Source organism: Enterobacter cloacae complex sp. P14RS (genome assembly GCF_014895895.1).
GTDB classification, from domain to species: Bacteria; Pseudomonadota; Gammaproteobacteria; order Enterobacterales; family Enterobacteriaceae; genus Enterobacter; species Enterobacter bugandensis.
In genome coordinates this window covers 268,830-326,500 of the sequence record NZ_JADBQM010000011.1, presented here as the reverse complement: position 1 = coordinate 326,500, position 57,671 = coordinate 268,830, and the positions used below count along the sequence as shown (strand labels likewise).

General features: G+C 54.8%; 52 protein-coding genes (2 of these 52 cut by a window edge). 22 read left to right on the top strand and 30 right to left on the bottom strand.

The window, feature by feature from the left end:
- From lpxB to rpsB, 14 genes are all read right to left on the bottom strand, one after another.
- On the bottom strand, positions 1-427 hold the beginning of the coding sequence (gene lpxB / locus IM295_RS10775; protein ID WP_028015587.1) for a lipid-A-disaccharide synthase. The gene continues 722 nt to the left of window position 1, outside the view; 427 of the gene's 1,149 nt are visible here — the first part of the coding sequence; the start codon lies at positions 425-427; the stop codon falls past the left edge of the window.
- The gene (gene lpxA, locus IM295_RS10770) at positions 427-1,215 is read right to left on the bottom strand and encodes an acyl-ACP--UDP-N-acetylglucosamine O-acyltransferase (protein ID WP_041911189.1); all 789 of its coding nucleotides are present in this window, start codon (positions 1,213-1,215) and stop codon (positions 427-429) included. Before lpxA ends, lpxB begins: the two co-directional genes overlap by 1 nt.
- A 3-nt stretch (positions 1,216-1,218) precedes the next feature.
- Entirely contained in the window at positions 1,219-1,674 is a 456-nt protein-coding gene (gene fabZ / locus IM295_RS10765) for a 3-hydroxyacyl-ACP dehydratase FabZ (RefSeq protein ID WP_010426706.1), read from the bottom strand.
- A 102-nt stretch (positions 1,675-1,776) separates the two neighbouring features.
- The gene (gene lpxD, locus IM295_RS10760) at positions 1,777-2,802 is read right to left on the bottom strand and encodes a UDP-3-O-(3-hydroxymyristoyl)glucosamine N-acyltransferase (protein ID WP_041911190.1); all 1,026 of its coding nucleotides are present in this window, start codon (positions 2,800-2,802) and stop codon (positions 1,777-1,779) included.
- Positions 2,803-2,805: 3 nt separating this feature from the next.
- Positions 2,806-3,300, bottom strand: a complete 495-nt coding sequence (gene skp, locus IM295_RS10755; protein WP_014882635.1) for a molecular chaperone Skp — start codon at positions 3,298-3,300, stop codon at positions 2,806-2,808.
- Positions 3,301-3,422: 122 nt separating this feature from the next.
- Positions 3,423-5,840 carry an outer membrane protein assembly factor BamA gene (bamA, locus tag IM295_RS10750; protein ID WP_028015584.1) on the bottom strand — a complete coding sequence of 806 codons (2,418 nt, stop codon included), beginning with the start codon at positions 5,838-5,840 and terminating at the stop codon, positions 3,423-3,425.
- A gap of 31 nt (positions 5,841-5,871) precedes the next feature.
- Complete coding sequence (rseP, locus tag IM295_RS10745; protein ID WP_041911192.1) at positions 5,872-7,224, bottom strand: sigma E protease regulator RseP; 1,353 nt, start codon at positions 7,222-7,224, stop codon at positions 5,872-5,874.
- Between the two features lie 11 nt (positions 7,225-7,235).
- A complete protein-coding gene (gene cdsA / locus IM295_RS10740; protein ID WP_041911193.1) occupies positions 7,236-8,093 on the bottom strand; it encodes a phosphatidate cytidylyltransferase in 858 nt (285 codons plus the stop codon).
- A gap of 12 nt (positions 8,094-8,105) precedes the next feature.
- Positions 8,106-8,864, bottom strand: a complete 759-nt coding sequence (ispU, locus tag IM295_RS10735; protein WP_028015581.1) for a (2E,6E)-farnesyl-diphosphate-specific ditrans,polycis-undecaprenyl-diphosphate synthase — start codon at positions 8,862-8,864, stop codon at positions 8,106-8,108.
- A gap of 185 nt (positions 8,865-9,049) precedes the next feature.
- A complete protein-coding gene (gene ispC, locus IM295_RS10730; protein ID WP_049137785.1) occupies positions 9,050-10,249 on the bottom strand; it encodes a 1-deoxy-D-xylulose-5-phosphate reductoisomerase in 1,200 nt (399 codons plus the stop codon).
- Between the two features lie 95 nt (positions 10,250-10,344).
- On the bottom strand, positions 10,345-10,902 hold the full coding sequence (frr, locus tag IM295_RS10725) for a ribosome recycling factor (protein ID WP_003856180.1): 558 nt from the start codon (positions 10,900-10,902) through the stop codon (positions 10,345-10,347).
- A 167-nt stretch (positions 10,903-11,069) separates the two neighbouring features.
- Positions 11,070-11,795, bottom strand: a complete 726-nt coding sequence (pyrH, locus tag IM295_RS10720; protein ID WP_008501910.1) for a UMP kinase — start codon at positions 11,793-11,795, stop codon at positions 11,070-11,072.
- Between the two features lie 150 nt (positions 11,796-11,945).
- Positions 11,946-12,797 (bottom strand): translation elongation factor Ts, encoded by an 852-nt coding sequence (gene tsf / locus IM295_RS10715; protein ID WP_028015579.1) that lies wholly within the window; start codon positions 12,795-12,797, stop codon positions 11,946-11,948.
- A gap of 117 nt (positions 12,798-12,914) precedes the next feature.
- Complete coding sequence (gene rpsB / locus IM295_RS10710) at positions 12,915-13,640, bottom strand: 30S ribosomal protein S2 (protein ID WP_003856207.1); 726 nt, start codon at positions 13,638-13,640, stop codon at positions 12,915-12,917.
- A 322-nt stretch (positions 13,641-13,962) separates the two neighbouring features.
- Here rpsB and map point away from each other — a divergent pair, with 322 nt between their 5' ends.
- The 3 genes from map to dapD all read left to right on the top strand — a co-directional run bounded on the left by map (position 13,963) and on the right by dapD (position 18,352).
- Entirely contained in the window at positions 13,963-14,757 is a 795-nt protein-coding gene (map, locus tag IM295_RS10705; RefSeq protein ID WP_028015578.1) for a type I methionyl aminopeptidase, read from the top strand.
- A 62-nt stretch (positions 14,758-14,819) separates the two neighbouring features.
- Positions 14,820-17,495, top strand: coding sequence for a bifunctional uridylyltransferase/uridylyl-removing protein GlnD (gene glnD / locus IM295_RS10700; RefSeq protein ID WP_008501914.1), 2,676 nt, complete (start codon positions 14,820-14,822; stop codon positions 17,493-17,495).
- Between the two features lie 32 nt (positions 17,496-17,527).
- Entirely contained in the window at positions 17,528-18,352 is an 825-nt protein-coding gene (gene dapD / locus IM295_RS10695; protein WP_008501915.1) for a 2,3,4,5-tetrahydropyridine-2,6-dicarboxylate N-succinyltransferase, read from the top strand.
- Here dapD and IM295_RS10690 read toward each other — a convergent pair.
- Positions 18,349-18,981 carry a DNA-binding protein gene (locus IM295_RS10690; RefSeq protein ID WP_041911197.1) on the bottom strand — a complete coding sequence of 211 codons (633 nt, stop codon included), beginning with the start codon at positions 18,979-18,981 and terminating at the stop codon, positions 18,349-18,351. The genes dapD and IM295_RS10690 overlap by 4 nt on opposite strands.
- Before the next feature lie 251 nt (positions 18,982-19,232).
- On the opposite strand from IM295_RS10690, the gene IM295_RS10685 reads away from it, so the two are divergent.
- From IM295_RS10685 to IM295_RS10675, 3 genes are all read left to right on the top strand, one after another.
- Entirely contained in the window at positions 19,233-19,769 is a 537-nt protein-coding gene (locus tag IM295_RS10685) for a hypothetical protein (protein WP_193066666.1), read from the top strand.
- Positions 19,770-19,778: 9 nt separating this feature from the next.
- The gene (locus IM295_RS10680) at positions 19,779-21,461 is read left to right on the top strand and encodes a hypothetical protein (RefSeq protein ID WP_193066665.1); all 1,683 of its coding nucleotides are present in this window, start codon (positions 19,779-19,781) and stop codon (positions 21,459-21,461) included.
- A 213-nt stretch (positions 21,462-21,674) separates the two neighbouring features.
- Entirely contained in the window at positions 21,675-22,061 is a 387-nt protein-coding gene (locus tag IM295_RS10675; RefSeq protein WP_014168696.1) for a DUF3461 family protein, read from the top strand.
- A gap of 92 nt (positions 22,062-22,153) precedes the next feature.
- On the opposite strand, the gene cdaR is transcribed toward IM295_RS10675, so the two are convergent.
- From cdaR to dgt, 3 genes are all read right to left on the bottom strand, one after another.
- Positions 22,154-23,311, bottom strand: a complete 1,158-nt coding sequence (cdaR, locus tag IM295_RS10670; protein ID WP_032644978.1) for a DNA-binding transcriptional regulator CdaR — start codon at positions 23,309-23,311, stop codon at positions 22,154-22,156.
- Positions 23,312-23,457: 146 nt separating this feature from the next.
- Complete coding sequence (gene degP / locus IM295_RS10665) at positions 23,458-24,894, bottom strand: serine endoprotease DegP (RefSeq protein ID WP_028015572.1); 1,437 nt, start codon at positions 24,892-24,894, stop codon at positions 23,458-23,460.
- Positions 24,895-25,025: 131 nt separating this feature from the next.
- The gene (dgt, locus tag IM295_RS10660; RefSeq protein WP_193066664.1) at positions 25,026-26,540 is read right to left on the bottom strand and encodes a dGTPase; all 1,515 of its coding nucleotides are present in this window, start codon (positions 26,538-26,540) and stop codon (positions 25,026-25,028) included.
- Positions 26,541-26,622: 82 nt separating this feature from the next.
- Here dgt and mtnN point away from each other — a divergent pair, with 82 nt between their 5' ends.
- From mtnN to IM295_RS10645, 3 genes are read left to right on the top strand one after another with little or no spacing between them, the layout of a single operon-like run.
- Complete coding sequence (mtnN, locus tag IM295_RS10655; RefSeq protein WP_028015570.1) at positions 26,623-27,321, top strand: 5'-methylthioadenosine/S-adenosylhomocysteine nucleosidase; 699 nt, start codon at positions 26,623-26,625, stop codon at positions 27,319-27,321.
- A complete protein-coding gene (gene btuF / locus IM295_RS10650; protein WP_045631184.1) occupies positions 27,314-28,114 on the top strand; it encodes a vitamin B12 ABC transporter substrate-binding protein BtuF in 801 nt (266 codons plus the stop codon). The genes mtnN and btuF overlap by 8 nt, the downstream gene beginning before the upstream one ends.
- 21 nt (positions 28,115-28,135) lie before the next feature.
- On the top strand, positions 28,136-28,759 hold the full coding sequence (locus tag IM295_RS10645; protein ID WP_028015568.1) for a TRIC cation channel family protein: 624 nt from the start codon (positions 28,136-28,138) through the stop codon (positions 28,757-28,759).
- A 58-nt stretch (positions 28,760-28,817) separates the two neighbouring features.
- Here the strand turns inward: IM295_RS10645 and erpA are convergent, their stop codons facing one another.
- Entirely contained in the window at positions 28,818-29,162 is a 345-nt protein-coding gene (gene erpA, locus IM295_RS10640; RefSeq protein WP_008501923.1) for an iron-sulfur cluster insertion protein ErpA, read from the bottom strand.
- Between the two features lie 79 nt (positions 29,163-29,241).
- Entirely contained in the window at positions 29,242-30,642 is a 1,401-nt protein-coding gene (gene clcA, locus IM295_RS10635; protein WP_193066663.1) for a H(+)/Cl(-) exchange transporter ClcA, read from the bottom strand.
- A 177-nt stretch (positions 30,643-30,819) separates the two neighbouring features.
- Here clcA and hemL point away from each other — a divergent pair, with 177 nt between their 5' ends.
- Positions 30,820-32,100: a glutamate-1-semialdehyde 2,1-aminomutase gene (gene hemL, locus IM295_RS10630; RefSeq protein ID WP_028015566.1), complete on the top strand. Its 1,281-nt coding sequence runs from the start codon at positions 30,820-30,822 to the stop codon at positions 32,098-32,100.
- A gap of 44 nt (positions 32,101-32,144) precedes the next feature.
- Here the strand turns inward: hemL and fhuB are convergent, their stop codons facing one another.
- The 10 genes from fhuB to hrpB form a co-directional block, all read right to left on the bottom strand.
- Complete coding sequence (gene fhuB / locus IM295_RS10625; RefSeq protein ID WP_193066662.1) at positions 32,145-34,127, bottom strand: Fe(3+)-hydroxamate ABC transporter permease FhuB; 1,983 nt, start codon at positions 34,125-34,127, stop codon at positions 32,145-32,147.
- A complete protein-coding gene (gene fhuD / locus IM295_RS10620; protein ID WP_045259490.1) occupies positions 34,124-35,014 on the bottom strand; it encodes a Fe(3+)-hydroxamate ABC transporter substrate-binding protein FhuD in 891 nt (296 codons plus the stop codon). The genes fhuB and fhuD overlap by 4 nt, the downstream gene beginning before the upstream one ends.
- Positions 35,014-35,811 (bottom strand): Fe3+-hydroxamate ABC transporter ATP-binding protein FhuC, encoded by a 798-nt coding sequence (fhuC, locus tag IM295_RS10615; RefSeq protein WP_028015563.1) that lies wholly within the window; start codon positions 35,809-35,811, stop codon positions 35,014-35,016. The genes fhuD and fhuC overlap by 1 nt, the downstream gene beginning before the upstream one ends.
- A 50-nt stretch (positions 35,812-35,861) precedes the next feature.
- A complete protein-coding gene (gene fhuA, locus IM295_RS10610) occupies positions 35,862-38,117 on the bottom strand; it encodes a ferrichrome porin FhuA (protein ID WP_045259489.1) in 2,256 nt (751 codons plus the stop codon).
- A gap of 201 nt (positions 38,118-38,318) precedes the next feature.
- The gene (locus tag IM295_RS10605) at positions 38,319-39,323 is read right to left on the bottom strand and encodes a fimbrial protein (RefSeq protein ID WP_193066661.1); all 1,005 of its coding nucleotides are present in this window, start codon (positions 39,321-39,323) and stop codon (positions 38,319-38,321) included.
- Positions 39,324-39,331: 8 nt separating this feature from the next.
- On the bottom strand, positions 39,332-41,812 hold the full coding sequence (locus tag IM295_RS10600) for a fimbria/pilus outer membrane usher protein (RefSeq protein WP_193066660.1): 2,481 nt from the start codon (positions 41,810-41,812) through the stop codon (positions 39,332-39,334).
- Positions 41,813-41,831: 19 nt separating this feature from the next.
- Positions 41,832-42,545 (bottom strand): molecular chaperone, encoded by a 714-nt coding sequence (locus IM295_RS10595; protein ID WP_193066659.1) that lies wholly within the window; start codon positions 42,543-42,545, stop codon positions 41,832-41,834.
- Positions 42,546-42,588: 43 nt separating this feature from the next.
- Positions 42,589-43,161 (bottom strand): fimbrial protein, encoded by a 573-nt coding sequence (locus IM295_RS10590; protein WP_193066658.1) that lies wholly within the window; start codon positions 43,159-43,161, stop codon positions 42,589-42,591.
- A gap of 333 nt (positions 43,162-43,494) precedes the next feature.
- Positions 43,495-46,020, bottom strand: coding sequence for a bifunctional glycosyl transferase/transpeptidase (gene mrcB, locus IM295_RS10585; RefSeq protein ID WP_045631651.1), 2,526 nt, complete (start codon positions 46,018-46,020; stop codon positions 43,495-43,497).
- 145 nt (positions 46,021-46,165) lie between these two features.
- Complete coding sequence (gene hrpB / locus IM295_RS10580; protein ID WP_193066657.1) at positions 46,166-48,595, bottom strand: ATP-dependent helicase HrpB; 2,430 nt, start codon at positions 48,593-48,595, stop codon at positions 46,166-46,168.
- A 73-nt stretch (positions 48,596-48,668) separates the two neighbouring features.
- Between hrpB and thpR the strand changes: the two genes are divergently transcribed.
- The 12 genes from thpR to IM295_RS10520 form a co-directional block, all read left to right on the top strand.
- Complete coding sequence (gene thpR, locus IM295_RS10575) at positions 48,669-49,223, top strand: RNA 2',3'-cyclic phosphodiesterase (RefSeq protein WP_059357885.1); 555 nt, start codon at positions 48,669-48,671, stop codon at positions 49,221-49,223.
- Positions 49,213-49,917, top strand: coding sequence for a DNA/RNA nuclease SfsA (gene sfsA / locus IM295_RS10570; protein WP_041911210.1), 705 nt, complete (start codon positions 49,213-49,215; stop codon positions 49,915-49,917). The genes thpR and sfsA overlap by 11 nt, the downstream gene beginning before the upstream one ends.
- Positions 49,918-50,093: 176 nt before the next feature.
- On the top strand, positions 50,094-50,549 hold the full coding sequence (dksA, locus tag IM295_RS10565) for an RNA polymerase-binding protein DksA (RefSeq protein ID WP_013095632.1): 456 nt from the start codon (positions 50,094-50,096) through the stop codon (positions 50,547-50,549).
- Between the two features lie 59 nt (positions 50,550-50,608).
- Positions 50,609-51,499: a tRNA glutamyl-Q(34) synthetase GluQRS gene (gluQRS, locus tag IM295_RS10560; protein ID WP_193066656.1), complete on the top strand. Its 891-nt coding sequence runs from the start codon at positions 50,609-50,611 to the stop codon at positions 51,497-51,499.
- Positions 51,500-51,541: 42 nt separating this feature from the next.
- Positions 51,542-52,939 carry a polynucleotide adenylyltransferase PcnB gene (pcnB, locus tag IM295_RS10555; protein ID WP_028015552.1) on the top strand — a complete coding sequence of 466 codons (1,398 nt, stop codon included), beginning with the start codon at positions 51,542-51,544 and terminating at the stop codon, positions 52,937-52,939.
- The gene (folK, locus tag IM295_RS10550; RefSeq protein ID WP_047367349.1) at positions 52,936-53,415 is read left to right on the top strand and encodes a 2-amino-4-hydroxy-6-hydroxymethyldihydropteridine diphosphokinase; all 480 of its coding nucleotides are present in this window, start codon (positions 52,936-52,938) and stop codon (positions 53,413-53,415) included. The genes pcnB and folK overlap by 4 nt, the downstream gene beginning before the upstream one ends.
- A 123-nt stretch (positions 53,416-53,538) precedes the next feature.
- On the top strand, positions 53,539-54,330 hold the full coding sequence (gene panB, locus IM295_RS10545; protein WP_028015550.1) for a 3-methyl-2-oxobutanoate hydroxymethyltransferase: 792 nt from the start codon (positions 53,539-53,541) through the stop codon (positions 54,328-54,330).
- A gap of 11 nt (positions 54,331-54,341) precedes the next feature.
- On the top strand, positions 54,342-55,193 hold the full coding sequence (panC, locus tag IM295_RS10540; protein WP_008501942.1) for a pantoate--beta-alanine ligase: 852 nt from the start codon (positions 54,342-54,344) through the stop codon (positions 55,191-55,193).
- Between the two features lie 32 nt (positions 55,194-55,225).
- Entirely contained in the window at positions 55,226-55,606 is a 381-nt protein-coding gene (panD, locus tag IM295_RS10535; RefSeq protein WP_003856284.1) for an aspartate 1-decarboxylase, read from the top strand.
- 399 nt (positions 55,607-56,005) lie between these two features.
- Positions 56,006-56,593 (top strand): fimbrial protein, encoded by a 588-nt coding sequence (locus tag IM295_RS10530; RefSeq protein WP_193066655.1) that lies wholly within the window; start codon positions 56,006-56,008, stop codon positions 56,591-56,593.
- A gap of 61 nt (positions 56,594-56,654) precedes the next feature.
- Complete coding sequence (locus tag IM295_RS10525; protein WP_047367347.1) at positions 56,655-57,392, top strand: fimbrial chaperone; 738 nt, start codon at positions 56,655-56,657, stop codon at positions 57,390-57,392.
- A 65-nt stretch (positions 57,393-57,457) separates the two neighbouring features.
- Positions 57,458-57,671, top strand: the 5' end (the start) of a protein-coding gene (locus tag IM295_RS10520) for an outer membrane usher protein (protein WP_193066654.1). The gene runs 2,366 nt beyond the window's last position; the window shows 214 of its 2,580 coding nt (coding positions 1-214); it begins with the start codon at positions 57,458-57,460; the stop codon falls past the right edge of the window.

Genomic DNA, 57,671 nt, shown 5'->3' with positions numbered 1-57,671 from the left:
CCAGATGGGTGGACCGTCCGATTTTGAAAACGCGTTTCTGTCGCCACGCCCAGACGGACGGACTGACATAGTGAATGGTTTTGATGCCCTGCTTTTTCAGATTACCTTCGAGGGTAATGTTGAAATCAGGTGCATCGATACCGACAAACACATCGGGTTTGAGTTCGGTAAAGCGGCGGGTGAGATCGGCACGAATATGCAGCAGGCGTCGCAGGCGCCCCAGCACCTCGACGATGCCCATCACGGCCAGCTCTTCCATTTCATACCATGCTTCACAGCCTTCGGCCTGCATCAGCGGGCCTGCCACGCCAACAAAGCGAGCATTGGGTACGCGCGCCTTAAGCGCCCGGATGAGACCTGCACCAAGAATATCGCCGGAGGTTTCTCCGGCGACCAGGGCTATCGTAAGCGGACGACTGTCGACCATTAACGAATCAGACCCCTCGTGGAACGGTCAAAGAACTCCATGAACGCGTTCACTTCAGGATGCTTATTCGCCAGCTCGGCAATTTCCGGCTTCGCCTCTTCCAGCGTTTTACCGCTACGGTACAGCAGCTTGTACGCGTTGCGGATAGCAGTAATCGCTTCGCGGCTAAAGCCACGACGCTTGAGGCCTTCGATGTTCACGCCAAACGGCGTGGCATGGTTGCCCTGCGCAATCACATACGGCGGGACGTCCTGCGCCACACCGGAGCATCCGCCGACCATCACGTGTGCACCAATGATGCAGAACTGATGGACTGCGGTCATGCCGCCAATAATGGCGAAGTCATCAACCGATACGTGTCCTGCCAGCGTTGCGTTGTTGGCAAGAATACAGCGATCGCCCACGGCACAGTCGTGCGCAATGTGCGCATTCACCATGAACAGGTTGTCGCTGCCCACCTTCGTCAACCCACCACCCTGCACTGTTCCACGATGAATGGTGACGCTTTCGCGAATACGGTTACGATCGCCAATTTCCAGACGGGTCGACTCACCAGCATATTTCAGATCCTGGTTAACTTCGCCGATGGAAGCGAACTGATAGATCTCGTTATTGCAGCCAATGGTCGTGTGACCATTCACGACAACGTGAGATTTCAGTACTGTACCCTCACCAATTTCGACATGGGGTCCAACAATACAGAACGGGCCAATGTGGACGTTTGCGCCAATAATGGCACCGGTTTCCACAATAGCGGTAGGATGAATAAAGGCGGATTTATCAATCACGTATCAGGACTCCCGGCTACGAGCACACATCATCGTCGCTTCGCAAACAACTTTGCCGTCAACCAGCGCTACGCCTTTGAAGCGAGTCAGGCCACGACGCGTTTTTTCAAAAGTGACTTCCATGATCATCTGATCACCAGGCACGACAGGACGCTTGAAGCGTGCTTCATCAATACCTGCGAAGTAATACAGTTCACCCGGCTCCAGCTTACCGACGCTTTTAAACGCCAGAATACCGGTAGCCTGAGCCATCGCTTCCAGAATCAACACACCCGGGAAGATAGGCTTACCCGGGAAGTGTCCCTGGAAGAACGGCTCGTTCACGGAAACATTTTTCACTGCGCGCAGAAAACGACCTTCTTCAAAATCCAGCACACGGTCTACCAGCAAAAACGGGTAGCGGTGCGGCAGAAGTTCTAAAATCTCTTCAATATGCAGAGTATGAGTGTCAGTAGTCAAAATACTCTTCCTGTCAAAATGTACTGATAACAATAATAACACGGCCTGCCGGTTTATTAGAAAGCCGACAGGCCGGGAAAGATAGCGTTAAACGGGTGACGTTTAGTCTTGTTGATCGATCTTACGCTCAAGAGACTTGAGTCGCTTGCTCATATCATCAATGTTCATCACCAGAGCTGCTGTTTTACGCCATACCTTGTTGGGTTGCAGCGGAATACCGGAGGAATAGACGCCAGGTTCAGTGATAGGACGCATTACCATGCCCATGCCCGTCACCGTCACCTTGTCGCATATTTCCATATGGCCATTAATCACGCTCGCGCCGCCAATCATGCAGTAACGACCAATTTTCAGGCTGCCCGCCATGATGACGCCCCCCGCAACCGCGGTATTGTCGCCAATCACAACGTTATGCGCAATCTGGCACTGGTTATCGATGATAACACCATTGCCAATGATCGTGTCGTCGAGTGCACCACGATCGATCGTGGTACAGGCCCCGATCTCCACGCGATCGCCAATAATAACGCGACCAAGCTGCGGGATCTTAACCCAGTTACCGCGATCGTTCGCGTAACCAAAGCCATCAGAACCAATCACGGTACTGGACTGGACGAGGCAATTTTCGCCGATTTCAACTTCATGATAAACGGACACATTGGCCCATAAACGGGTGCCAGCGCCGATTTTCGTATTTTTCCCAACGAAGCATCCGGGGCCAATGACGACGTTATCGCCCAGCTCAACGCCAGATTCAATAACCGCATTCGCGCCAACGGCCACGTTGTTACCCAGCTTAGCCGTCGGATCAATCGCTGCACTGGCAGCAATGTTCTGCGCCGGCTGCGGCGTGGTATCAAGAATTTGAGCCATGCGTGCATACGTCAGGTAGGGATTTTTCACTACCAGCGCGCTTCCAGTGGCAAAAGGAAGATCGTCCTGCGTCAGAACAACAGCTGACGCCTGGCATTGAGCCAGTTGTTCACGGTACTTAGGGCTTACCATGAAGGTAATCGTGCCAGCTTTAGCAGATTGCATGGACGCAACAGCGGTGATGACGATATCGCCATCACCGTGTAATTCTGCATCCAACTGCTGAGCTAAATCAGCCAGTCGAATTGAAGGCATTACTTATTTAACCTGTTTCAGAACATCAGCGGTAATGTCTTTAACATCGCTGCTGTTGAAAGCAACGGCGTTCGCATCAACAACCAGATCGATGCTCTGATCGGCAGCAACTGCTTTAACAGCAGTCTGAATGCGAGTCACCAGCTTGCCACGCTCTTCGTTAGAACGACGCTGACGATCCTGCTCGAAAGCCTGCGCTTTCTGGGAGAAGGTCTGGCGCTGAGCCATAACGTCTTTTTCCAGTTTGCTGCGATCGCTTGCTTTCATGGTAGAACCATCACGCTGCAGACGCTGCATTTTGGACTGAAGATCGCCTTCCATACGCTGCAGTTCGCTCGCACGGCCTTTGAATTCGTTTTCCAGAGTCGCAGAAACACCTGTTTTCTGAGCGACCTGCTGGAACAAATTACCCATGTTGACGATTGCGATTTTGTCTGCTGCCTGAGCAGAAGTTGCCATCGCTAAACCGAGACCTGCAGCTAATAACCACTTTTTCACAATTAACTCCTTACCATCCCATTGGCACCAGAAGGTACCGTTCTTTGCGTGGCAAGGCGACCGTTTCACCGATCGCCGGTTGTCAGCGCTACACTGCCAACGCATTCCATTGCAGCGGATTATTACCAGGTTTTACCAATGTTAAACTGGAATTGCTCCGCTTTGTCTCCATCGTATTTCTTAAACGGCTGGGCGTAGGAGAAGACCAACGGCCCCAGCGGTGACATCCATTGTAATGCGATACCGGCAGACATGCGAATATTGCCCGGATCGCTATAGTCTGGAACGCCAGCCGCGCGCATCTGGGCAGTATTCTCCCAGTTGGTATCCCACACCGTACCCGCATCCCAGAAGAAGGACGTACGTACGGAGTTCGCGTATTTATCACTGATAAATGGCGTTGGGGTGATGAACTCCAGGCTGGCCACGGCCATGGCGTTACCGCCTACAGCATCATCAGAGCTACATACTTGTTTTGGATCACGGCTTGCGCAGTTATCTTCATCATTACCGCCGTAATAAACCGCTTTCGGACCAATGTTGTTAGACTGGAAGCCACGCACGGTGCTTGAACCACCCGCGTAGAAGTTCTCATAGAACGGCAACTCTTTACTGCCGATACCGTCACCATAGCCCCAACGGGTACGACCCAGCACCACCCATTTGTGATCGTCATCAATCGGGAAGTAGGACGCGGTATCCAGCGTGACCTTGTAGAACTCGTTATCGGAACCAGGAATGGTCACCTTACCGTTCAGGTTGACGCGAGAGCCTTCCGTTGGGAAGAAACCGCGGTCAAGACGGTTGTAGGTCCAGCCATAGTTGAAGGTGAAGTCATCTGCAGCAAAACCGTTGTCATCGCTGGAGGTACTCGCCGACTGGCCGATGGAATCCAGATAACGCCACATCGCCACCTGCGGCTGCATGTTGGACAGGTCGTTATGCACGTAACCTAAGCCCGCTCGCAGGGTGTTGTATTCGTTAACCGGGAAGCCAAGCGTTCCGTCCACACCGTAACTTTTGTTGGTGTAGGAAGACAGATCTGCATCATCCGCTTTAAAGTCGTTATAGAAGATACGACCGCCCAGGCTCACACCGTCAACGGTGAAGTATGGGTTGGTAACGGAGAACTCAGAGTAGGTCTGGTAGTCGTTTTTGGTACCGTTAATACCAACAGAGTAACCCGTACCCAGCCAGTTATCCTGCTGGACGCCTACCTGGAAACTCACGCCGCTTTCCGTGCCGTAGCCCACGCCGAAGTTAAAGCTACCGGTGTTACGCTCTTTCACTTTATAAACGACATCAACCTGATCCGGGCTGCCCGGTACACGCTGAGTTTCAGTATCTACGGTTTCAAAATAGCCCAGACGGTTCAGACGCTCTTTACCCTGGTCGACCAGGTCGCTGCCCAGCCACGCCCCTTCCATCTGACGCATTTCACGACGCAGAACGGAGTCTTTAGAGGTGTCATTACCGACGAAGCGGATCTTACGCACGTAGAAACGGTTACCCGCATCAACGTTAACGTGCAGCTTAACGGTTTTATCCGCATCGTTGATTTCCGGCTGAGTTTGTACGCGCGGATAGGCATAACCATAGCGGCCGAGCAGCTTCTTAATGCTGTCTTCCATTTTGGTGACTTTGGATCCGCTGTACAGATCGCCCGGCTGAATTTTGGTCAGCGATTCGATCTCAGCAGAATGCCCCGCCAGGTTACCACTCACTTCAACACCAGAAAGCTTGTACTGATCGCCTTCAGTAATGTTAACCGTAATGTAGATACCTTTCTTGTCCGGAGTCAGACTGACCTGAGTCGAGTCGATGTTGAAGCGGGCATAACCGCGATCCAGATAGTAGCTGCGCAGGGTTTCAAGGTCGCCCGCCAGCTTCTGTTTCTGGTATTTACGATCGCCAACCACGTTCCACCACGGCACTTCATCGCGCAGCTGGAAGGTCGAGATCAGTTCGTCGGTGCTGAACGCGTGGTTACCCACGATGTTGATCTGCTGGATCTTCGCAGAAACACCTTCCTGGAAGACCAGCTTCAGGTCAACACGGTTACGCGGGAGCGGAGTGACAACCGCTTTCACGCTGGCGCTGTATTTACCGACGCTGTAGTAGAAGTCTTCCAGACCTTTTTCAATGTCTGAAAGGGTTGTGCGGTCCAGAGATTCACCCACACGAACACCCGATGCTTCAAGGTTTTGCTTGAGCATGTCATCTTTCACCGACTTGTTGCCGGAGAAAGTGATACTGGCGATCGTTGGACGTTCTTTTACCTGTACCAGCAGCGTATCACCATCGCGCAGGACACGGACGTCCTCGAAGTTGCCGGTGGCAAACAGAGCACGGATGGTGTTACTGATATCTTCATCATTAACCGTATCGCCGGGGCGCACAGGCATACTGAGGAGGGCCGCACCAACGGCGACACGCTGAAGGCCTTCGAAATGAATATCTTTCACTACGAACCCGTCAGCACCGTATACGGTGGCGCTGCTAAACAGCAGCGACGCTATGAGCAACTTTTTCATCGCCATCGTTATTATGCGTTCTTCCTAACTAACTCTCTTACAACCGAGAGAAATCATTGAAAAGTGCAAGCCCCATTAACAGCACCAGCAAAATCGAGCCAATGCGATAACTAAAGTCTTGAACTCGCTCGGATACCGGCCCGCCTTTTAGCTTTTCAATCGCTAAAAACAGCAGATGACCCCCGTCTAAAACGGGAAGCGGGAACAGGTTGATAATCCCAAGGTTCACGCTAATAAGCGCGAGGAACATGAGATAGTAAATCACCCCGAACTCCGCTGACATCCCAGCCCCCTGAGCAATCGAGATTGGCCCACTGAGGTTGTTCAGTTTCACATCACCGGTTATCAATTTCCCCAACATGTTGACCGTCAGCTTCATCAGTTGCCATGTTTTATCCGTGGCTTCAAGAATGGCGCTGAACGGCCCATACTGGCGTATTGTCTTGTACTCATCTGGCAGCGGGATCACTTTTGGCACAACGCCTGCAAACCCTTCTGCCTTTTTGCCGACCGACTTCGTATCCGGGATAAGCGTCAGCGAAAGCGGACTGCCTTGCCTTTCAACTTCCAGCGCGAGGGACGTCCCCGGATTATCGCGCACCAGAGTAACAAAGGTCATCCACTCTGTTAATGGTTGACCATCGACTTTAACGATCCTGTCGCCAGCTTGCAAACCCGCTTTGCTCGCCGCCGAATTTGCCTGTACTTCGGCTAATACCGGCTCAATCTGCGCGCCGCGGGGACGAATGCCCAGCGCAGCGACGGGATCCTCTTTGTCTGGCTCGAAACGCCAGTGGCGTAAATCCAGTACTTTGTCCTGACGCGCGTCTGACCCAAACGGCGATACGCTGATAGTTGTCTGCGGATCGCCAATTTTGGCTACCAGCTGCAGTCGCACGGCATCCCAATCAGGGGTTTCGATGCCATCAATCGCTTTAAGTTCCATCCCGGAGGTAATTTGCGCACTCGCCGCGATGGAGTCAGGGGCAATATCCCCCACTACCGGACGCACGCCAGGGACGCCGATGATAAACACCAGCCAGTAAGCGAAAATCGCAAAGATGAAGTTGGCTACCGGTCCGGCAGCGATGATAGCGGCGCGTTGTCCAACGGTTTTGTTGTTAAACGCACTGTGTCGCAGTTCGGGAGCGACAGGCTCAACACGTTCGTCGAGCATTTTGACGTAGCCGCCAAGCGGGATAAGGGCGATGACAAATTCCGTGCCGTGACGGTCGGTGCGCGTCCAGAGTGATTTGCCAAAACCAATGGAGAATCGCTCTACCCGCACACCACAACGGCGAGCAACCCAGAAATGGCCAAATTCATGCACGGTAATCAGTACACCCAGTGCAACAATGAACGCCGCCAGATTCCAGAGAATGCTCAGCATAAAACCTTCCGTTAAATCGTCCCGAATACCAGTAAAAGCAGGCAAGCAAATACTGGAACAGCCGCTGTCAGGCTGTCAATGCGATCCAGTATACCGCCATGCCCTGGAATAAGATGTCCGCTGTCCTTAATCCCTGCTTCACGCTTAAACATACTTTCGGTTAAATCACCGAGCACTGAGGCAAGTGCAGCAAAAATCGAGCACACCAGCAGTATTGACGGTGCCACGGCCAGATCTGCCCAGACGCCATAGCCCCAGGAGATGATCGCTGCCGTAAACAAGCCGCCGATGAAGCCTTGCCAGGTTTTCCCCGGCGAAACTTTTGGTGCCAGCTTATGTTTGCCAAACAGTTTACCAAACATATAGGCCCCGGAGTCAGCCCCCCAGACGAGAATCATCACATAAAGCAGCCAGATCGCACCGCTGTAGTGATTTTCGTCATAGTGCCAGGCGCGCAGCGCGACCATGCCCCAGAAAAACGGAACAATGGTGAGCAAACCAAAAATCAGTCGCAGCACTTTTGAATGACGCCAGATTGCGGCCGAACCTGGATAAAAAAGCACCAGTAACAGCGCAACAACCCACCAGGCTAACGACATCCACAAGGAGCCGGCAACCAGCGGTTGATGAATATCATGGTGATACTCAGGCAACGTAAACAGCATTATGGCCAGGATAAAGCCACAAAGTACCGCAAGCCATACTCGCTGGCTGCGCGAGGTAAAGCCGCTAAACTGTCCCCATTCCCACGCGGCAAGCATGCACACTACCAGCGTGACAATGGCGAATCCCACCGGGGGCAGTAAAAACAGCGCCGCAATGACAATGGGTATTAAAACAAAAGCGGAAATCAGGCGATACTTCAGCAAAAGCTACCCCCATCAGGCTTTGTCGCCACCTGGCTCGGTGCCGCCGAAACGACGCTCTCGATTGGCAAAGGCATGCAGCGCACCTTCAAAGTCTTGTTCATCAAAATCGGGCCAGAGAACATCTGTAAAGTAAAGTTCAGCATAGGCAATTTGCCATATCAGAAAGTTACTTATGCGATGTTCCCCCCCTGTCCTAATTACCAAATCCACAGGTGCCAGTTCATTCATGCAGATTTGCTTGCTCAGCGCCTCTTCATCAATCTGGTCGGGTCTCAACAGCCCTTCCTGAACCTGTTCGGCCAGATGCCGAACGCCCTGGATAATATCCCAGCGTCCACCGTAATTCGCCGCAACGTTGAGCGTCAGACCGGTATTATTTTCCGTCAGCGCTTCTGCTTTACGAATCCGCTCCTGCAAACGTGAGTTAAAACGACTGGTATCGCCAATGATGCGCAGGCGAACGTTGTGGCGGTGCAGGCTTTTTACTTCGCTGTCTAGCGCCCACACGAACAATTCCATCAACGCAGTCACTTCCTGCGGAGGTCGATTCCAGTTTTCACTGCTAAAAGCATAGAGCGTTAACGCATCAATGCCGTTATTGGCGGCAAAAGAGACGGCGCGGCGAACAGATTTCGCTCCCGCTTTATGCCCAAAGGCTCGTATTTTCCCTTGTCTTTTCGCCCAGCGCCCGTTGCCATCCATAATGATTGCTACATGACGGCAGCCATGAGCTGGCAAGTTTTCGCTTATTGGTTGATTCGCAGACAACATAACGCGTTTTTTGTCCCTGAAAGGATTTAACGGTACTCAGGAATACTTAAGCCTGTACATAAAAAAGCCGTGTCAAACCACGGCTTACCTGACCACATAAAGTCAAATTCCTGCGATCAGGTGGCGCAGACTATATCACTGAAGCCCAACGCTAACAAATAGCACGACCACTAGTGCTTGCTTTATCACCAGCTTGCGAGACGTGTCACCTGTTTACGCGCAATATCACGAGCAGCTGTATCCACCGCCAGCACCTCTTCCACGCTTTGTGGCTCACGCAAATCAATCATTTCCAGTACCGATAAATTTAAGGTCGCGATATCGGTAAAACGGATCTGCTGATTCAGAAATGCGTCAACGGTAATTTCATTGGCTGCATTCAGTGCCGTCGTCGCCGCCTGCCCCTGGTCAAAGGCGTTCATTGCAAGCTTCAGACAAGGATAACGATCGTAGTCTGGTTCACTGAACGTCAGAGAACTGAGCTTACAGAAATCAAGCGGCTTCACGCCGGATTTCACCCGGTTCGGCCATGCCATTGAATGGGCAATAGGCGTACGCATATCCGGCTCGCCGAGCTGTGCCAGCACGCTGCCATCCTGATAGCGCACCATCGAGTGAATCACCGACTGCGGGTGGATCAGTACTTCCATCTGTTTCGCCGACGCATTAAACAGCCAGCGCGCTTCAATGTATTCCAGACCTTTGTTCATCATGGTGGCAGAATCCACGGAGATTTTACGCCCCATTGACCAGTTCGGATGACGGCACGCCTGATCCGGCGTCATTGCGCGCAGTTCAGAGAGTGGCGTTTCACGGAACGGGCCACCAGACCCGGTAAGCAGAATCGACACAACGCCATTCTGCTCCAGGTCAGCGTACCCCAGGTTCTGTTGAAAAGGTTGCGGTAAACTCTGAAAAATGGCGTTGTGCTCGCTGTCGACCGGTAAAAGACGCGCCCCGCGCTGTTTTACCGCGTCCATAAACAGACGTCCACAGGTCACCAGCGACTCTTTATTGGCGAGCAAAACATCTTTACCGGCATCGATCGCAGCAAGTGTCGGCAGCAGCCCGGCTGCGCCGACAATGGCCGCCATAACCTGGTCAACCTCATCCAGCGCCGCCATCTCGCAGGCCGCCTGCTGGCCACTCAGCACCTCGGTTCGGCTGCCCTTCTCACGCAGTTGGGCTTTTAGCAGGCGCGCGCCCTCTTCGTCATCCATCACCGCATAGCGGGGCATAAACTCCAGGCACTGCTCGACCATACGCTGCACATTCTTACCGGCCACCAGCGCTGTCACGGTGTAAAGTTCAGGATTATGGCGGACGACGTCGAGAGTACTGCAACCAATGGAACCGGTTGAGCCGAGGAGTGTTAAATGCTTCATGAGATGCCCGAAAAAAGTTAGACCAGATAAAAGCAAAACGCCGCCAGCAAGACCCGAAGTCCCTCTGAACGGCGTTTATCAGTGTACGACAGAAATCAGAACTGCATCAGTTCCGCTTCTTTTTCTGCCAGCGCCGCATCAATTTTCTTGATGGCAGCGTCGGTCATTTTCTGAATGTCGTCCTGAGAACGACGATCGTCATCTTCGCTGATCTCTTTTTCTTTCAGCAGTGCTTTCACTTTATCGTTCGCATCGCGACGCACGTTACGCACGGAAACACGACCCTGCTCAGCTTCACCGCGAACCACTTTGATGAGATCTTTACGACGCTCTTCCGTCAGCGGAGGCAGCGGAACGCGGATGTCAGCACCCGCTGAGCTTGGGTTCAGACCCAGGTCAGAAGCCATGATCGCTTTCTCAACGGCCGGGCTCATAGAGCGATCGAAGACGTTGATTTTCAGCGTACGGGTATCTTCAACCGTCACGCTCGCGAGCTGACGCAGAGGGGTTGGCGTACCGTAGTATTCTACGATGATGCCATCCAGCAGGCTTGGGGAAGCACGGCCAGTACGGATTTTGCTGATTTGGTTTTTGAACGCTTCTACGCATTTGTCCATGCGTACTTCAGCATCTTTTCTGATGTCGTTAATCACGTTACGAATCCTTGAAAACTTGTCTCAGGCAGACTATCCGCCAGCACAGCGCTACAGGTGTGCTAAGTATAGTCGCGTTTAATTCATGACAACGCCAAAGGCGCGTCCAGGTAAGATACCACTACAAAGTAAAGCGGAATCTTACCTGTATTTATCGTCGACGGAAATTATTCCGTGATCAAAGTGCCTTCTTTTTCGCCCATGACCACGCGACGCAGTGCGCCAGGCTTGTTCATGTTGAAGACACGGATCGGCAGTTTGTGGTCGCGAGCCAGCGTGAAGGCGGCAAGATCCATCACTTTCAGCTCTTTATCCAGCACTTCGCTGTAGCTCAGCTGATCGTACATGGTAGCAGAAGGATCTTTTGCCGGGTCGGCAGTAAACACGCCGTCTACTTTGGTCGCTTTCAGCACCACGTCGGCTTCAATTTCGATACCGCGCAGGCAGGCAGCGGAATCGGTGGTAAAGAACGGGTTACCCGTACCGGCGGAGAGGATCACCACGCGGTTGTTGCGCAGCAGGCTGATGGCCTCTGCCCAGCTGTAATTATCGCAAACGCCATTCAGGGGAATCGCGGACATCAGGCGGGCATTCACGTAGGCGCGATGGAGCGCATCACGCATTGCCAGGCCATTCATCACGGTTGCCAGCATACCCATGTGGTCGCCCACAACGCGGTTCATCCCCGCTTTCGCCAGACCAGCACCACGGAAAAGGTTGCCACCGCCAATGACCACGCCAACCTGGATACCCAGTTCGACCAGTTCTTTGATTTCCTGTGCCATGCGATCAAGGATGCTTGCGTCAATACCGAAGCCTTCCGATCCCTGCAGCGCTTCGCCACTCAGCTTAAGCAGAATGCGTTTGTACACGGGTTTTGCATTGGTAGCCATGTTTCTTTCCTGAGACTGTCAACGATTAAGATGGGAGTTAATTCTGGCGACATAATATGCCGCAAATCAGCACGGCGATACTGGAGCCTGTCTGATTTCCTGTGACGGGTGACAAAAAGAAGCCGCCCTCAGGCGGCTCCTTTTCAATCATTAAGACTGCTTGGACATTGCAGCAACTTCTGCTGCGAAGTCAGTCTCAACTTTCTCGATGCCTTCGCCCACTTCGAAGCGGATGAAGCCAGTTACGTCAGCGTTGTGCTCTTTCAGCAGCTGAGCAACAGACTTGCTTGGATCCATAACGAAAGGCTGGCCAGTCAGAGAAACTTCGCCGGTGAATTTCTTCATGCGGCCTTCAACCATTTTCTCTGCGATTTCTTTTGGCTTACCAGACTGCATCGCGATGTCCAGCTGAACCTGGTACTCTTTCTCTACCACTTCAGCAGACACGTCTTCTGGCTTAACGAATTCTGGTTTGCTTGCAGCGATGTGCATTGCCAGCTGTTTAACCAGCTCTTCGTCAGCGCCTTTAGCCGCAACCAGAACACCGATACGTGCGCCGTGCTGGTAAGAACCCAGTACTTCGCCTTCCAGGGAAGATACGCGACGGATGTTGATGTTCTCACCGATTTTAGCAACCAGCGCAACACGTTCTTCTTCGAACTGTGCTTTCAGAACTTCAACGTCAGTGATTTTGCCAGCAACAGCTGCGTCCAGAACTTTGTTCGCAAATGCCTGGAAACCGCCATCTTTAGCAACGAAGTCAGTCTGGCAGTTAACTTCCAGAATGATGCCGTAGGTGCCGTCGATTTTAGTGATGATCACGCCGTCAGCAGCAACGTTGCCTGCTTTCTTAGCTGCTTTGATCGCACCGGATTTACGCATGTTTTCGATTGCCAGCTCGATGTCGCCGTTCGCTTCAGTCAGCGCTTTTTTGCAATCCATCATGCCTGCGCCAGTACGCTCGCGCAGCTCTTTTACCAGGGATGCGGTAATTTCAGCCATTCTTAAATCCTCGGGAGATGTGAACTGCCCGGCCGGAGGCCAAACAGTGTAAATTGAAAAAAGGGGCCGATAATGGGCCCCTATTCATACACGGTACTAATAAGGGGTAAAACCTTATTATTCAGCTTCTACGAAGCTTTCTTCCGCCTGAGAAGCCAGATCCTGTGAACGGCCTTCACGAACGGTAGCAGCTACAGCGCTCAGGTACAGGCTAACAGCACGGATTGCGTCGTCGTTACCCGGGATAACGAAGTCAACACCGTCCGGATCGGAGTTGGTATCAACGATAGCGAATACCGGGATACCCAGGTTGTTAGCTTCTTTGATAGCGATGTGCTCGTGGTCTGCATCGATTACGAACAGCGCGTCTGGCAGGCCGCCCATATCTTTGATACCGCCCAGGCTGTTTTCCAGCTTGTCCAGTTCACGAGTGCGCATCAGCGCTTCTTTCTTAGTCAGCTTGTCGAAAGTACCGTCCTGAGACTGGGTTTCCAGATCTTTCAGGCGCTTGATGGACTGACGAACAGTTTTCCAGTTGGTCAGCATGCCGCCCAACCAGCGATGGTTCACGAAGAACTGATCGCAGCTGTTAGCAGCATCTTTCACAGCTTCGCTTGCAGCGCGCTTAGTACCAACGAACAGAATCTTACCTTTACGGGAAGAGATCTTGTTCAGCTCAGCCAGGGCTTCGTTGAACATTGGTACAGTTTTCTCAAGGTTGATGATGTGAACTTTGTTACGCGCGCCGAAGATGAAAGGCTTCATTTTCGGGTTCCAGTAACGGGTCTGGTGACCAAAGTGAACACCAGCCTTGAGCATGTCGCGCATGGAAACAGTTGCCATGTTTTAAAACCTCTATATTGAAAGTTGGGGTTATGCCTCCACGTATCCCATATTACCGACCCCGAAGGGCACCCCGGAATATGTGCCGATACGTGTGTGTTGTTACACAAAGTGAGATTTGTCGCTTCCGTCCAGCCTGTGTATCTGAGATGGATCGGAAGTCCGGCGCGCTTTATACCACAAAACACGACCAGAAACCAACAGTTGTTGGCGGAGTGTGCTGTTAATGATTCTCAATTTGGCACGGGGCGTGCCTGACTGATACCATTGACGATACTTAGACTAGTATTGTCGAAAAAATCGACACCGATGGACAGATTACATGGCTATCTCTATTAAGACACCTGAAGAAATTGAAAAGATGCGCGTCGCCGGTCGTCTGGCCGCGGAAGTGCTGGAAATGATCGAGCCGTTCGTGAAGCCGGGCGTCAGCACCGGCGAACTGGATCGCATCTGTAATGACTATATCGTTAACGAGCAGCACGCGGTTTCCGCCTGTCTTGGCTACCACGGTTTCCCGAAATCCGTCTGCATCTCTATTAATGAAGTGGTTTGCCACGGTATTCCGGACGACGAAAAACTGCTTAAAGATGGCGACATCGTCAACATCGACGTGACCGTCATTAAAGACGAGTACCACGGTGACACCTCGAAGATGTTCATCGTTGGTAAACCAACGATTCTGGGCGAGCGTCTGTGCAAAGTGACGCAAGAGAGCCTGTACCTGGCGCTGAAAATGGTTAAGCCGGGCATCCGCCTGCGCACTCTCGGTGCCGCAATTCAGAAATTCGTGGAAGCGGAAGGTTTCTCCGTGGTGCGCGAATACTGCGGTCACGGCATCGGTCGCGTCTTCCATGAAGAGCCGCAGGTTCTGCACTATGATGCCGATGACGGCGGCGTGGTGCTGCAAAAAGGGATGACCTTCACCATCGAACCGATGGTCAACGCCGGTGACTACCGCATCCGCACTATGAAAGACGGCTGGACGGTGAAAACCAAAGACAGAAGCTTGTCTGCCCAGTACGAGCATACTATTGTGGTAACGGACAACGGCTGCGAAATTATGACGTTGCGCAAGGATGACACCATCCCGGCGATACTGACGAACATTGAGTGATAAGGAGCCGGCAAATGCCGGCTTTTTTAATGGCGATAGCTTTTTCTTATGGGTGGCGCACGATGAGCAATCTATTACCCGAACAGTATGCTAACACAGCACTTCCCACCCTCCCCGACCAGCCCGATAACCCGGGCGTCTGGCCGCCGCACGAGCTGACCTGCGCGCACATAAAAGCCCATATGGATGTTTTCCACCGCTGGCTGGGCAGCGCGTTCGACGCGGGCGTCTCTGCCGAGCAGCTCATCGAAGCGCGCACCGAATTTATCGATCAGCTCCTGCAGCGTCTGTGGATCGACTACGGTTTCGGGCAGGTGAGCGACGTCGCGCTGGTTGCCGTCGGGGGCTATGGCCGCGGGGAGCTGCATCCGCTTTCCGATATCGACCTGCTGATCCTGAGCCGCAAAAAGCTTCCGGACGAACAGGCGCAGAAAATAGGCGAGCTGCTGACTCTGCTGTGGGACGTCAAGCTTGAAGTCGGCCACAGCGTGCGCACCCTGGAAGAGTGCCTGCTGGAGGGGCTATCGGACCTGACCGTCGCCACCAACCTGATTGAAACCCGCCTGCTGATTGGTGACGTCGCGCTGTTTCTGGAGCTGCAAAAGCATATTTTCAGCGACGGCTTCTGGCCATCTGAGAAATTCTTCGCCGCCAAGGTCGAGGAACAAAACCAGCGCCATCAGCGCTACCACGGCACCAGCTATAACCTTGAACCCGATATTAAAAGCAGCCCCGGCGGCCTGCGCGACATTCACACGTTACAGTGGGTCGCCCGTCGCCACTTTGGCGCCACCTCGATGGACGAGATGGTCGGCTTTGGCTTCCTGACCGAGGCCGAGCGTAACGAGCTAAACGAGTGTCTGCACCTGCTGTGGCGCATCCGTTTTGCCCTGCATCTGGAAGTTACCCGCTATGATAACCGCCTGCTGTTTGACCGTCAGCTCAGCGTAGCGCAGCGGCTGAACTATCAGGGCGAAGGCAACGAGCCGGTTGAGCAGATGATGAAGGATTTCTTCCGCGTCACCCGCCGGGTTACCGAGCTGAACCAGATGCTGTTGCAGCTGTTCGACGAGGCCATTCTGGCCCTGACTGCCGACGAAAAGCCGCGCCCGATTGACGACGAATTCCAGCTGCGCGGCACGCTTATCGATCTGCGCGACGAAACGCTGTTTATCCGCGAGCCGGAAGCGATCCTGCGGATGTTCTACACCATGGTGCGCAACAGCACCATCACCGGGATCTACTCCACCACCCTGCGCCATCTGCGCCACGCGCGCCGCCATCTGACGCAGCCTTTGTGTTACATCCCGGAAGCGCGCTCACTGTTCCTGAGCATGCTCCGCCATCCGGGTGCCGTCAGCCGCGGGCTGCTGCCGATGCACCGTCACAGCGTGCTGTGGGCCTATATGCCGCAGTGGTCGCACATCGTTGGGCAGATGCAGTTCGATCTGTTCCACGCCTACACGGTGGATGAACACACCATCCGCGTGATGCTCAAGCTGGAAAGCTTTGCCAAAGAAGAGACGCGCTCCCGCCACCCGCTGTGCGTGGAGCTGTGGCCGCGCCTGACCCATCCGGAACTGATCCTGATTGCCGCCCTGTTCCACGACATCGCCAAGGGCCGCGGCGGCGATCACTCGGTGCTGGGCGCACAGGACGTGCTGAAATTTGCCGAACTGCACGGTCTCAACTCGCGCGAAACGCAGCTGGTCGCCTGGCTGGTACGCCATCACCTGCTGATGTCGGTCACCGCCCAGCGTCGCGATATTCAGGACCCTGAGGTTATTAAGCAGTTCGCCGAAGAAGTTCAAACGGAAAACCGTCTGCGCTATCTGGTCTGCCTGACGGTGGCCGATATTTGCGCCACCAACGAGACCCTGTGGAACAGCTGGAAGCAGAGCCTGCTGCGCGAGCTGTACTTCGCCACCGAAAAACAGCTGCGACGCGGGATGCAAAACACCCCGGACATGCGCGAGCGCGTGCGTCATCACCAGCTGCAGGCGCTGGCGCTGCTGCGGATGGATAACATTGATGAAGAGGCGCTGCATCAGATTTGGGCCCGCTGCCGTGCCAACTATTTTGTGCGCCACAGCCCAAACCAGCTTGCCTGGCACGCGCGGCACCTGCTGAAGCACGATCTGTCTCAACCGATGATCCTGCTGAGCCCGCAGGCCACGCGCGGCGGAACGGAGATATTCATCTGGAGCCCGGACCGGCCTTATCTGTTTGCTGCCGTCTGCGCCGAGCTGGACAGGCGTAACCTGAGCGTTCACGACGCGCAGATTTTTACCACCCGCGACGGCATGGCGATGGATACTTTTATCGTGCTGGAGCCGGACGGCAGCCCGCTGTCGTCGGACAGGCATGAAGGGATTCGCTTCGGTCTGGAGCAAGCGATCACGCAGCGCAGCTGGCAGCCCCCGCAGCCGCGCCGTCAGCCGGCGAAACTGCGTCATTTTACTGTCGATACAGAGGTCAACTTCCTGCCGACCCACACCGACCGTAAATCGTTCCTGGAGCTGATCGCGCTCGACCAGCCAGGGCTGCTTGCTCGCGTCGGCCAGGTTTTTGCCGATCTGGGAATTTCGCTTCATGGGGCCCGAATTACAACCATTGGCGAGCGAGTAGAAGATTTATTTATAATCGCCACCGCCGACCGGCGTGCCCTTAATAATGACCTGCAGCTTGAAGTGCAACAACGGTTGACAGCAGCCCTCAATCCAAACGATAAAGGGTGACGTGTTTTTTAGTGAAATGGAAAGAGTAAACAATGCAGCAGTTACAGAACGTTATTGAGTCCGCTTTTGAGCGTCGCGCCGAGATCACCCCGGCAAATGTGGATACCGTGACCCGTGAAGCGGTAAACCAGGTTATTTCCCTGCTGGATTCCGGCGCCCTGCGCGTGGCAGAAAAAATCGACGGTCAGTGGGTCACTCATCAATGGCTGAAGAAGGCCGTGCTGCTCTCTTTCCGCATCAACGATAACCAAGTTATCGACGGAGCAGAAAGCCGCTACTTCGATAAAGTGCCAATGAAATTCGCGGATTACGACGAAGCGCGTTTCCAGAAAGAAGGCTTCCGCGTGGTACCACCAGCGGCAGTACGTCAGGGTGCATTCATCGCACGCAACACCGTGCTGATGCCATCCTATGTGAACATCGGTGCGTACGTTGACGAAGGCACCATGGTCGATACCTGGGCAACCGTCGGTTCCTGCGCGCAGATCGGTAAAAACGTTCACCTGTCCGGCGGCGTCGGCATCGGTGGCGTTCTGGAGCCACTGCAGGCTAACCCGACCATCATCGAAGACAACTGCTTCATCGGCGCGCGTTCAGAAGTGGTTGAAGGCGTGATCGTGGAAGAAGGCTCCGTGATCTCCATGGGCGTTTACATCGGCCAGAGCACCCGCATTTACGATCGCGAAACCGGCGAAGTGCACTACGGTCGCGTTCCGGCGGGCTCCGTGGTGGTTTCCGGTAACCTGCCGTCAAAAGACGGTAAATACAGCCTGTACTGTGCCGTTATCGTGAAGAAAGTGGATGCGAAAACCCGCGGTAAAGTGGGCATCAACGAACTGCTGCGCACCATCGACTAATCCCCGACGCGTTGATAAACCGGGACGCGCCTGTGCGTCCCGGTATAATCATCAAAAACGTCCGTTTCCGCAGTCGCGATTGCCATTCCCTTTTTTCTCAACCCTGCGATATCCGCCGCCATACGCTGGCTCCCCAGCCAGAAAAGCCCGTCGAGAGCCGTCACGGCCAGTCCCGACTCAAGCGCCAGCTTCAGTCGCTCACGCGGCGCTTTTACCTCTTTGGCGATCTGCCGGAAGGGCTCTGCAGTAAGCCCGGTGGGATCGATCCGCCGAATGCGGGTGCTCATGCGGTACTGAAAAGCCTCAGGAATCGCATTGAGATCGGCTTTCAGGCTGTAGACGCAGCCAAAGCGCTTGCCGTTAAAGATGACGTTCTTCTGGCTTAACTGAAACTCATCGCGCAGCCCGGCGATAAGCTGAGGGGCGCGGGTCAGCACCAGTCGGAACGGCAGTTCGAAGCTGGTGACATAATCCACGTTCAGTAAGGCAATACGTAAACGCTCTTCCGCACCCGCCTTTAGCTGGCGGCACTCTGCGGCAACTTCTGCCCACTGGTGCGTGAGCCTTGGGCTCTCATCTGCGGCGCCAAAGCTGTATTTTTCGATCTGATAATCAATGCGTCCTGACATGTCATTATCCCCGCGGGCTACGCTTTTGTGCGATAACTTTGCCTCATTTCCCCGCTTTTGAATACCCGTCTCGCTCGCCTTTTCTCAGCTGAAGTAACAATGATGAATCTCTTTACAAGCAAGTTCACCTCGTTACTTAATGCAAATTTTTTCTTTTAAAACATAGGTTTGTTGAAAAACAGGATTAACGATATTATTCGTGAACAGCAAATAATAATCTGGCCTTGCGGGCAATAAACGGGAATCGTGCAATGAGTCATTACGGCAAAATAATTGGTGCGGGGATCGCAGGTCTGGTCACTCTGGCCGGGACGTATTTATGGGGAAAAAATAGCGGCAAAGACGAAGGGATTGCTGAAGGGCAGCAGATCGCAAAAGCTGAATACGCCGAAAAGATCAAAAAACTCCAGACTGAACTGGCGGACAAGATGCGCGATATCAGTAAACGGGATGACTTTATCCTCGCGGCGTATGCGCTGGGGACATGCTGCATCAAGGCTAATGGCAAGACCCCGGCGGAAAATATTGCCCTGCTGGATGATGCAGTGTCTGGTCTTGTTCCGCGGGAAAAGTTACCTCAAGCCGTTCAGCAGAAGATCGTCGAGATGGTCGAAACACCGCCCAATCTGCCAACGGTTTGGTCACTTATAAATGAATATCAGCTTAACGATGCGAAAAGCCTGGAGAGGTTTAGCCTCATTGTTGGCATGATGGCAAGTCAGGATGAGCTAAGAACACAAAGCGAAAGTGATTTTATGGCCTCCTGGAACTTACTGGTTGCGGCCTGAGGACGACGGATGACAAATCTTAATGCACATCTCGCCAGAATGAAAAAGCTGCAACAGGTGCGGAATGCCCCTGCGCTAAAATCCGTGGCGACGGCGTCCGCCATCGAAGCTCATCTGACCGGAGAAGTCGATGCTGCATTTATAAAGGGGTGCGATACCGGCAGCATTTACCGCGAAGCGATCATGGGGGTCAACCTGACGGTCAGCAACGACGACGTTATGGCCCGCCTGGACGTAATCTCAACGGGCAGCGCCATCGACAATATCCTCGAACCCGTGTTTCTCAGCCTGCTCGACGGCACAATGCGCGCCTGCAATATCGGCACCCGACAAGGTGTTACCCCGTCCCGCCTGTACCAGGAGTGCCGGGCGTTCAGTTACGAAGCGCCCGAAAGAAATGCCTTTATGCTGGATAGCTACAGCGAGCACTTGAACGAGCGTCAAAATATTGAGCGTTTTTCTGAACAATCGTCGTTTAACGGCGGCGAAATGACGCGCAACAACGACTCTCTGAACATGCGCGATGGTGCAAAAATGAAGGCCCGTAAAGAGAACCATTTCTCCGGTAATCTGCGCGCTGAGGATGAATATGGTAACGGCACGATCTACCAGTACAAAAAACATGCGAAAAGCGAGGGAGAGCAGGAGCAGGCTGCCGAAGTCGATCATGTCGTCTCGTGCGCCGAAGTATGCAACAACCTCAAAAGCAACAAGGCTCTGAAGCTTGATGACATCAAAAATATTCTCAATATTGACGAAAATTATGCTGTTACCAGCATGCAAAACAACCGTGGCGAGAAAACCGGTAAGTTCGCTAAAACCCGCGAAGAACTCCAGCAGGAGATCGATCAGGGCTTTGTAGTTGTCAAAAAAGGGAAAAAAGATGTCGCGCATCCGCTGACAGAAGAGGAAATCAAAACGCGGCAGGTGATGGTCGAGAAAATGGACATCGCGCAGCAAACGATGGATACCAAAACCAATGAAACCGTATTTGATAATATCCGCAAGGATCGCGACGTCCAAAAAGTTCTGGCGAAAGATGCGGCCCAGGCATCAGGTCATCAGTCGCTGGGCGATCTCATTCTCTTCATTATCAAGCCTCTTTACTATGAGCTGCGCAGCTGTTTAACGCACGGTATTGAAGCTGGCGTAGGTGCGAGCGATTTTTCGCAGGCTCTGTCGATTCGTCTTGGTCGCATGAAAGATCACATTCTCAAAAACGCTGTTGTTTTATTAAAAGATGTTGCCGTCGGCTTTATTAAAAATTTCGTGTCGATGCTGCTGGAAGGGATTGTTAACTGCTTCGTTGGCGTGTTTAAAAACATCATGCGGATGGTAAAAGAAGGCTTTAAGGTGCTGATGCAGACGGTACCGATCCTCAGGGATAAACACAGCAGTATGGCCCAAAAAGGCGATGCCATTCTTAAGCTTGTAGCAGGTTCTCTTTCCGTCTTTGCGGCTATTGGCCTTGAGTCATGGCTCAGCGGCCTTGGTCTACCAGGACCGCTCCCCATTTTACTCTCATCGGTCCTGACCGCCGTGATTACGGCGCTGGTGATGTTCCTGCTGGATAAGCTCGATCTGTTCGGCGTCAATCAGGCAATCAAAAAACAGCGGATCGACGAACTGTTGGAACAGGAAATTACCACCACGGAAAGCGAAATGCTGGCCTCCATCGCCTTACTGCGCTAGCGCTCAGATCGTCAGGTTTTGGTATTAAATTGATTTCCACTTGACGTAGTCGTTAAAAACAACAATAAACGAGTGGGGGCAATGCACCTTCCCTGCCCGGTAATTTCAGTGAAATGTAATCAGGATCGACCCCGCTTTTTTTGTATATGAGGGTGGCAAAAAGGAATTTTTTCATTAATTATTCAAAGGTTATGTTGAGATAAGGGTACCGCTATGTACGATAATCTGAAAAGTCTGGGCATTACCAATCCTGATGAAATCGATCGTTACAGCCTTCGCCAGGAAGCCAACAACGACATTTTAAAAATCTATTTTCACAAGGATAAAGGAGAGTTTTTCGCCAAGAGCGTGAAGTTTAAATATCCACGCCAGCGTAAGACCGTCGTCGCTGACGGCGTAGGACAAGGGTACAAAGAGGTGCAGGAAATCAGCCCTAACCTGCGCTATGTGATCGATGAACTCGATCAGATTTGCCAGCGCGATCGCACCGAAGTCGATCTCAAGCGTAAGATCCTCGACGATCTGCGTCACCTTGAAAGCGTTGTCACCAACAAGATCAGCGAGATTGAAGCGGATCTTGAGAAATTAACGCGGAAATAAAAGCAAAACGGCAATCCCTGATTGCCTTTTTTAGTGTTTGCGCCCTCTCCCCGTGGGAGAGGGATGGGGTGAGGGGACCAGACCGCACTCAGTCATCTCTGTTCGTCCAGTTGCAAGGCGACATAGAGCAGCAGCCTGTCGTCAAAGTTTCCCAAATCCAGCCCCGTCAGCTCCGAGATCCGGTTTAGCCGGTACTCAAGCGTATTGCGGTGAATAAACAGCGCTTTTGAGGTCGCCAGCGGTTGCACATTATGGCGGAACCACGCCTGCAGCGTCCGGCGCAGCAACCCATTGTTGTCCATCGCCTTCAGGCGCGCTAATGGCCGCGCCAGCTCATTGGCCTGCCAGCCGCCGCGCAGGCTGTCGAGCAGCACCGGCAGCATCAGATCCTGATAGAAATAACTGCGGCTCTCCGGCATCCGCTGCTTGCCCACCATCATGGTGGTGCGCGCGGTACGCCAGGACCGGGCGATGCTGCCCGGCCCGGTAAAGTAATTGCCCAGGGCAACGCGAAAACGCAACTGGCCGTTCTCCTGCATACGGGAAATCAGCAGTTCCACGCGACGACGATGATCTTCCGCATCCCAGCGGCCGAACGCATTGAGCGCGGGTTTGAGTACCACCATTTCCGTCAGCGAGACGATCGCCACCAGGTTGTCGCGCTCCGGCGTCGCCAGCGCATTTTGCAGCTGCTGCAGCTCGGCCATCGCGCTGTCTACGCCAAGCTGTCCGCTATCGACCTCAATCACCGCCACCACGCGCGGCTGGTTCAGGTCGATCCCCAGACGCTGCGCCCATTCGCTGAGTGCAGGCGTATGTTCTTCCGCCTGAATCAGGTTCATCACCAGCTCTTCACGTAAGCGGCTGTCCTGAGCAAGAAGATGCATCAGACGCGACTGCTCCAGCATCATTTCCGCCGTCATGCAGACCAGCTCGCCGTATTTACGCAGGGATTCCGGTTCGCCCGTCAGGCCGATGACGCCAACAATTTCCCCTTCCAGACGCAGCGGCAGGTTGATCCCCTGACGCACGCCGTGCAGGTGTTTCGCTACCGCATCATCGATATCAACCACGCGACCCTGAGAGAGCACCAGCAGGGCTCCTTCGTGCAATTCCCCAATACGCTCGCGATCGCCGCTGCCAATAATGCGCCCGCGGGCATCCATTACGTTGATATTGGTATCAATGATGCGCATGGTGCGCGCCACGATATCCTGCGCCATTTTGGTATCTAGATGCCAGCCAGCCATGTAACCCTCCTGTGAGCAGAGCTCAAGCATAGGGAAGTTCAGCAACGACTGCATTGTGCGAATGCACAAAGTGAGAGGGGGAAGTATGGAGTTGCGGTAGGCGTCACAGAAACAAGAAAGCCCCTGCGTAGAGGGGCTTAAGAGAATTACTGCATCAGCAGGTAAATTGAGGTGTCACCGCGCTGGATATTCAGCGCCAGCACGGACGGTTTGCTGTCGAGAATTTTGCGCAGTTCAGCGATGTTTTTCACCGGTTGCTGGTTAGCCCCCATGATCACATCGCCTTTTTTCAGGCCGATACGGGCAGCAGGTGAATTTGCTTTCACGTTGTTCACCACCACGCCTTTGTCCTGGCCCTTGTTACTCATCTCTGCGCCTTCAATTCCGCTGAAGATGGTGCTGGAGTCCACCTGATTCTGGCTGCTCTGCTGCAGCTCCAGGCTTACGTTAACCGGTTTGCCGTCACGCAGCAGGCCAAGGGTCACTTTGCTGCCAATTGGCATCGAGCCCACTTCCGCACGCAGGGCGGCAAAGCTGCTGATCGGTTTACCGTTCAGAGAGGTGATTACATCACCCGCTTTAATGCCCGCCTTCGCTGCAGAGGAGTTCGGCATAACCTGGCTGACGAACGCACCGCGCTGCGCATCCACCTTCATCGCTTTCGCCAGCTCGGAGTTCAGCTCGGTGCCCATAATACCCAGCTCACCGCGTTTCACCTGGCCATACTGCACCATCTGAGCAGTCAGGTTTTTCACCATGTTGCTCGGGATAGCAAAGCCGATACCGATGTTGCCGCCGTCCGGCGCCAAAATAGCGGTGTTGATACCGATCAGCTCGCCGTTCAGGTTCACCAGCGCACCGCCGGAGTTACCGCGGTTGATTGCCGCGTCCGTCTGGATGAAGTTTTCATAGTTTTCCGCATTCAGGCCGCTACGGCCCAGCGCAGAAACAATACCGGAGGTCACGGTTTCACCCAGACCGAACGGGTTACCGATAGCGACGGTGTAATCGCCCACGCGCAGCGCATCGGAGTCGGCAATTTTAATCGCCGTCAGGTTCTTCGGATCCTGAATCTGGATCAGCGCGATGTCGGAGCGCGGATCTTTACCCACCACTTTAGCATCGAATTTACGACCATCGCTCAGCTGAACTTTAATGGTGCTGGCGTTATCCACAACGTGGTTGTTGGTGACCACGTAGCCTTTTGCGGCATCAATAATCACACCGGAACCAAGCGCCATGAATTTCTGTTGCTGGCCGCCGCCCTGGCCGTCATCCCCTGCGCCACCGCCCTGACAGAACGGAGAACTCTGGAACGGCGAACCGTCCTGGCAGAACGGTGAATTGTCACCGAAGAACTGCTGGAAGTTACGCGGCATGCGCGGCGTATTGACGGTCGTGCTGCCCTCAACGTTAATACTCACCACCGATGGCATCACTTTTTCGAGCATCGGTGCCAGGCTTGGCATCTGCTGCGCGGTTGCTGCCGACGACGCGGTCTCGGCTGCAGTAGCAGTCAGAGGAGACAGCGCTAAACCTAAACTCAGAGCCAGTGCACTCATTGCTAATGTGGTTTTTTTCATGTTTCTCAATCTCGATTTACAGGTAACGCAAAATTGCTGTGTAACTCAGATTCATTTTATACCGCTTAGTTCCGGCCATAAGTTTATGGAAAAGGTAAAAATTTATTGGCCTTCTTTACAAAACTCCGGAATTATTCCACGGCCATGAGCTTGCGGTATTCATCCCAGGCATACAAATCGGTCATGCCGCTGATATAGTCCTGGATTAGACGGCAGCGATAATAATATTCCATCACCGGCCATTCCAGAGCGTGGCGATCCAGCTTACCCATCGCTTCGACATACGCCAGCCGATGGCGGGTAGAAAGTTTCTGATAAAGCCGGGATTCGATAGGAATTCGCCGCACGCGTTCTTTTTCCACCAGCTCGCTAAACTCCTCGACGGAGAGCTGAAGCAACGGTGAATAAATTTCCAGTAATCCACTGATTACACGGTATCCCTGCAGTTCCAGCTGCTCGACATCAGGATGGCTGAACACTTGCCGCATCGCCACATGTTTATAAAGCTCAAGGAGTTGACTGAAACTGCTGTCATCTTCCAGCAGCGCATGATTGAATTCCCCGCTAAAGATTTGCGGCAAATTATCAATAAAGCGCGAGGCGGCATACGGCACCAGTTTATTTAATGTATTGACCCGCAAATACATAAAGAACTGATCTTCCGTACTGCGGCTCAACGTATTTGAGCGCGATTTTTCCCAGGCATTTTCGACAACCTGCGCAAACAGCGATCCTTTTTCATGGGTTCCCCATGCCGCATAAAGATGCTGATAAAGCTCCTCGACGCTGAATATTCTTTTCTCAACTGCATCTTCCAGGTCAGCCACGCAATAGGAAATATCGTCGGCGGCTTCCATAATCCACGTCAATGGGAATCGGCCGTTTGGCGTCAGGGAAAGTTCTTTACGCAGCCGTTCTATATAGGCCTCTTCGGAAAGGTAATAGCCCGGTTTTTTCATTAAATAGCTGTGGGATGCGGGCGTTTCCCCCATCCACCACGCGGGACGCGTATATTTCAAAATGCAGCCAACCTGCGCCCAGGTCAGGTTCATGCGCATCAGGGAGTGCACCAGCCGGATCCCCTGCGCATTGCCCTCAAAGTGACAGAGATCCTGGCGCACTTTGCGGCGCAGATCGTTCAGCCCTTCTTCGCCTTCACGCAGGCGTAAATCGCGCACGATGCAGCGGTCATCGCTGAGTGGCTGGCTTGCCGCATCCGACGGATAAAGCCGTTGTTTAAACCAGTCATTAATAGCCGCCTCGCCAAAATGGCCAAAAGGCGGGTTGCCGATGTCATGCATCAGGCAGGCCATCTCAACGATGCTCTCGAAAGGCCCCGTCAGCTCATCCAGGCCATAGGTTTCCAGTAAACGCTGCTCTTTGAGGCGGCTTAAAATCTCTTTGGCAATATAACGCCCGACCTGCTGCACTTCCATGGAGTGGGTTAAGCGCGTGCGCACCGCGGCGTTACGCTCCAGCGGGAATACCTGGGTCTTTTGCTGCAGACGCCGGATGGCGGGCGAGTTAATAATCCTGCCGCGATCGCTTTCGAAGATACGCAGGATCTCATGTTCGCTCTTTTCGCCCTGCGGCGAACGGAAACGTCGGTGCCAGTTAATTTTGGTACGAAAATCGATTGGTGACATGTGCTCCCCCGCGTGAGAATGCGTTTCCCCTTAACCGCATGATAGACTATGCCTCTTAACAAGGCACATCGCGAGTAAATCTATGAAAATCGGCATTATTGGTGCAATGGAAGAAGAAGTTACGCTCCTGCGTGACAAAATTGAGAACCGTCAGACCCTCTCTCTCGGGGGTTGTGAGATCTACACCGGACAGCTGAACGGTGTTGAGGTGGCTCTGCTGAAATCAGGCATCGGTAAAGTGGCTGCTGCGCTGGGTGCGACCCTGCTGCTTGAGCGCTGCAAGCCGGACGTCATCATTAACACGGGCTCAGCAGGCGGTCTGGCACCGACGCTGAAAGTGGGCGATATCGTTGTCTCCGACGAAGCGCGTTACCACGATGCTGACGTCACCGCGTTCGGCTACGAGTATGGCCAGCTTCCGGGCTGCCCGGCAGGGTTTAAAGCTGACGATAAACTGATTGCGGCGGCTGAAGCCTGCATTGCTGAGCTCAATCTCAACGCGGTACGCGGCCTGATTGTCAGCGGTGATGCGTTCATCAATGGCTCGGTCGGTCTGGCGAAAATCCGTCATAACTTCCCGCAGGCGGTTGCCGTAGAGATGGAAGCGACCGCGATTGCGCACGTTTGCCACAATTTCAGCGTACCGTTCGTGGTGGTTCGCGCCATCTCTGATGTGGCAGACCAGCAGTCTCACATCAGCTTCGACGAGTTCCTGGCCGTTGCGGCAAAACAGTCCACCGTGATGGTGGAACGCCTGGTGCAGAACCTGGCGCGTGGCTAAACGGTCTATCAGGGCGCTGGCCGCCCTGCTGCTGCTTGCACCGGCGTGGCTGTTCGCCGCGCCGCGTGTGATTACCCTCTCTCCCGCTAATACCGAACTGGCGTTTGCCGCCGGGATCACCCCCGTTGGCGTCAGCAGCTTTTCAGATTACCCCCCACAGGCGGCCGGCATTGAACAAGTGGCAACCTGGCAAGGGATGAATCTTGAGCGCATTGTGGCGCTTAAGCCGGATCTCGTGCTGGCCTGGCGCGGCGGTAACGCCGAGCGGCAGGTTAACCAGCTCACCTCGCTTGGCATCAAGGTCATGTGGGTTGACGCGGTAAGTATTGAGCAGGTCGCTCAGGCTCTGCGCGCCCTGGCCCCTTATAGCCCTGCGCCTCAAAAAGCCGAGAGTGCGGCGAACCAGATGCTCAGCGACTATGCCGCGCTGAAAGCCCAATACGATACGCCTGTTAAAAAGCGCATCTTCCTGCAGTTCGGCAGCCAGCCGCTGTTTACCACCGGAAAAGGCTCGATTCAGAACCAGGTGCTGGAAGTCTGCGGCGGTGAAAATATCTTTGCTGCCAGCCGGGTACCGTGGCCTCAGGTGAGCCGTGAGCAGGTCCTGGCGCGCCAGCCACAGGCTATCGTCGTGGTCGGAAATGCGAGCGAGATTCCTAAAATTAAACAATTCTGGCAGAGCCAGCTAAAAATTCCGGTGATCCCACTCAACGGTGACTGGTTTGAACGCGCCAGCCCGCGTATTATCCTCGCCGCAAAACAGCTCTGTGCCGCCCTGGCAGAGGGTCATTAACATTTGTTCGAGGATTTAACGATGCTCGTTTATTGGCTGGATATTCTTGGTACAGCCGTTTTTGCTATCTCCGGCGTCCTGCTCGCCGGAAAACTACGCATGGATCCGTTTGGCGTGCTGGTGCTTGGCGTGGTGACCGCCGTTGGCGGCGGGACAATCCGCGATATGGCGCTGGCAAATGGCCCGGTGTTTTGGGTGAAAGATCCTACCGATCTTGTGGTCGCGATGGTCACCTGTCTGTTAACCATTGTGCTGGTTCGCCAGCCCCGCCGATTACCCAAATGGATATTGCCGGTACTGGATGCCGTAGGTCTGGCCGTGTTTGTCGGTATTGGCGTCAATAAGGCGTTTAATGCGGGCACCGGCCCGATGGTGGCGATCTGCATGGGCGTGTTAACCGGCGTGGGCGGCGGCATCATTCGCGACATTCTGGCGCGTGAGGTGCCGATGATCCTGCGTACTGAAATTTACGCAACGGCCTGTATTGCGGGCGGCATTGTCCACGCGACCGCGTACTACACGTTTGCACTTCCGCTGGAAAACGCCGCGATGCTGGGGATGGTCGTGACGCTGGTGATACGTTTAGCGGCGATACGCTGGCACCTGAAGCTGCCGACGTTTGCGCTGGATGAAACTTCAAGATAGGCGTCGTTTATAAGCCCGGAGGCGCTTCGCTTACCGGGCCTACAATCCGCATTCAGGCTTAAATGCTGAACGAAGAACCACACCCGCAGGTGCTTGTTGCGTTCGGGTTGGTCACCACAAAACGCGAACCTTCCAGACCTTCGGTGTAATCCACCGAACCGCCCACCAGATACTGCAGGCTCATCGGGTCAACTACCAGCGCGACGCCTTGCTTCTCGATGGTCATATCGCCGTCGTTCACCTGATCGTCAAAGGTAAAACCGTACTGGAAGCCGCTGCAGCCACCACCGGTAATATAGACACGCAGTTTCAGATCCGGATTGTCTTCGTCGGCAATCAGGGTTTTCACTTTGTTGGCTGCTGCTTCGGTAAACTCCAGCGGCACAGCTACGTCATCACTCATCTTATGCTCCCATGAATACTGCTATTGGGTAAAATTCACCCAATTCTTTTCGTCATTATCTAATACCCTGGTAATTCATTCAAGTATTCTGCGTGGCGGCCCGCTCCGCCTCTTGTTTTGCCAGGGTACGCGCGAGGATGGTGGAGTATAGCGGTTTTCCACCCAGGAATTGGGCTAATAGTGTCGCGCCGAGACAGGTAATGATCATTGGCAAAATGAGCTGGTAATTATCCGTCATCTCCAGCACCAGCACGATGCCGGTTAACGGCGCGCGCAGGGACGCGGCCAGCAGCGCCCCCATCCCGGCCACTGCAAAGGTGCCGGCGTCCAGGTGGTAAGCGGGGAAACCTGCCTCAGCCGCCATACCAAACGCGGTGCCGAGCAGCGTTCCCAGCGCCAGCATCGGGGCAAAAATCCCGCCGGGCGCGCCGGAGGAGAAGCACAGTACCGTCGTAATGACCCTGGAGAAAAACATAAACAGCAGCAAACCCACGCTGAAATTCCCGGCTGCGGCAATAGGAATCAGCCCGAAACCGCCGCCCGCGGCATTCGGTTCGATAAAGCCGAGCACGCCACAAATGCCGCCCAGCAGGCCGCCCATCAGCACCCATTTCGTGGTATTGCCGCCGTGAACGCGCTGGAACATATCCTGAGCGCGTAAGATAAAGGTGTTAAACAGCGGGCCCACCACACCAAAAATCATGCCGAGGATCAGGTATAGCCACAGGGTGTTAACCGGTGCGTTGGTCAGTTTACCGACTTCAATCACCGCCCCTTCGCCATTAAAGATGCGAAAGACGATGCTCGACATAATGACGCCGGTGAACACCGCTTTAATGGAGATCAGGTTGTAGCGGAACTGCGCGCGCATCTCTTCGATGATGAACAAAATACCGGCCAGCGGCGCGTTAAACGCCGCAGAAAGCCCCGCCGCTGCACCGGTGGCCAGCAGCGTATGGCGCGCCTCGGCGCTGCGCATGCGGAACAGGTCGCCCACCATGCGGCCAACGTTCCCCCCCAGCTGCACCGTTGGCCCTTCCCGGCCGAGCACCATCCCTGCGCCCAGCGTCCCCATCCCGCCAATAAACTTAACCGGGATCACCCGCCACCAGCGCACCGGGCGCAGCTCCTCCAGCGCGCCTTCAATTTCCGGGATGCCAGACCCGCCCGCCTCCGGGGCGAATTTACGCACCAGAAAATACCCCACCATGGCAAACAGCGCAGACAGGCCGAATGCCGCTACCCAGACCAGCCATTCGCGATCGGCAAAACCGGCTACGGTACCCACTCGCCAGTTGAGTACGGCGTTAACCGCTTTTTCAAACGCCACGCCAACCAGCCCTGCAAGGGTACCCACCACCGCAGCGGCCAGCAGGATCGCCAGCGGCGTTTTATCGCGATTGAGCAGCCGCCGAATGCTGATTCGGTGCCGGGCGCGCGTAAACTGTTGTTCTTCAAAAGACGGGGAATCTGATTTCATGTCCTGTTCTTATTCATCATACAAAAAGCCGCGAAGATTTTACCAGAGACCTTCCCTGCGACGCCTGAAAAATACTTAACAAATCTTAAAGCATTAACAGGCTAAAAATTTCATAACCTTCTGCGGATCACTTAGAATAGTGTGCTTAATCATTTTATACGAACCAGGAACGACGCCATGAGCAAGTCTGAAAACCTCTACAGTGCAGCCCGCGAGCTAATCCCCGGTGGCGTGAACTCGCCAGTACGCGCCTTTACCGGCGTGGGCGGCACGCCGCTGTTTATTGAACGTGCTGACGGCGCGTATCTGTATGATGTCGATGGCAAAGCCTATATCGATTACGTCGGTTCCTGGGGGCCGATGGTTCTCGGACATAACCATCCCGCCATTCGTAACGCGGTCATCGAAGCCGCGCAGCGCGGCCTGAGCTTCGGTGCGCCGACCGAGATGGAAGTGAAGATGGCGGAGCTGGTCACCGAGCTGGTCCCGACCATGGACATGGTGCGTATGGTTAACTCCGGTACCGAAGCCACCATGAGCGCCATCCGTCTGGCGCGCGGCTTTACAGGTCGCGACAAAATCATCAAATTCGAAGGCTGCTACCACGGCCATGCGGACTGCCTGCTGGTGAAAGCGGGCTCCGGCGCGCTGACCCTCGGCCAGCCAAACTCGCCTGGCGTACCTGCTGATTTCGCGAAGCACACCCTGACCTGCACCTACAACGATCTGAACACCGTTCGCGCGGCGTTCGAGCAGTATCCGCAGGAGATCGCCTGCATTATCGTTGAACCGGTTGCGGGCAATATGAACTGCATCCCGCCGCAGCCTGACTTCCTGCCGGGCCTTCGCGCGCTGTGCGATGAGTTCGGCGCGCTGCTGATCATCGACGAAGTGATGACCGGCTTCCGCGTGGCACTGGCGGGCGCCCAATCTTATTATGAGGTTGAGCCGGACCTGACCTGCCTCGGCAAAATCATCGGCGGCGGCATGCCGGTCGGTGCTTTCGGCGGTCGTAAGGACGTGATGGAAACCCTGGCGCCAACCGGCCCGGTTTACCAGGCGGGCACGCTCTCCGGTAACCCAATTGCCATGGCTGCGGGCTTCGCCTGTCTGACCGAAGTGGCGCAGCCGGGTATTCATGAAACCCTGACGGACCGCACCACGCAGCTGGCAAACGGTCTGCTGGAAGCCGCAGAAGAAGCGGGAATTCCGCTGGTTGTTAACCACGTGGGCGGCATGTTCGGGATTTTCTTCACCGATGCGAAAACCGTGACCCGCTATCAGGACGTGGTGAAGTGCGACGTTGAGCGCTTCAAGCGGTTCTTCCACCTGATGCTGGAAGAAGGCGTGTACCTGGCACCGTCCGCGTTCGAAGCGGGCTTTATGTCCGTGGCGCACAGCGAAGAAGATATCAATAACACCATCGACGCGGCGCGTAAGGTGTTTGCGAAGCTCTAAGGGCATTGCTAAAACGGCAATCTAAGGATTGCCGTTTATTTTTATTACCGGCTCTGCTTTCTCAACAGATAAATAAAATACGGCGCGCCGATAAAGGTCGACAGCAGTCCTGCCGGGATCTGATACGGGAACAGCACCATCCTTCCACACCAGTCGGCAAACACCAGAATGACCCCGCCCGTCAGGGCCGACATCACAATATGTGGCATCGTCCGTCGGAAACCCATCATTCTGGCGATATGCGGCGCCATCAACCCTACAAAGCTTAGTGGACCGATGGTCATGGTGGCGGTTGCCGTCAGACACGCCGCCAGCAGAAGAAGCGCGACGCGCGTTGGCGTCAGCGCTAAGCCAACCGCACGCGCGGTTTCGCCCCCCAGCGGCAGAATGGTCATCCAGCGACGGCACAGCGGTACCATCGCCAGCAGCACGATCATAACGCTTCCTGACCAGGCAACCTGGCTGGCGGTGGCGTTGTACGTTGAGCCGGAAATCCAGGTCAGGATCTTCGCCATGCGCGGATCGCCGCTCGCCTGCAGCATCATCAGCAGCATAGTAAAGGCGGTGCTGAGCGCCATACCAGCCAGCAGCATGCGGTGTGGAGAAAATCCGCCGCGGCCAGAGGCAACCAGAATAATCATCAGCGTGGCCGCCGCACCGATACTCCCGGCAGGCATCAGCCAGCCAAACGCATTGCCCGGCACCAGGAAGAGCATCAGCACCACGCCAAAGGCCGCGCCGGAGCTGATCCCCAGCACTTCAGGGCTTGCCATCGGGTTACCGGTCAGACGCTGAATAATACAGCCCGCCACCGCCAGCATCACCCCGGCAATCAGCGCGGAGAGAATACGCGGCCAGCGCCACTGCAGCAGTTCGTTGAGTAAGTCTCCCGTTGCCCAGTGCCAGCCTGCGGCATCGCGCCCAAACGCGAGGGCGGCAAACGAGGCGATAAACAACACCGCCAGACCGGCAAGGCTGAACCACAGCACCGACTGACGTTCAGCGTAGACCTTATCGCCCGCGTCCATCGCTGGGGCGCTGATGCTGCGCAGGCGCGGGAGCAGCCACAGCAGCAGCGGCGCACCGATAAGTGCCGTTGCCGACCCGGTAGACACTTCCATCCAGACGCGCGCCAGCCAGAGAATGATCTGATCGGAAAGCCAGAGGATCAGCGCCCCGATCAGCGGCGCCAGCAGCAGACGTACCAGAAGGCGACGCGCCCCGAGCATTTTTGCCAGCAGCGGCGCAAAGAGGCCGATAAACCCGATGATGCCAACCGCGTTCACCAGCAGAGCGCTCAGCACAATCGCCAGCGTGAGCGCCGCCAGACGAGCCAGCGACAGCGCCAGCCCCAGGTTGCGCGCCACGCCATCATCCAGCCCCATCAGAGTGAGCGGGCGCAGCAGCAGCAGCGTGAGCACCACGCCGCCAAACAATTGTGGCCACAGGCGCTGGACGATACTCCAGTCGGTCTGGGTGAGCGTGCCGGTGCTCCACATAAACATGCTTTGCAACTGGTCGTGGTGAAACAGCACCAGCAGCTGGTTGATCGCGCCGCAGTAGAGGCTGACGACCAGCCCGGCGAGGATCAGCGTGACCGGCGAGAGACGTTTTCCCCAGGCCACGCCAAAGACCAGCGCGCCCACGACGCAGGCACCTGCCAGCGCGGCAAACTGCGAGGTTAATGCCCCCGGCAGCGTCCAGAGGGTGGTGATGGTGATCCCCAGCTGTGCACCCGTCGCCACGCCCAACGTGGTTGGCTCCGCCAGCGGGTTACGTAGCACCTGCTGGAACAGCACGCCCACCAGTCCCAGCCCCGCCCCGACCAGCAGGGAAATGCTAAGACGCGGCAGCAGGCTGTAGTGGAACAACATCTGCTGAATATTGTCGATATCCGGAGCGGCAAACGCGGCCGCCCACTGCTCGCGCGGCAGTGCCGTGGAGAGGTTGAACCCGGTTAGCGCCAGCGCCGCCAGAAAAATCAGCCCCAGCAGCAGCGCCGGGAAACGGGCAATACGCGTACTCATGCTTTGCCCCCCATCACGTTGTCCAGCACGCGGGCAAAGTGCATTGCCGACAGCGTCGCGCCGTAAAACCATACCGCAGGGGCGCGCAGGAAGCGCTGCTCGCGCACGAACGGCATCGCCTGCCAGAGCGGGGTCGCCATCAGGGTTTGCATTTCACGCTCGTTGCCGTGGTCAAAGCACAGCACGTCGACGTTGCGAAACGCCGCCAGGCGGTCGATGCCCACGGCGGTGCTTCCCCAGAACGTCATCTCGCCTTCCCAGGCATTGCGAATGCCGAAGCTGTCGAGCACTTCCTGGAACAGGCAGTTCTTTCCAAAGACCAGCATATGGCGGGCATCCAGCAGCGTCACCATCAGCAAAGGCCGATCGCCACGGCGGGCAAAGCGCGGCTTAAGGGACTCAATCAGCGCATCAAACTCATCGAGATGCTGTTTTGCTTCCGCTTCCCGGTTGAGGAACTGGGCCATCTCGTGGATAGAATTTTTTGCCATGGTCAGCGGCTTTTTACCGTCGCTAAAGGAAAAGCCTCGTCCCGGTGCAATCTTCGCCATGATCTCTTCCGACGGGCCATACCCCGCAGACCAGAATAAATAAGACGGTTTCATCTGCGTGAGAAGCTCAAGGTTTGGCTCCGTGCGCAGACCGATGTCGATGACCGAGTCCGGCAGTTTTGGCTCATTCACCCACAGGGTGTAGTTGGGAATGTCGGCCACGCCGTAGGGCGTGATACCCAGGGCCATCATCAGCTCGACGGGTAACCACTCCAGCGCCACGATGCGGTGCGGATCGATAGCGGCGGCGCGGGCCGGGGCCATCTTCAACAGCAGCGGCGAGAGCGCCATGGCCGTCAGCAGGCGACGGCGGCTAATGTATGTTGAATCCAGCATCAGTAGACAAAGCTCACGGGAGCTGCCCCGGCAGGGTGAGGCAAAATACCCATCGGAATACCGTAAATATGTTCCAGCGTTTCGCTGCGCATCAGCTCAGACGGCGTGCCCTGAGCGATCATTTCACCGCCGCGCAGCGCGACGAGGTAGTCACAGTAGCGCGCCGCCATGTTGATATCGTGCAGGACAGCGATCACCGTCAGGCCGCGCTGCTGGCTTAAGCGATGCACCAGCGCCAGCACGTCGACCTGATGGGCGATATCCAGCGCAGAGGTCGGTTCATCCAGCAGCAGGCAGCGGCTGTCCTGCGCCACCAGCATCGCAATCCACGCCCGCTGACGTTCACCGCCGGACAGACTATCCACCAGGCGATGCGCCAGCGGTTTTAGCCCTACCAGCGCAATCGCCTCCTCTACTTTCTCCCGGTCGGCGACGCCGAAGCGGCCAAGTGCCCCGTGCCACGGATAGCGGCCAATCGCTACCAGCTCACGCACCGTCATCCCTTCCGCCTGCGGCAGCTGCTGCGGCAAGTAGGCCACCTTGCGGGCAAAGGCTTTACTGCTCCAGCCCTCCAGCGGCCGATCGTCCAGCAGAATATCCCCTTCAGAAGGTGGCTGGTGGCGTCCCAGCATCTTGAGCAGCGTGGATTTACCGGAACCGTTGTGGCCAATCAGGCCCGTCACTTTACCGGCAGGAAACGTCAGAGAGAGCGGATGCAGCAGGGTGCGCCCGGGTACGCGAAAGGAGAGATTATTGAGCGTAAAGGTGGTGTCGGATTGCGTTTTATTATCCTGCATGTCAGCCAACTTAAATAAAAAGGGCACGGCGAACCGTGCCCATAAAGAGGTTAGAAGCGGAAGGTCGCGGTGGCGACAACCTGGCGTTCAGCACCCCAGAAGCAACCGTAGGTGTTGAAGCAGCTGGCAACGTACTCACGATCGAACAGGTTGTTCACGTGAAGCGCGACGTTTGATCCGGCCATGCCTACACGCGCCAGATCGTATCTGACCAGTGCATCAACCAGTGTATAGCTTCCAACAGTGAAGCTATTCGCCGGGTCACCTTTGCTGGAGCCGGTATAACGCACGCCGGTACCCAGCGTCAGGCCAGACAGTGGGCCGTCAAACATCGTGTAATCACCCCACAGAGATGCCATATGTTTTGGCACCTGCGCCGGCGTGTTGCCTTTGTAGTTGGTGTCGGTGGTGTATTCCGCATCGGTATAGGTATAAGAACCGACAACGTTCACGCTGGCAGATAACGCCGCTTTGGCTTCCAGCTCTACGCCACGGGCGCGGATCTCGCCGCCTTCAACGGAGAAGGGTGAGCCAGTTGGGTCAGCCATCAGGTTGTTGGTTTTGGTCAGCTGATACACTGCACCGGTGATCACGATAGGACGATCGTTAGGCACGTATTTCACGCCCGCTTCGTACTGTTTGCCTTTAGACGGTGAGAATGGTTTACCTTGAGCGTCGGTCAGGGAAGCCGGTTCAAAGGATTCGCTGTAGCTGAAATAAGGAGTTACCCCGTTGTCGAACAGGTAGTTAACGCCGCCACGCCAGGTGAACTGAGTATCATCACGCTTGGCGGTGGTATTTAATACGCGGTTGTAGGACTCCTGATCGGCCCAATCGTAACGGCCGCCCAGTGTCACCAGCACTTTATCCCATTCGATCTGATCCTGAGCGTAAACGCCGGTCTGCTTCTGCTTGTTCAGCACCTGGTAAGCACCAGACGGTCCAGGGTGTGAACCGAAATCGAAATCGCCACGATCGAGATCGTAAATATCGGATGGCGCAACGGAGCCGGCGTAGCCGAACCAGGAGTTAATGTCATTACGCATGCGCATGAAATCAACGCCTGTCAACAGAGTATGGTCGAGAGCCCCCGTCGCGAACTTGCTCTGAAGCTGCGTATCAACGGTGAAGTTTTGCAGCTTCTCGTCATCGATCACATACTGGCGAGTCAGCGTATGCCCCCATTGTGACTGAGGAATGCTCGCGCAAGGGCTGGATGCCGGATTACTCGAATAGAGCGGATCGGAACACATGCCGTAGCCGTAAACGCTGTTTTGCGAGGTTTTGTTCTCGGCAAAGCGCAGATTCTGACGCACGGTGAAAGTATCGTTGAATTCGTGGTCGAAGCTGTATCCCACCATTTTCTGGTTACGGGAATAGGTGTTGTTCTTCGCGCCTTCATTGAAGTTAGTCGGCAGACGATCGCCGTTTGGCAGCGGGTCAACCGTCCCCTCTTTTGGCAGCCAGCCGTAGTAGCCCGTTTCAGGCTCGTTCTGGAAGTAGGAGAGGAACGTGAAGGTGGTTTTATCATCCGGACGCCAGGAGAAGGATGGCGCGATAGCGTAACGCTGCTCGCCCTTATCTTCCTGCTGCGAATTGTTCGAGCGCGCAACGCCCGTCAGGCGGTATGAATAGACACCGTCATCGTCGATCGCATCGCTGAAGTCAAAGCCGGTCTGGAACAGGCTGTCGGTACCCACTTTAAACTGGATCTCTTTCAGCGGCTCGGTCGTTGGGCGCTTACTTACCATGTTCAGCAGGCCGCCTGGGCTGCTTTTTCCGTACAGAACGGAAACCGGGCCACGCATGATTTCGGCGCGCTCCAGCATGTACGGGTCAATCACCGCGTCGTTGTAGAAGTTCCCCTGCATTTTCATGCCGTCGAGGTAGTTGTTCTGGCTCTGACCATCGGCCGCAAAACCGCGAATAACCAGATAATCATAGGTGTTGGACGCACCACGCGTGCCCACCGCAACGCCCGGCGTGTAGCTCAGGGCTTCTTTCACCGAACGCGGCTGGTGCAGCGCCATCTCTTCGGCAGTTACCACAGAAATAGACTGTGGAACCTTTTGAATTGGGGTGTCTGTTTTGGTACCGGTCGCAGATTGGCGAGCGGCGATAGTCGCAGCAGGTCCCCAGGCACTTTCCTGTGCAGCAGGTGCAGCGGTAACGGTAATAGTATCTTCTTTTTTCGGGGTTTCGGCAGCGTGAGCAAATGCAGACATGCCGGCAACCGCTGTGGCTACGACAACCGCGACTTTACGCAGCGACGTGTTAATTGGCTGAGCAGTATTGGAAAGCGCCATGTTTATCTCTGATGGAAAAGTGAATGATAACGTAAACGAGAATTATTATTATGACCGCAGAATAATATGCGAAACGCTGGTTGCATAGCAAGCAGTAAGCGGCCCTACAAGATTTAAGGGTTTAAGAATTAACCAGATGAAAAGAGAGGGTTAACGAAGTTAGTGAAATGATCCTTAGCCCGCCAGAGCGGGCAGGATGAATCAACGGTAAAAGAGCTCGAACGTCGCGACAGAATCGACTTTGCCGGCTTTTATCTCCCCCGTCCTGACGTAGCGAGCCTTGAGTGGGATCTCGACAGGAACGTTGTCCTGCGCGCCAGTTATCGCCGTATAGTTCCGATCGAACTGCAGCACCGTATCATTCTGGTCAAGGATCTGAATGCCGACGCCTTCAGCGGCGGAATCTCCGGAGGCGATCCCCAAAATATTGCCGTTCGTGACGCCCGTTGAGCCCGCGCTGGTAAACTGATAATCCACCTTTGTGCCTGCCGCGCAGTCGGTGATCTCAATCTTAAAGCTGTCGTCCGTGAGGATGTCAGAATATTGGCCGCTAAAGTCCTGCGTATTGACCGTTTTCAGCGGCACATAGATATTGCGATCGACAAGGTTACAGGTATTGGTGGTGATGTGAACGCTGGTGGGAGAGAAGCGCATTTCACCGATCGGCGCGTTGCCCAGGATATCCATTGAGGTTAACCGTGAGGTATCAAGATCGCCCTCCTGGATAGCGCCCGTGACGACCAGCTGGGCAGCGGCGCGGAATACAGATGTACTTGTCGAATAGCCATGGATCGATCCCACAAAGTGCATGGGCCGGACAATATCCTGCTCAGTGTAACCGGGAAACCGTTCGGTTGACGATGCCGCGCGGATGCCAATACCCGGCACGTTAGTCTGATAGACCCCGCTCATCACATCTTCACGCGCATCCGCATCCGTGAGGTACAAATACCCGCGTCGAATTTGCGCGTCACCGCTACAATCCACCGTCACCGCTTTACTCTCGACGCTGGCGTCATAAAGCACGGTGCCGACGGGCGTGTCGGGGGCGACAATAATGACCGGGGGAAGCTGAAACGTCACCACGGCATCCGCATCAGCGCTGCCGTTGAAGGTACAATCTGCCCGGGCTGAATGGCAAAATGCCCCCGCCAGCACAAGCAGTACCGGTGGCAGAAATGTGTTAACGATACGTCGTAGGTTCATGAGATACCTCAGTTAAGGCAGTTGACCGTGGCTTTCACGATCCCTGCCGGGCTCTGCGAGGGAAGATCCAGCGTCCCGTGACACTGCCGATCGCGCTCTTCTCCCCACTGCACGCTAAACGTTGTTTTGCCGGACAGCCCGGTCAGGTAAACCTCACCGTCATCACCCACGATGGCCGTGGTGTTATCCAGCGCCACCACGGCACCAAACGGCACGGGCTTACCCGCATAGAGCAGGGTCACCAGCGCGCGTCGTCCCACGCGCGCGTCGAACGTGGCCGGCACTGCCGCCCCTTTCGTCGGCACGAGATCCAGCGTTGCCGCGTCGATATCAATATCTTCCCGATCCTGCGTATTCACGGTGATGACGTTGTGCCGGTAGGCCGTCAGAGAAGGAACGATCGCGTTACCAAAACGGTCCGTCGTGATGCCACGTCCGTTCTGCACTTTGACGTTATCACCATCTTTAATGTGCACAATGGCGAAGGCGTCGCGTACGGGCTGCCCCAGCGTCACGCCATGTTCGTGGGCCACAATCGATCCCTGAGCGCTGTAGTTCCATTGCCGGTTATCGCCACCGTAGCTGTACCCCATGCCGACCTCGCCGGAAGCCCCCCGGTAACGACCGGAGAGGCTGCCGCCGTAGCCCGTATTCTGATTGGCATAGCTCTGCTGAAGGTTGTAGCTCAGCTTATTGTCCTCCAGCGCGGTACCGCCGAGCCCGACCTGATGCGAGACAAATCCGCCACTGGAGGTATTAGCACTGTAGGTTGCCCAGGAATTCGGCAGCCACTTTGATAACGGAATGTTGACCGTCAACGCCATTTGCCGGTCGGTATCGGCATCTGGCGTGCGGGTCAGGTTGTAGCTTATCGACCAGGTGATGTCGCGCCAGCTGGAGCTGAACCCCGCGCTGACGCTGCGCTCATGGCCGTCCATATCCCAGTAGTCCTGCTGATAGCCGTTAAGATAGGCCGAGCCCCAGTCAGAAACCCGCTGGGAAAGGTTGAGCTGCATGCGGCTACGGCGGTTATTAGTTCTGCGGTAGGTATAAATGCCGTCATCGATTTCGCTGTCACGCTGATCGATAGCTTCCTGAAAGGTATAGAACCCCGATGTGGAGTAGCGATAGCTGGCAAGCGTGACGGTGGTATCCGTGTCAGGAATGTCTTTTGAATACTGCGCCCGCCAGGATAAACCGCTGGCATCGTCACGCCCGTCATCAAACGCGGTACGCGCGGCGGTGAGATCGACAGAGGCAGAGCCGAAATGCCCCAGATCGGCTCCGAGCCCCAGCAGCAGCGCGTGATACAGTGATGAACCCAGCGCGCCGGTAAACGCCGTGACGCCGTAAGGCAGACCATAGATGGCTGTGCCTTGCGCAAAGGTGGGTTCGTCTTCACCTTCATTACCGCGATAGCGCCCTGCGGCCAGCGAATACTTAAAGCCGCCTTCCCGCTGTAACACCGGCACCGACGCGCTGGCCTGGATGAAGCTATGCTCGCTGCCGTCCGCCTCTTCGACGGTCACTTCCAGATCGGCTCCGGATGTGACCTGGCTTAAATCGCGGATCTCGAACGGCCCCGGCGAGACGTTTGTCTGATAGATGGTGTAGCCGTTTTGCTTGATAGTGACTTTCGCATCGCTATTGGCAATACCGCGCACGACGGGCGCAAAGCCCTGTTGGCTAACAGGCAGCATAGAAGTATCCGTTTCCAGCTTCACGCCGGTCATCTGGACGCTGTCAAAAAGCTCACCATTGGTATATGTCTGTCCAATCTCAAGCTGGCTTTTCAGCGTTTTGATGTCGCGTTGTAACGTGCTGGCAATGGCCTCCCAGCCGGAAGCGTCGCTCCAGGTGCTGTTATTCCGCAGCCGCCACGCCCCAAGATTAATCCCCGACTCCAGGCCAAGCCAGGTCGACGAGGTTTTGCCCGAACTGTAGTGCTGCTGAGAACCGCTGAATTGATAGCTTGTCCAGGCGGCAGGCGCGCCGTCATCCCAGAATTTTGGATGTATCGCGCCAGCGGCAGCATGGTCGCGATACGCCTGCGGGATGACCAGCTTCAGGGTCTGGTCATCCTGATTGTATTCGTAACGGGCATTTTCAATGAAATGGGAGATATCGCGGACGTAAGCGCCGTCATCAAGATCTTTTAAGTCCGGGATCGTGTCGACTTTCACGCCGTAATCGCGCAGATCCGCTTTCGTCAGCTCCGGCAGCAGGCGCTGTTTATCGTCAGACAGCACGAAAGCGATGGGACGTTTATCCACAACGTCCCGATCCCACATAACAGTCGTGAGGTAGCTTCCAGCAAGTAACCCGTTATCATTGATGAAGTTTTCTAGCGTAGAGGTATTTTCGAGCGGCGTATCCAGTTCAAGGATCCGCAGGTTAAATTCGTCATCGGCACTTGCAGGCTGGATCGCGGCGAGCAGCGTCAGCGCGATCCCGTGCAGTACCTGTTTGTGAAGCAGAGATGACGACATAAAATACCAACATGATGATTTAAAGAGCCTGCTTACGCTGCGGGGTTTGCCCACCGAAATCATTGATTGCTGTCCAGGTCACCGCGCCCTTTGCTGAATTCGGTAACGCGAAACGCTGCTCGCTGAACGGAGCCACCATCATTGAAATGGCGCCTGGCGTGGTTTTGGTCTCTTTCACCGGAACACTTTTCCCACCAACGGCCAGCTCGCCAAACGAGACGTAAAACGGGGTCGGGTTGTTTGCAATTAGCGTGTCGCCCTGACGCTTGAATGTGATTTTTGCGTAGGCTTCCAGGGCATCGCTTTCCTTCAGCTGAGCCGGACGCCAGAAAAGCTTCAGCCGCGTTTTCATTGCAAATTGCAGCGTGTTTTTCTCTTTCAGCTCCGGCGAGAGTGCCGATACGGATTTAACGTTTGCCAGAAACAGAGATTCCCGGTCTACGGGCAGGCTTTTTTTATCGCCGGTAAAAATAACGTGCAAAAGGGTTTGACGATTTTCCTGCAATTTGTAAACAGGGGGAGTAATAATAAACGGCGCTTTCGCATCATTGGGGTAAGTGACCCAGCTTTGCACCAGATAACGTGTATGCGGATCTTTATTTTTAAGTGCTATCTGAACTTCTGATTTATTCGATGGATAAATAATTCGCGTACCACCGAGAACAACACTTGCCTGTACTGAACAGCAGGAAATAATTAAACAACCACATAACAATTTAAATAAAGTCTTCATACAATGTTCCAAAAAGGCAGCCGTTCAGGCTGCCCGTCATTGCTTAGCGATAGACAACCTCGAATGTTGCAGAGGAGGAGTAATGGCCCGCGGTTGGCGCGGTATCCCCCACCTGAATCACTTTCGCGGTGTAGTTAAAGACAGAAGCCGTTGCCCCGGTCGCGTCGTTGTTCACATCGGTACCCGCATCCGGTACTGAACCGTCGAAAACAACATCGCCTTTAGCGCCGTTCTCATTGCTGACGATGATGCCAACGTTGGTCGCATTGCCTGCGCCAGTCAGATCGTTCTTCAAACGCTTGTTAGCGGCGTCTGTTGTCGTGCCGCTAAACTTGAGGTTCAGTTTAGCGACCAGCGGATCACATTTTTTCACTTCAATCTTAAAGGCTTTTGAGGTGCCAACCGTACCGTCACCGCCAAAATCCGAAGGATAGGTATCTGCGAAAGTGACGGTGGAAGCGTTAGTCCCTGTGCCATCAACGTTAATTTCACAGGTATCGGCAACAATTTTTCCGGCGAAGTTCACCGTACCGGAATCGTTTGACGCAAATACAGGCAGAGACAGCGCGGCCATAACGCTTCCGGCTAAAAATGTAGAGACAATTTTTTTGTTCATGAAAAATATCCTTATATTTGACAATTGTGGCATCCATTCGCACTACAAATATTTTGAGTCGAAATGTTATCCAGCATGTTACACATGACTGACTAAATAGGAATATCCTTTGAGCCAGTGAATTTCTTATGGCGATTACATCAGATTATTCTTCATTGTGTCCAGAGAGGATAAAGTTATGCAACATGTAGAAGATTTCAAATGCATGTTTTAGATGAAAAAAACGAGAACTTAAAAATTCTAAATTAGATATTTAATTTTTTTAAAAATTGCAGAATGTAAAAAACAAAAAAGCCGCTTTATATTAAAGCGGCTTTTTATTCAGGGAATTAATTAATTCCCACCAAACATATCCTTGATCCAGCCGGCCACGCCATCACTGTCTTTCTTCTCGTTCTGCTGCTGGGCCGGTTGTTGCTGCGGCTGCTGCGGCTGAGAAGATTGATCGAACGGGTTGCCCGTTGGCTGTTCAGGCTGGCTCTGCTGGCACAGTGAGTCCGGGTTGGTCGTCCAGACCGGCAGGGTACGCATCCCGCCGCCGCAGATAAAGTTCCCGGAACCATCCACGCCCATATCGACGATATCTTCCGGCGCGACCAGGTTCAGCGGCACAGGTGACTGGTTCGCCAGGTAGCGCTGGTAAATCGACATCGCCCCGCTCGCCCCGTAAAGTTTGGTCGGCTGGTTGTTGTCACGGCCTACCCAGGTGATCACCACTTCACGGCCATCAATACCGGCAAACCAGGTATCGACGTTGTTGTTGGTGGTCCCGGTTTTACCCGCCAGATGCAGACCAGGATACTTCGCCCCCAGCTGACGACCGGTACCGCGCTGCACAACCTGCTGCATCGTCCACAGCGTCATGTAGGCCGCCTGCGCAGGAACGGCACGTTCAGCCTGCGGGAAGCTCTGATACAGCACGGAGCCATCTTCGGCAATCACCGAACGCAGGGCAGAGAGCGGTGCGCGGTTACCCCCGCTGGCAATGGTCTGGAACGCCTGCGCCACTTCGATCGGCGTCAGGTTAAGCGCCCCCAGAATCATCGCCGGAACAGGGTGCAGCTGATCTTTCGGTACGCCCAGCTTCTGCCAGGTATCGACAATGGCCGGCAGGCCCAGCGCCATACCGAGGTTAACCGTAGGTACGTTCATGGAGCGGGTTAACGCATCCACCAGCATCACCTGGCCGCTGAACTGTTTATCATCGTTCTGCGGTGACCAGACCTGGCCGTTAGGCTGACGCAGGGAGATTGGCGCATCGGCGATCCAGGTGTTCAGGCGATACAAATTCGGCTGGCTCAGCGCGGTGAGATAGGTCGCCGGTTTAGCCAGAGAGCCAATCGAACGACGCGCCTGCATGGCACGGTTGTAGCCCGCATACTGCGGCTCTGCGCCGCCCACCATCGCGCGCACTTCGCCGGTGTTACGGTCAACCACCACCATCGCGGTTTCCAGATCGGAGAGCTTGCGCTGTTTCTTCAGCGCCGGAATGCCTTCCACCGCCGCTTTTTCTGCCGCGTCCTGGGCTACCGAGTCAAAGGTTGTGAAGATCTTCACGCCGGAGAGATCTTTGACCTTATCACCGAGCTTGCTTTGCAGCTCCTGGCGCACCATTTGCATGAAAGCAGGCTGCGGAGAGATCACCCCACCGCGCGGCTGCACGCCCAGCGGACGTGCGCTAAGCATGTCGTATAATTCCTGGTCAATCACCTGCTGCTGTTGCAGCAGACGCAGTACCAGGTTACGACGCTCCAGCGCCAGTTTCGGGTTGCGCCACGGGTTATAAATGGACGCCCCTTTCACCATGCCCACCAGCAGCGCCTGCTGGTCAAGGCTGAGCTCTTCCACCGGACGGCCAAAGTAGTACAGGCTCGCCAGCGGGAAGCCGCGGATCTCGTTATCGCCGCTCTGGCCGAGGTACACCTCGTTCATGTACAGCTCAAGGATACGATCCTTGCTGTAGCGCGCATCCATCAGCACGGCCATGTACGCTTCGTTGGCTTTACGCCAGTAAGAACGCTCGCTGGAGAGGAACAGGTTCTTCACCAGCTGCTGGGTAAGCGTACTCGCCCCCTGCACGGTACGACCCGCAGTCAGGTTCGCCAGCACCGCACGGCCGATGGAGTAGAGACTGATACCGTCGTGCTCGTAGAAATGGCGGTCTTCGGTTGCCAGCAGAGTATCCACCAGCAGATCCGGGAAGCCGTTACGCGCCACGAACAGGCGCTGTTCGCCATTGGCGGACGAGAGCATGGTGATCAGACGCGGATCAAGACGGAAGAAACCGAACTGGCGGTTATTGTCCATGTTCTCAATAGTTTCCAGCCGATCGCCGTCAAAAGTCAGACGCGCGCGCACCTGCCCCTCTTTGCTGTCCGGGAAGTCGAACGGGCGGCGGATCATCTCAATGCTCTTCGCCTGGACGGTAAATTCGCCCGGGCGGGTCATTTTCGTGACCTGACGATACTGCGTAGCTTGCAGCAGTTTCACCATCTCGTTCTTGCTGATGGACATGTCCGGCTCAAGGTTCACCATGCGACCATACACTGCCGCCGGCAATTGCCAGACTTTCCCGTCGATACGGCTGCGGATCTTCTGATCCAGATAAACGCCGTAAATCGCGATCAGCACAACAAAAACAATGAACAGCTTCAGCAGCAGCCAGAACCAGCCGCGCTTCCCACGAGGCTTACGCCCTTTGCCTTTTCCTTTACGCGGCATGGGTTCTTCATCCTCATAATCGTCTTCATAGTCATCGTCATACTCCTCATCTCTGAGGCGACGACGGCTTACCTTTTCTTTCGCCGGACGCGCGGGTTTTCCCTTACGTCCTATTGGCTCGCGGTCATTCCCCGCCATGCTTTTTCTCCGCAACTTTCAGGCGCAAAGGCCAGATTTTCTTTTCTTTCACAGGCCTGTGAAAGAAGAAATCTCTCAAAATTGGTTTTCTCCCTCTCTCCGTGGGAGAGGGCCGGGGTGAGGGCATCAGGCCGCACTTTCCCCACTACGAATATTTCTTCGTCCGCCGCGTCGGCGCCGTATTCGCCGGATCGTCCGGCCATATGTGTTTGGGGTAGCGCCCTTTCATCTCTTTCTGCACTTCACGGTAGCTCCCCGCCCAGAACGCTCCCAGATCGCGGGTGATCTGCAACGGACGATGCGCAGGCGAGAGCAGCTCAAGCACCAACGGCACCCGCCCTTCCGCAATAGACGGCGTGGTTGCCTCACCAAACATCTCCTGCATCCGAACCGCCAGCGCCGGAGGATTATCCTCATGATAACGAATGGCAATCCGGCTCCCGGTGGGCACAGTGTAATGCCCAGGAAGCTCACTATCCAGACGTTGACGTAATGACCAGTCCAGTAAATTCTGTAACGCGGTCTTAACATCAAGCGCCTTAAGGGCGCGCAGAGAGTGCACGCCGCTCATTTGCGGCAGCAGCCACTGCTCAAGCGTCGCGAGCAGCGTCTCATCATCCACCGCGGGCCAGCCGTATTCCGGTAGCCACTTCGCGGCGCAGTGCAGACGAATGCGATACTGTTCAGCTTCCGGCGTCCAGTTCAGGACGTTAAGGCCCTTTTCCCGAATGCCGTTCAGCATTGCCTGGTGTAACTCTTCTTCCGACGGCTTCGCCAGCGGTTTCGTCCCGAGGATCAGTTTGCCAATCTGACTACGCCGAAACGCCTTTAGCGTCCCCTGAGCGTCATCCCATTCCACGATGTCCGATTGCTGGAGCAACTGCGGGCAGATACGCGTCAGGGCATCTATGTCTACGGCAATCGCCTGTAAAATACGGGCATCAGGAGACTGGCTGCCCTGAAGCAGGAGCGGCGCGAGCAGCCATTCATGTCGCGTCAGGGCATCATCGCTGTCCAGCATCGCCCCCATGCCGTTTGCCAGCTGGTAGCGTCCATCCAGCCCGCGGCGGCGCGCAATCCTGTCCGGGAAGGCCAGCGCCAGAAGGGAGGCAATCTTATCGCCGTCAGGTGAACCGCCCCGGCAGTTCAGGCGTTTGCACAGCTGCTGCGCCCGCTGCTGCCAGTTTCCCTGATTGCGCGAAAACGCCTGCCCCAGATCGCTGCTGCCTCCGCGCGGCGGCTCCTCAAGAATAGCCACCAGTTTCGCCGCTGTGGCAATTTCATCTTCGCCCTGAGCGGCCACCAGCATCGCCGCCAGACGCGGATCGTTGCCCAGCGCCGCCATTTTCTGACCGCGCGCCGTCAGACGTTCCCCTTCCAGCGCGCCAAGCTGGGTGAGCAGGCTGCGCGCGGCGGCGAGATTCACGACAGGCGGTGGATTAAGCCAGGTGAGCTGTTCAGGATCCGGGCAGCCCCACAGCAGGAGATCCATCACCAGCCCGGAGAGATCGCTTTGTAAAATCTCCGGCGTGCTTTGCTGTGCCGCGCGTTCAGCCTGCTCCGCGCTGGTCAAATGCAGGCAAATACCCGGCTCAAGACGCCCCGCACGGCCCGCGCGCTGCACCATTGACGCCTGACTGATGCGTTGTGTCAGCAGTTTAGTCAGCCCGGTGCGCGGATCAAAGCTCGCCACCCTCTCCTGCGCGCTATCCACCACCAGGCGAATGCCTTCGATGGTCAAACTGGTTTCGGCAATGTTGGTTGCCAGCACGACTTTACGCTGCCCCGCCGGGGCGGGAAGGATGGCTTTACGCTGCTCGGTCAACGACAGGGCGCCATAGAGCGGGCAAAGCAGTACGTCACTGCCCACCCTGGAGGCCAGCCGCTCCTGCACGCGCTGAATCTCGCCCACGCCAGGTAAAAATAGCAGCAGCGAGCCGGGCGCCTGGCGAAGCAGGTCTGCAGTGGCAATAGCTACCGCTTCGTCAAAGCGCTGATGGGCAGGAAGCGGCTGATAGCGACGCTCAACAGGAAATGCCCGTCCTTCTGAGCTGATGACCGGCGCATCGGGTATTGCCTGTCGTAGCCGCTCGTTATCCAGCGTCGCCGACATAATCAGCAGCCGCAGATCGTCGCGCAGCCCCTGCTGAACATCGAGCAACAGCGCGAGGGCCAGATCGGCCTGCAGGCTGCGCTCGTGGAATTCATCCAGGATCACCAGCCCGACGCCGTTCAACTCCGGGTCGTTTTGCAGCATGCGGGTAAGAATGCCCTCGGTGACCACCTCAAGCTGCGTGGACGGGCCGACGCAGGTTTCGGCGCGCATCCGGTAGCCTACCGTTTCACCCGGTTTTTCATTCAGCAGTTCCGCCAGGCGCTGCGCCACGTTGCGCGCGGCCAGCCTGCGCGGCTCCAGCAGGATAATTTTCCCGGCAATCTTCCCCTCTTTAAGGATCTGCAGCGGCAGCCAGGTAGATTTACCCGCCCCCGTAGGCGCGTTAAGCAAAACCTGCGGGGCATGTTGTAAGGCAGCGAGAAGCTCAGGAAGAACGACGGCGACCGGCAATGAGGACACTAACAGCTCCAGAGGGTTAACATTAGTCGGCGTACATTGTAGCATCGGCGCATATCATTACCGAGTCCCCCGTATGTCTGATTCGAAACGGCTGTTTTTTGCCATTGAATTGCCCACCCCCCTTCAGCGGCAAATCGTTCGCTGGCGCGCGGAACATTTTCCACCGGAAGCGGGCCGACCCGTTGCGGCGGCAAACCTGCACCTGACGCTGGCCTTTTTGGGTGACGTGAGCGCCGAAAAACAGCGGGCATTAGCCGCCATGGCCGGGCGTATTGTCCAGCCGGCGTTTACGCTGCACCTTGACGATGCGGGTCAGTGGCTGCGTTCGCGCGTGGTCTGGCTGGGTACGCGCCAGCCGCCGCGCGGGTTGTTACAGCTCGCCAATATGTTGCGCGCGCAGGCAGCGCGCAGTGGCTGTTACCAGAGCCCGCAGCCGTTTCATCCGCACGTCACGCTCCTGCGCGATGCCGGGCAGGCCGTTGCCATTCCGCCGCCGGGTTTTCACTGGGCTTTTCCGGTTAATGAATTCGCGCTTTATGAATCCGTCTTTGCACGGGGACGCACCCGCTACAGGCCGCTACAGCGCTGGACGTTGGGCGACACCACAAGGAATTCCGATGAAGTTTAGTCCTGCACTCCAGTCCGCCACGCTGATCCAACGCTACAAACGCTTCCTCGCCGACGTAGTGACGCCGGAAGGCGAAGAGCTCACCCTGCACTGCCCCAACACCGGCGCCATGACCGGTTGCGCCGCGCCGGGTGACACGGTCTGGTATTCCACTTCAGAAAATACTAAACGCAAATATCCCCATACCTGGGAAATAACCGAAACGCAAAACGGGGCGTTTATTTGTGTTAATACTCTGCGTGCAAATCAGCTGGTTAAGGAAGCGCTGACGAATGGCGCCATTCCCGAACTGGTGGGTTACGGTACGCATAAAACAGAAGTGAAATACGGCGATGAAGGCAGCAGAATTGACTTCATGTTACAGGCGGAAGGCCGTCCTGAGTGCTATATTGAAGTAAAATCAGTGACGTTAGCGGAACAGGAAAATGGCTTCTTTCCGGATGCGGTAACGCTACGCGGGCAGAAGCATCTGCGAGAGCTAATGAGTGTTGCGGCGGCGGGCAAACGCGCCGTATTGCTGTTTGCGGTGTTGCATACAGCGATTGAACGGTTTTCCCCTGCCCGCCATATCGATCCTAAATACGCACAACTGTTGAATGAGGCACAAAAGCAGGGGGTAGAGGTTTTAGCTTATAAAGCGGAACTTTCTGCCGATAATATGACTCTGAGATCGTCTCTTCCCATTGTCTTATAAGGGATTAGACGATTGATGAATAAGTGTTCTGGCCGCGTGCGCAAATACGCTTTTCCTCACAGGCTTGTCAAGTGTTACGTTTAGATAATTGCCATACGGAAAAGCATCTGCTATTTATAGCGACCTGATTTTTCCCCCAACACGGGGATCGATAGTGCGTGTTAAGGAGAAGCAACATGCAAGAAGGGCAAAACCGTAAAACATCGTCCCTGAGTATTCTCGCCATCGCTGGGGTGGAGCCGTATCAAGAGAAGCCGGGCGAAGAGTATATGAACGAAGCCCAGCTGTCGCACTTCAAGCGTATTCTTGAAGCATGGCGTAATCAACTCAGGGATGAAGTGGATCGCACCGTTTCGCATATGCAGGATGAAGCTGCTAACTTCCCGGATCCGGTAGACCGTGCCGCTCAGGAAGAAGAGTTCAGCCTCGAACTGCGTAACCGTGACCGCGAACGCAAGCTGATCAAAAAGATCGAGAAAACGCTGAAAAAAGTCGAAGACGAAGATTTTGGCTACTGCGAATCCTGCGGTGTTGAAATCGGTATTCGTCGCCTGGAAGCGCGTCCAACCGCCGATCTGTGCATCGACTGTAAAACGCTGGCCGAAATCCGCGAAAAACAGATGGCCGGCTAACGCCAGCGCTGTTTATACACTTCAAAGGCGGGAGTCTCTCCCGCCTTGTTACTGTTGATATGTCTGAATCACACTATATTGGGCGCTTTGCGCCATCTCCTTCCGGTGAATTACACTTCGGCTCATTAATTGCCGCGCTTGGCAGCTACCTGCAGGCTCGCGCCAGTCAGGGTAAATGGCTCGTCCGCATCGAAGATATTGACCCTCCGCGTGAAGTTCCCGGTGCTGCAGACACCATTCTGCGTCAGCTGGAACATTACGGTCTTCACTGGGACGGCGACGTTCTGTGGCAGTCACAACGTCATGAGGCTTATCGGGAACGTCTGGCCTGGCTCAGCGCTCAGGGACTCTCCTATAACTGCACCTGCACCCGCGCGCGTATCCAGAGCGTGGGAGGTGTGTATGACGGCCACTGCCGCACGCTGAATCTTCCCCCGGAAAATGCCGCCGTACGCTTGCTACAGCGCGCGCCCGTCACTCGCTTCCGCGATCGGCTCTCCGGTGAGATTAGGGCGGATGAACGTCTGGCATGTGAAGATTTTATTATTCACCGTCGTGATGGTCTGTTTGCGTATAACCTGGCGGTGGTCGTCGACGATAATTTCCAGGGCGTGACGGAAATTGTGCGCGGGGCGGACCTGGTCGAACCGACCGTACGGCAAATCTCGCTTTATCATCAGTTTGGCTGGACGGCGCCGGATTACATTCATCTGCCGCTGGCGGTCAATGCGCAGGGCGTTAAGCTCTCCAAGCAAAACCACGCCCCGGCCCTGCCAGACGGCGATCCGCGTCCTGTTTTGATCGACGCGCTGCGATTTCTCAACCAGAATGTAACCAACGAATGGCAGGATCTGCGCATTGACGAATTGCTGAAAATAGCCATTGCCAACTGGACGCTCGCGGCAGTGCCAAAAATCCAGCATTCTCAAATGCGTTGCGCTGAGCTATGATTAGCCGCTTTTTTCATAACAAAACACACTACGAGGTGTACCATTTTTACCCGAGTCGCTAATTTTTGCCGTAAAGTGCTAAGCCGCGAAGAGAGCATGGCGAACGACGCTATTGCACAGCCACACATGTCGGTTATTCCGCGTGAGCAGCACAATATTTCCCGCAAAGATATCAGTGAAAATGCCCTCAAGGTACTCTATCGTCTGAATAAAGCGGGCTACGAGGCCTATCTCGTTGGCGGTGGGGTGCGTGATTTACTGCTGGGCAAAAAACCGAAAGATTTCGACGTGACGACCAGCGCCACGCCCGAGCAGGTGCGTAAATTATTCCGCAACTGCCGTCTCGTTGGCCGCCGTTTCCGTCTGGCTCACGTGATGTTTGGGCCGGAAATCATCGAAGTGGCGACCTTCCGCGGCCACCACGAAGCGGGTGCATCCGACCGCACCACGTCACAGCGCGGCCAGAACGGTATGCTGCTGCGCGACAATATCTTCGGCTCTATCGAAGAAGATGCCCAGCGTCGCGACTTCACCATCAACAGCCTTTATTACAGCGTGGCGGATTTCACCGTGCGTGATTACGTCGGCGGCATGCAGGACCTGAAAGAGGGTCTGATCCGCCTGATCGGCACGCCGGAAACGCGCTATCGTGAAGATCCGGTGCGCATGCTGCGCGCCGTGCGTTTTGCCGCCAAGCTGAACATGCGCATCAGCCCGGAAACCGCAGAGCCGATCCCGCGTCTGGCGACGCTGATTAACGACGTGCCGCCTGCCCGCCTGTTTGAAGAGGCGCTGAAGCTGCTGCAGGCCGGCTACGGGTTCGAAACCTACAATCTGCTGCGCGAATACAACCTGTTCCAGCCTCTGTTCCCGACCATTACCCGTTACTTCACCGAAAACGGTGACAGCCCAATGGAGCGGATGATTGCGCAGGTGCTGAAAAATACTGACACCCGCATCCATAACGATATGCGCGTGAACCCGGCATTCCTGTTTGCGGCAATGTTCTGGTACCCGCTGCTGGAAACGGCTCAAAGAATCACCCAGGAGAGCGGCCTCGCCTATTACGATGCCTTCGCGCTGGCCGCGAACGATGTATTGGACGAAGGGTGCCGCACGCTGGCTATCCCAAAACGTATTACTACGTTGGTGCGCGACATCTGGCAGCTTCAGCTGCGCATGTCCCGCCGTCAGGGCAAACGTGCCTGGAAGCTGATGGAGCATCCAAAGTTCCGCGCCGCCTTCGACCTGCTGTCGCTGCGTGCGGAAACTGAACGCAATCAGGAGCTGCAGCGCCTGGCGCAGTGGTGGGCCGAATTCCAGGTTTCCGCCCCGCCGGAGCAGAAAGATATGCTGACCGGGCTGGATGAAGAACCTGCCCCGCGTCGCCGTCATCGTCGTCCGCGCAAACGCGCACCGCGGCGTGAAGGAACAGCATGACCCTCGCGTATATCGCCATCGGCAGCAATTTAGCCTCTCCGCTGGAGCAGGTGAATGCTGCCGTACAGGCGCTGGGTGAGATCCCGCAAAGCCGTATCGTGGCGGTCTCCTCCTTTTACCGCACGCCGCCGCTAGGCCCGCAGGATCAGCCTGATTATCTGAACGCCGCCGTGGTGCTGGAAACATCCCTCGATGCCGAAACGCTGCTGGACAACACTCAGCGCATCGAACTGCAGCAGGGGCGCGTACGCAAAGCCGAACGCTGGGGGCCGCGCACGCTTGATCTCGATATTATGCTGTTCGGCCATGAGGTGATTAACACTGAACGCCTCACCGTACCGCATTACGACATGAAAAATCGTGGTTTTATGCTCTGGCCGCTCTTTGAAGTGGCGCCCGATCTCACCTTCCCGGAAGGCATCCCGCTCAAGGCCGTTCTGGACAACCTGAACGCGGAAAGACCCGCTCGCTGGTGATCCTCTTCCCTCACCGGTTGACCACAAAATAATTGTGGTTAATCGGTTGCCTAAAATCATTGTTCCCTCGAATGTTACTGTTAGAATGCGCAAAGATTCGCTTTTGGGCTATCAGGAAACAGTATGAAACCAACCACCATCTCCTTACTGCAGAAATGCAAACAGGAAAAAAAACGCTTCGCCACCATCACCGCGTATGACTACAGCTTCGCCAAACTGTTTGCCGAAGAGGGGATCAACGTCATGCTGGTCGGAGATTCGTTAGGGATGACGGTACAAGGACATGATTCCACCCTGCCGGTCACGGTCGAAGATATTGCATATCACACCCGTGCGGTACGCCGCGGTGCGCCAGGCAGCCTTCTGCTTTCCGACCTGCCGTTTATGGCCTATGCCACGCCAGAGCAGGCATTTGAAAACGCGGCGGCAGTGATGCGCGCTGGTGCTAACATGGTCAAAATTGAAGGCGGCGCCTGGCTGGTGGAGACGGTGAAAATGCTCACCGAACGCGCCGTGCCGGTGTGTGGTCATTTGGGCCTGACCCCGCAGTCCGTCAACATCTTTGGCGGGTATAAGGTGCAGGGCCGCGGCGACGCAGCGCAGACGCTGTTTGAGGATGCCCTGGCGCTGGAAGCCGCTGGCGCACAACTGCTGGTGCTGGAGTGCGTGCCGGTTGAGCTGGCGAAACGCATCACCGACGCACTCTCCATTCCGGTGATTGGTATTGGTGCAGGCAACGTGACCGACGGTCAGATTCTGGTGATGCACGACGCCTTTGGTATTACTGGTGGGCATATCCCGAAATTTGCCAAAAATTTCCTCACTGAAGCGGGCGACATGCGCGCTGCGGTCAGGCAGTATATTGCCGACGTTGAATCCGGTGTTTACCCGGGTGAAGAACACAGTTTCCATTAAGGAGTCTCGTTGTGCTAATCATTGAAACCCTGCCGCTGCTTCGCCAGCATATCCGCCGCGCGCGTCAGGAAGGTAAACGTATCGCACTGGTCCCGACCATGGGCAACCTGCATGACGGCCACATGAAGCTCGTCGACGAAGCCCGTGCGCGAGCAGATATCGTGGTGGTCAGTATCTTCGTGAACCCCATGCAGTTTGACCGCGCCGACGATCTGGCACGCTATCCGCGCACCCTGCAGGAAGATTGCGAGAAGCTCAAAAAACGCCACGCGGATATCGTCTTCTCACCTGCACCGGCGGACGTTTACCCGCAGGGTACCGAAGAGGCGACCTACGTTGACGTCCCGGGCATTTCCACCATGCTGGAAGGAGCAAGCCGTCCGGGCCACTTCCGCGGCGTCTCCACCATCGTCAGCAAGCTGTTCAACCTGGTGCAGCCGGACGTTGCCTGCTTCGGTGAGAAAGATTTCCAGCAGCTGGCGCTGATCCGCAAGATGGTTGCTGACATGGGTTACGATATTGAGATCGTCGGCGTACCGATTGTGCGTGCGAAAGACGGTCTGGCACTCAGCTCGCGGAATGGTTACCTGACCGCCGAACAGCGTAAAATCGCGCCGGGCCTGAGCAAGGTTATGAACACCATGGCAGAGCAGATGCTGGCAAAAGAGTTAACAGCAGAAGAGATTATTGCCCTTGCCGAGCAGGCGCTTAACGATAAGGGCCTTCGTGCTGACGACGTACAAATTCGTGATGCTGATACGCTGCTGGAATTAACTCAGAACAGCAAGCGCGCAGTCATCCTGGTGGCGGCATGGCTCGGCCAGGCACGCCTGATTGACAATAAAGTGGTTGAGCTGGCGTAGTTCTTCGCCCTTGATAATTAAAGGTAAACGTAATGATTCGCAAAATGCTGCAAGGTAAGCTTCACCGTGTGAAAGTCACGCAGGCCGACCTGCACTATGAAGGCTCCTGCGCCATTGACCAGGATTTTCTCGACGCGGCGGGTATCCTTGAAAACGAAGCGATTGATATCTGGAACGTGAACAACGGTAAACGCTTCTCTACTTATGCGATTGCCGCCGAGCGCGGTTCTAAAATCATCTCCGTTAACGGCGCTGCGGCGCACTGTGCGGACGTGGGCGACATTGTGATCATCGCCAGCTTCGTGATGATGTCTGACGAAGAAGCCCGCCGCTGGCAGCCTAAAGTGGCCTACTTCGAAGGCGACAATGAAATGAAGCGCACCGCAAAGGCGATTCCGGTTCAGGTTGCCTGATTCCAACAAGGAGCGGAACCCTCTGGATCCGCTCCTTAACAGGAAAAAACACATCATAGTGAATTATGTAAATAGCATCTCTTTACTCATTTCTCTTATTTTCATCTCTCTTTTCGCGTCTCCTTTCTTAAATAAACATTCCCCTCAGTTATATACGAAGGGAAAATAATCAATGCCATTAATAATCCAAGCCTGCCAATAGCATATCAACGCAATAAAAAATAACCCCCAGTGTTTTTTTTGAGATCATTTTCAAGATCTTTTTCAATGACTTATCAATCTTTAATTTTTTCTAATTATAATTTTTAGTAATTCTAAATACCCAACGTATACAGAGATCCCTATCATCATTTTGCTTGTATTAAATCATTACAATGTTTTTTAAATGGAATTTCAATTATGTTAAAAAAAACGTTATTAGCTTCAGCTGTAGCTTTGTTTGCAGTAGGTTCTTTTTCAGCACTCGCAGATACGGATCTTGGTTTAATCACCTTTGATGGTGCGGTAACAGACACAACATGTAATATTTCCACCTCTAATGGTGAATCACAAAACAATATTACCATTACCTTACCCGTCGTTAAAAAATCTGAAGTTGAATCCACAACTATTGATACTGGCGTCGGTTCCAAAAACTTTGAACTGCTGCTCACCAATTGCCCTGAGACATTAAAGAATGCCTCTGCAAGCTTCATGTCAAAAAATATGGGCGCTATTGCGAACGGTACTATTGAACCCGATGCTAACGTACAAGGCTCTGCAACCAACGTTGCACTTGCCCTGTTTAACAATGCCCCAACCGTTTCATCTCGTATTATGGTAGGCCAGCCTGACAATAATACGCAGAAAACAGACCTGAAAGCCGGCTCCGGTAAACTGTTCTACCGCGTTGCTTATGTCCCTGGCTCCAACTGGGTGAAAGATACTAGCCCTGTGCAGTCAGGTAAAGTTAGCGCCAACGCTTACTTCACCATGAGCTACGAATAATTTTATTCGTCTGTTAATGTGCCCAGCAGGGCACATTTTTTCGTATTATTTGAGAGTAGACATGTACTTACTGAATATTAAGAGCGGATTAAAAGCCCTGCTGCTGGCCTCGGTGAGCGTTTTTGCTCTTAACGCCAGTGCAGATATTGTGATTTCCGGCACCCGTGTCATTTATCCAGAATCAGCAAAAGACGTAACGGTGTCTATGGATAACCGTGGCACCAGACCTTTACTGGTACAAACCTGGCTCGATGACGGAAGAGATACCACTAATCCTCAAGAGCTGAAACTTCCCTTTATTGTCACGCCTCCTGTATCGCGTGTAGAACCGCAAAAAGGGCAAACGGTCAGAATCACCTGGCTTGGTCAGTCATTGCCAAAAGATAAAGAATCCCTGTTCTGGTTTAACGTTCTGGAAGTTCCGCCAAAGGCAAAGGAAAGCGATACGCAAAGCATGCTTCAGCTGGCATTCCGTACCCGCATAAAACTCTTTTTCCGGCCTACAGGTTTGAAAGGAGAACCGACAGATGCGGCTAAAAATCTTAAATGGACTGAAACCCGGCAAGGTCAAAATATCGTTTTAAGTGCGAAGAATGATTCACCTTATTATGTATCACTGGCGGGGGCAACGCTTATTGCTGGTGCTAAAAGCTACGATATTGAAACGCATTATATTGAGCCATTCTCAAGCCAGACTATGAACGTAAAAAATCATAACACCTTGGGGTATAACAAAATCACCTGGCAAGCCATCAATGATTTCGGTGGAATTGATAAGTATGAATCCATACAGAATTGATTATTTATCCGCCTCGTATCATTCGGAATAACTATAATTAGCTTAACTCTGGGACAGAGTACATCATGCGGTTTAAACGTTCACTACTATGTTTATCGATAAGTGCGGTATTGCCGTTTTGTGCATTTGCTGCTGAAAATAATAAAGAAGAAGACGTGCAGTTTAACGATCAGTTTCTTTATAACACCGGTACATCAATTGATGTCAGCCGTTTTTCAAAAGGCAACCCTGTTCTTGCCGGGACGTATAAGGTGAAGGTGGTTATTAACGGAAAACCTT

Coding starts and splice junctions, on each gene's coding strand:
- thpR (WP_059357885.1), top strand. CDS start 48,669: ATGTCTGATTCGAAACGGCTGTTTTTTGCCATTGAATTGCCCACCCCC.
- hemL (WP_028015566.1), top strand. CDS start 30,820: ATGAGCAAGTCTGAAAACCTCTACAGTGCAGCCCGCGAGCTAATCCCC.
- IM295_RS10675 (WP_014168696.1), top strand. CDS start 21,675: ATGTACGATAATCTGAAAAGTCTGGGCATTACCAATCCTGATGAAATC.
- ispU (WP_028015581.1), bottom strand. CDS start 8,864: ATGTTGTCTGCGAATCAACCAATAAGCGAAAACTTGCCAGCTCATGGC.
- panB (WP_028015550.1), top strand. CDS start 53,539: ATGAAACCAACCACCATCTCCTTACTGCAGAAATGCAAACAGGAAAAA.
- degP (WP_028015572.1), bottom strand. CDS start 24,894: ATGAAAAAAACCACATTAGCAATGAGTGCACTGGCTCTGAGTTTAGGT.
- dgt (WP_193066664.1), bottom strand. CDS start 26,540: ATGTCACCAATCGATTTTCGTACCAAAATTAACTGGCACCGACGTTTC.
- IM295_RS10525 (WP_047367347.1), top strand. CDS start 56,655: ATGTACTTACTGAATATTAAGAGCGGATTAAAAGCCCTGCTGCTGGCC.
- fhuA (WP_045259489.1), bottom strand. CDS start 38,117: ATGGCGCTTTCCAATACTGCTCAGCCAATTAACACGTCGCTGCGTAAA.
- fhuB (WP_193066662.1), bottom strand. CDS start 34,127: ATGAGTACGCGTATTGCCCGTTTCCCGGCGCTGCTGCTGGGGCTGATT.
- IM295_RS10690 (WP_041911197.1), bottom strand. CDS start 18,981: ATGTCAGGACGCATTGATTATCAGATCGAAAAATACAGCTTTGGCGCC.
- pyrH (WP_008501910.1), bottom strand. CDS start 11,795: ATGGCTACCAATGCAAAACCCGTGTACAAACGCATTCTGCTTAAGCTG.
- rseP (WP_041911192.1), bottom strand. CDS start 7,224: ATGCTGAGCATTCTCTGGAATCTGGCGGCGTTCATTGTTGCACTGGGT.
- dksA (WP_013095632.1), top strand. CDS start 50,094: ATGCAAGAAGGGCAAAACCGTAAAACATCGTCCCTGAGTATTCTCGCC.
- IM295_RS10605 (WP_193066661.1), bottom strand. CDS start 39,323: ATGAACCTACGACGTATCGTTAACACATTTCTGCCACCGGTACTGCTT.
- IM295_RS10595 (WP_193066659.1), bottom strand. CDS start 42,545: ATGAAGACTTTATTTAAATTGTTATGTGGTTGTTTAATTATTTCCTGC.
- bamA (WP_028015584.1), bottom strand. CDS start 5,840: ATGGCGATGAAAAAGTTGCTCATAGCGTCGCTGCTGTTTAGCAGCGCC.
- rpsB (WP_003856207.1), bottom strand. CDS start 13,640: ATGGCAACTGTTTCCATGCGCGACATGCTCAAGGCTGGTGTTCACTTT.
- cdaR (WP_032644978.1), bottom strand. CDS start 23,311: ATGGCTGGCTGGCATCTAGATACCAAAATGGCGCAGGATATCGTGGCG.
- mtnN (WP_028015570.1), top strand. CDS start 26,623: ATGAAAATCGGCATTATTGGTGCAATGGAAGAAGAAGTTACGCTCCTG.
- fhuD (WP_045259490.1), bottom strand. CDS start 35,014: ATGCTGGATTCAACATACATTAGCCGCCGTCGCCTGCTGACGGCCATG.
- gluQRS (WP_193066656.1), top strand. CDS start 50,609: ATGTCTGAATCACACTATATTGGGCGCTTTGCGCCATCTCCTTCCGGT.
- IM295_RS10685 (WP_193066666.1), top strand. CDS start 19,233: ATGAGTCATTACGGCAAAATAATTGGTGCGGGGATCGCAGGTCTGGTC.
- clcA (WP_193066663.1), bottom strand. CDS start 30,642: ATGAAATCAGATTCCCCGTCTTTTGAAGAACAACAGTTTACGCGCGCC.
- IM295_RS10600 (WP_193066660.1), bottom strand. CDS start 41,812: ATGTCGTCATCTCTGCTTCACAAACAGGTACTGCACGGGATCGCGCTG.
- ispC (WP_049137785.1), bottom strand. CDS start 10,249: ATGAAGCATTTAACACTCCTCGGCTCAACCGGTTCCATTGGTTGCAGT.
- lpxD (WP_041911190.1), bottom strand. CDS start 2,802: ATGCCTTCAATTCGACTGGCTGATTTAGCTCAGCAGTTGGATGCAGAA.
- fhuC (WP_028015563.1), bottom strand. CDS start 35,811: ATGCAGGATAATAAAACGCAATCCGACACCACCTTTACGCTCAATAAT.
- IM295_RS10530 (WP_193066655.1), top strand. CDS start 56,006: ATGTTAAAAAAAACGTTATTAGCTTCAGCTGTAGCTTTGTTTGCAGTA.
- tsf (WP_028015579.1), bottom strand. CDS start 12,797: ATGGCTGAAATTACCGCATCCCTGGTAAAAGAGCTGCGCGAGCGTACT.
- dapD (WP_008501915.1), top strand. CDS start 17,528: ATGCAGCAGTTACAGAACGTTATTGAGTCCGCTTTTGAGCGTCGCGCC.
- IM295_RS10645 (WP_028015568.1), top strand. CDS start 28,136: ATGCTCGTTTATTGGCTGGATATTCTTGGTACAGCCGTTTTTGCTATC.
- glnD (WP_008501914.1), top strand. CDS start 14,820: ATGAGCAATCTATTACCCGAACAGTATGCTAACACAGCACTTCCCACC.
- folK (WP_047367349.1), top strand. CDS start 52,936: ATGACCCTCGCGTATATCGCCATCGGCAGCAATTTAGCCTCTCCGCTG.
- mrcB (WP_045631651.1), bottom strand. CDS start 46,020: ATGGCGGGGAATGACCGCGAGCCAATAGGACGTAAGGGAAAACCCGCG.
- sfsA (WP_041911210.1), top strand. CDS start 49,213: ATGAAGTTTAGTCCTGCACTCCAGTCCGCCACGCTGATCCAACGCTAC.
- IM295_RS10590 (WP_193066658.1), bottom strand. CDS start 43,161: ATGAACAAAAAAATTGTCTCTACATTTTTAGCCGGAAGCGTTATGGCC.
- IM295_RS10680 (WP_193066665.1), top strand. CDS start 19,779: ATGACAAATCTTAATGCACATCTCGCCAGAATGAAAAAGCTGCAACAG.
- erpA (WP_008501923.1), bottom strand. CDS start 29,162: ATGAGTGATGACGTAGCTGTGCCGCTGGAGTTTACCGAAGCAGCAGCC.
- panD (WP_003856284.1), top strand. CDS start 55,226: ATGATTCGCAAAATGCTGCAAGGTAAGCTTCACCGTGTGAAAGTCACG.
- map (WP_028015578.1), top strand. CDS start 13,963: ATGGCTATCTCTATTAAGACACCTGAAGAAATTGAAAAGATGCGCGTC.